We start from the raw sequence: 57671 nt of genomic DNA, 5'->3' as shown, positions 1-57671 counted from the left end.
GATTCCGCTTGGCCGACTCGGCCAGGCGAGCGACATTGCGCATGCGGTGACCTTCCTGGCGTCGGCCCAGGCCAGCTACATCACCGGCACGGAGTTGCATGTCAATGGCGGCATGTTCATGAATTGACGCCAACGACGCCGAACTGCGTCGAACGCGTTTCCCCACACACCGGAAGGGCCCGACCGGAACCTGGATTTCAGCGTGTTGGCCTGACTTAGAGCCGACACCCTGCAAGCCTTAGAATCTCGGGCTGTTTCAGCAAACCCTCCTGGAGGAGTCATGAGCGATATCGAAGCACGTGTGAAGAAAATCATCGCCGAACAACTGGGCGTTCCGGAAGCCGATGTGTCCAACGAGAAGGCTTTCGTGGCAGACCTGGGCGCTGATTCGCTCGACACCGTGGAACTGGTGATGGCCCTCGAAGACGAGTTCGGCATCGAGATCCCCGACGAAGAAGCCGAGAAGATCACCACCGTGCAGCTGGCGATCGACTACGCCGTCAAGCACCAGAAGGCCTGAGCCTTCATTCCCAACTGAGCAGCATCGCATGAGCCGTCGCCGCGTCGTCGTCACCGGGCTCGGCCTCATCAGTCCCGTGGGTAACACGGTGGCCGAGGGGTGGGCCAACATCGTGGCCGGGCGTTCCGGCATCGCGACCATCACCAAGTTCGATGCGTCGCCGTTCGCCTGCCATTTCGCAGGCGAAGTGAAGGGCTTCAAGGTGGAGGATTACTTCCCCGCCAAGGAGGCCCGGCACATGGACACCTTCATCCATTACGGCCTGGCTGCATCGATGCAGGCGGTGAAGGATTCGGGCCTGCCCACCGGCGATGCGCTGAGCGAAGATGAAGCCGAGCGCATCGGCTGCCTGGTCGGCTCGGGCATCGGCGGCTTGCCGATGATCGAGGAAACCCATGCCGAGCTGGTCGAACGCGGTCCGCGCCGCGTGTCGCCGTTCTTCGTGCCGGCGTCGATCATCAACATGATCTCGGGCCACGTGTCGATCAAGTTCGGCTTCCAGGGGCCGAACCTCGCGATCGTCACCGCCTGCACCACCGGTCTGCACTGCATCGGCGAAGCCGGTCGCATGATCGAGTACGGTGATGCCGACGTGATGGTCGCCGGCGGCGCCGAATCGACGGTGTCGCCGCTGGGCATCGGCGGGTTCGCTGCGGCGCGCGCGCTGTCGACGCGCAACGACGATCCGGCCACGGCCTCGCGTCCCTGGGACAAGGACCGCGACGGCTTCGTGCTCGGCGAAGGCGCGGGCGTCGTGGTGCTCGAGGAATACGAGCATGCGAAGAAGCGCGGCGCGAAGATCTATGCCGAGCTGGTCGGCTTCGGGATGGGCGCGGATGCGTTCCACATGACGGCGCCGAACGTCGATGGGCCCAAGCGCTCGATGAAGGCGGCGCTGCGCAATGCCGGCCTCAACCCCGACCAGATCCAGTACCTGAACGCGCACGGCACGTCCACGCCGCTCGGCGACGTGAACGAGAGCAACGCGATCAAGCTGGCCTACGGCGACCATGCGAAGAAGATGGTCGTCAGCTCGACGAAGTCGATGACCGGCCACCTGCTGGGCGGCGCCGGCGGCATCGAGTCGGTGTTCACGACGCTCGCGTTGCACCACCAGGTGGTGCCGCCGACGATCAACATCTTCAACCAGGATCCCGAGTGCGACCTGGACTACTGCGCCAACACGGCGCGCGACCTGAAGATGGAGTACGCGGTGAAGAACAACTTCGGATTCGGCGGCACGAACGGCACCTTGGTCTTCAAGCGCGTCTGACCGGCCCGATCCGCGCCCGGCATGCACGCGCCAGCCGAGTTCCAGCTCACCGTCTCCCGCTTCGGCGCCTGGCGCGGCGGCCTCGCCGTGTCGGGGATGGTCGTCTGGGGCAGTGCGCTCGCGTGGTGGATGACCACCGAGCGGCCGTTGCTGACGGTGGCGGCCGGCTTTCTGCTGCTGACCTGCATGGCCGCCACGGCGTCGCTGCTTTCCCTTGCACGGCTGCCGGGCTTCGTGCTGCGCTGGGATGGCGGCCAGTGGCACCTGACCCATGCCGGCGGGGAACCCTCGCCCGGGTCTTTGCAGGTCGCCATCGACGGTGGCCGCTGGCTGCTGCTGCATTTCGTGCCGGATCATGTGGCGCACCATCCGTCGGCTGCATGCTGGTTGCCGGTGCAACGGTCGGGACTCGAGCACGACTGGCACCACCTGCGCAGCACCTTGTTCACGGCGCGGTCCGCGGCGATGCCTGAGACCTTCGGCCAGGACGGCCGGCCATGAGCATGACCACCCCGGACGCAGACGCGCCGCTGATCGAACGCATCAAGCGCGGCGACGTGAAGGCGTTCGAGATGCTGGTCGTCAAGTACCAGCGCCGCATCGAACGGCTGATCGGCCGCATGGTGCGGGACACCGACCTGGTGCAGGACATCGCCCAGGAGACCTTCATCCGGGCCTACCGGGCGATTCCGCAGTTCCGCGGCGAGAGCGCGTTCTACACCTGGCTGTACCGGATTGCGGTCAATGCCGCCAAGAAGGCGCTGGTCGAGATGAAGCGCGACCCGATCGTGACGGAATCCGCACGCGCCTCGCGGGACGACGACGACGAAACTTCCCGCGTCGAAAATGAACTAACAGACGGCGAAACGCCCGAAGCCTTGCTGGCATCGAAAGAAATCGCGGCCACAGTGAACGCTTCGATCGATGCGCTGTCTGAAGATCTTCGCCAGGCGATCACGCTGCGCGAAATCGAGGGCTTGAGCTACGAAGAGATCGCCGAAGTGATGAATTGCCCGATCGGCACCGTCAGATCGCGCATTTTCCGTGCGCGCGAGGCGATTGCGCTGAAACTGCGTCCCTTGCTGGACACCCGGGAAGGCGATCGCTGGTGATGCGGTCGAGCCACTTGCTGAACATGAATGCTGGAGCTGGAAATGTCACAGTCGTCTGAAGGCAGTGCGTCGATGGAGGGTTTGTCGGCCCTGGTCGACGGGGAACTCGGATCCGAAGCCGGCGCACGCGTGTGCGCGCAATGGCGAGAGGATCCGCAGGCCCGCGCCAACTGGCACGCCTATGCGTTGATCGGCGACGTGATGCGTTCCGATGACTTGGCGTCGCCGGTCGATCGTGATTGCGCCTTCCTCGCCCGCCTGCGCGCGCGCCTGGCCGATGAGCCGGTGGTGCTGGCCCCGGCCGAGTTGCCGGCACCTGTCGAACTGCCGCTGGCCCCGGCCGCCGTCGCGGCCATGGGCGGTGCGCGCCGCGCCTGGCGCACGCCGGTGGCAGTCGCCGCCGGGTTCGTGGTCGTTGCCGGCGCGTTGGTGGCCACGTCGGTGCCCGGGTCGTTGCCGTTCGGCGGCAGCCCGGCGACCGTTGCGCAGACCGGCAGTGCCACCGCCGTGGCAACGGCCCCCTCGCCGCTGCGTGCCGTCAGCGTCGCGCAAGACACCGAACCGGTGCGGCTGAACGGCCAGCTGATCCGCGATGCGCGCCTCGACGAGTACCTGTCGGTGCACAAGAAGTTCGGCGGCAGTTCCGCCCCGGGTGTGCCGTCGGGCTTCCTGCGCAATGCCGCAGCCGAAGCCCCCGCCCGCTGACCCGGACCCACCCACCCATGCTGCTGCGCCTTTCCGCGTTGATGGTGAGTTGTGCGTTCGTCGCCTTTGCCCCGGCCAGCCGGGCGCAAGGCGCGCTGGTCAGCGGCGATCCGTTGATCGAGGCGCGCGAGACCCAGGCCTGGCTCACCCGCATCACCGACGCAGCGAACAAGCGCAACTTCCAGGGCACGGTGGTCGTCAGCGCGGGCGGTACGTTGGCGAGTTCGCGCATCGCGCATTTCTGCGACGGTCGCAACCAGTACGAGCGCATCGACTCGCTCGAAGGCCAGATGCGCAACGTGCTGCGGCAGAACGACATCGTCCACACGGTGTGGCCGCAAAGCCGCGTCGCGATGGTCGAGCAGCGCGATTCGATGAGTTCGTTCCCCGCGCTGCTGCAGGCCGGTGCCCAGCACGTGACCGACTTCTACGAGCTCAAGCCGATGGGTGTCGAGCGGGTGGCCGGCCACGAGGCCAACGTGCTGCAGCTGCGTGCCAAGGATGCCCACCGCTTCGGCTACCGCCTGTGGGCCGAGAAGAGCACCGGCCTGCTGCTGCGCACCGAAGTGATGGGCGAGCATGCCGAGGTGCTGGAGTCGTCGGCGTTTTCCGACGTCAGCATCAACGTCAAGCCGCAGGCGGAACTGATCACGCAGCCGCTGCGCAAGCTCGACGGCTACCGCATCGTGCGGCCGCCCGTCACGCCGGCCACGCTCGAATCCGAGGGGTGGTCGCTGAAGCACGACATCCCCGGCTTCACGCAGGTCAGTTGCGTCAAGCGGCCGTTCGACGGTGCGCTGCGGATCCGCGGCTCCACCGAACCGGTGCTGCAGGCGGTCTATTCCGACGGCCTGACCTTCGTGTCGGTCTTCATCGAGCCCTACAACGCCGAGCGCCACCAGCGTCCGATGTCGACCGTGATCGGTGCGACGCAGACGATGATGCGGCGCCAGGGCGACTGGTGGGTGACCGTGATGGGCGACGTGCCGACGGCGACGCTGCGTGCGTTCGCGGCGGGACTGGAGCGCAAGAAGTAGCCTGCCGGCGTGCGGCTGCACGCGGCGGCCCGTGTAGGTGTCTCGAGGGAGTGCTCGGCATGCAAGCTGTGATCGATCCAGGCCGGTGTGCACCGGAGAATACGCTGCGCGCTCGCCGCGCGATACGGGGCTGCATGGCCGCGTTCGGGCTGGGCGTGGTCTTCTGGCTGGCACCGTCCGCCGATGCGCAGACCCTGGCACCGAACCCTGCATCAAGCCCGGCGCAAGCATCCGCGCAGGCACAACCCCCGGCGCCGACGCAGCTGCTGCCCGACTTTGCCGACCTGGTCGAGCGCGCCAGCCCGGCCGTCGTCAACATCCGCACCACCGAGCGCGCGACCGACTCGCCGCGCGGGCCGTTCCGCCGCCGTGCGCCGACCGCGCCGCAGCAACCCGGCGAAGAGGTGCCGCGCGGCGAGGGCTCCGGCTTCATCCTCAGCGCCGACGGCTATGTGATGACCAACGCCCACGTGGTCGAGGGCGCGACCGAGGTTTATGTCACGCTGACCGACAAGCGCGAGTTCAAGGCGAAGATCATCGGGGCCGACGAGCGCACCGATGTCGCGCTGGTGAAGATCGATGCCACCGGGCTGCCGTCGCTGAAGATCGGCGATGCGGGGCGGCTGCGCGTCGGCGAATGGGTGCTCGCGATCGGCTCGCCGTTCGGGCTCGAGAGCACGGTGACGGCCGGCATCGTCAGTGCCAAGCAGCGCGAGACCGGCTCCGACGTGCCGTTCATCCAGACCGATGTCGCGGTGAACCCGGGCAACTCCGGCGGGCCGCTGCTGAACATCCGTGGCGAGGCGGTCGGCATCAACTCGCAGATCCTCAGCCCGGTCGGCAGCTTCGTCGGCATCTCGTTCGCGATCCCGATCGACGAGGCGATGCGAGTGGCCGACCAGTTGAAGGCCACCGGTCGCGTCGTGCGCGGCTACCTCGGCATCCAGCCGATCGACGTGCCGCGCGAACTGGCCGAGGAATACGGGCTCGCGAAGGGCAAGGCCAAGGGTGCGTTCGTGCGCCAGGTCGTCAGCGGCACGCCGGCCGACAAGGCGGGCATCCAGCCGGGCGACGTCGTGATCAGCGTGAACGGCAAGCCGGTCGATGGTGCCGTCGACCTGCGGCGCACGCTGGGCGCGCTGAAGCCGGGCACCGCGATCACGCTGCAATGCAACCGGCGCGGCAAGCTGCTCGATTTCAAGGCGAGCCTCGCCGAGTTGAACCCGCAGGTCGCTGCTGCGGCGGCGGAGCGGCCGGAGGCGCCGGTCGAGCCGCGCGCAGCGGGTGCTGCGAAGGTGTGGGGCTTGAGCGTCGCGAACCTCACCGATGCGGAGCGTCAGTCGCTGCGCGGTGCGAACGGTGTGCGCGTGAGCGCGGTGACTGGCGGCGCCGAAGCGGCCGGTCTGCGCGCCGGCGATGTGATCGTGGCGGTCGGCACGTCCGACGTCACCGACGTGAAGCAGTTCGAGGCGGTGGTGGCCAAGCTCGACAAGAACAAGTCGCTGCCGGTCACGGTGCTGCGGGGCGACTGGGCGCAGTTCCTGCGGATCCCGGTGATCAAGTAAGAGGTCCGATATCCGAGTGCCGGTCCGGGGATTGCCACGCTTCTTCCGCCATGTGGAATCTGCAGCAGAAACTTCCGGCTCGACAATTTTGATCGAATTGGTGAAAAGTGAGTGTGCGCACGCATTCGCCTGTTGCAGAGCTCGAATTCAGCGTGCTTTTGACTACAATTCGGGGGTCGCGCATCGGCTTTATTGCCAATCCGGTCAACGAGTAGGGGCGTCTGAAACTATCCCCAAGCTACCCACAAGGCTTTGTGGATAAGTTGTGGAAAGATTTTGCTGTTGGTGACCCGCAACGACAAGAAATCAAGCAATGGCGCGGTTTCCGGCGGGGTGCTTTTGGCTACAATGAAGGCCCAACAAGCAGTTGCCATACGTTTTGTTGGAAGGCGCGTCAGTTCTTCGACGTGCCTTTTTTTTGTTCACGGCCCGGGTCTTCGACCCATCATGTCGAGTGCGCGTTGTCACGCGACAGCGCACACGGCATGAGCCATCAACGCAGCGGCGCAGCCGCTGCAGCGTCGAACAGCGACGCAGCGGAATCGTTCAATGGATCACATCCGAAATTTTTCCATCATTGCCCACATCGACCACGGCAAGTCGACGCTGGCCGACCGGCTCATCCAGCGTTGCGGCGGCCTGAGCGATCGCGAGATGGAAGCGCAGGTGCTCGACTCGATGGACATCGAGCGCGAGCGCGGCATCACGATCAAGGCGCAGACCGCCGCGCTCACCTACCAGGCGCGCAACGGCCAGACCTACCAGCTGAACCTGATCGACACGCCGGGGCACGTCGACTTCTCGTATGAAGTGAGCCGCTCGCTGTCGGCCTGCGAAGGTGCGCTGCTGGTGGTGGACGCGAGCCAGGGCGTCGAGGCGCAGACGGTCGCCAACTGCTACACCGCGATCGAACTCGGCGTGCACGTGATCCCGGTGCTGAACAAGATGGACCTGCCGCAGGCCGATCCGCAGCGCGCGAAGGACGAGATCGAGGACGTGATCGGCATCGATGCGACCGACGCGATCCCGTGCAGCGCGAAGACCGGCGAAGGCATCGACGACATCCTCGAGGCGGTGATCACCCGCATGCCGCCGCCCCAGGGCAACCCCGACGCGCCGCTGCGCGCGATGATCATCGACTCGTGGTTCGACAACTACGTCGGCGTGGTGATGCTGGTGCGCGTGGTTGACGGCGAGCTGAAGAAGGGCGAGCGCTTCAAGATGATGGCCACCGAGGCCGCCTACGCCGCCGAGCAGATGGGGGTGTTCACGCCCAAGGCGCTGTCGCGCGATGCGCTGCGCGCCGGCGAGGTTGGGTTCGTGATCGCCGGCATCAAGGAGCTGCAGGCCGCCAAGGTCGGCGACACCATCACGCTCGAGAAGAAGCTGCCGAACAACGCGGGCCCGGCCAGCCAGGCCTTGCCGGGCTTCAAGGAAATCCAGCCGCAGGTCTTCGCCGGCCTGTACCCGACCGAAGCCAGCGAATACGACCAGCTGCGCGATGCGCTCGAGAAGCTCAAGCTGAACGATTCGTCGCTGCGCTACGAGCCCGAGGTCAGCCAGGCGCTCGGTTTCGGTTTCCGCTGCGGCTTCCTCGGGCTGCTGCACATGGAAATCGTCCAGGAGCGGCTCGAGCGCGAGTTCGACCAGGACCTCATCACCACCGCGCCGAGCGTGGTCTACCAGGTCGAGCTCGGCGACCAGACCGTGATCCAGGTCGAGAACCCGTCGAAGATGCCCGACCTCGGCCGCATCAACGAGATCCGCGAGCCGATCGTGACCGTGCATCTCTACATGCCGCAGGACTACGTCGGCCCGGTGATGACGCTGGCCAACCTGAAGCGCGGCAACCAGATCAACATGGCCTACCACGGTCGCCAGGTCATGCTGACCTACGAGATGCCGTTGGCCGAGATCGTGCTGGATTTCTTCGACAAGCTGAAGTCGGTGTCGCGCGGCTATGCGTCGATGGACTACGAGTTCAAGGAGTACCGCGCGGCCGACGTCGTCAAGGTCGACATCCTGCTCAACGGCGACAAGGTCGATGCGCTGTCGATCATCGTGCACCGCACCCAGAGCGCGTACCGCAGCCGCGCGGTGGTGGCCAAGATGCGCGAGCTGATCTCGCGCCAGATGTACGACGTGGCGATCCAGGCCGCCATCGGGGCCAACATCATTGCGCGTGAGACAATCAAGGCGCTGCGCAAGAACGTTCTCGCCAAGTGTTACGGCGGCGACATCTCGCGCAAGCGCAAGCTTCTCGAAAAACAAAAGGCCGGCAAGAAACGCATGAAGCAGATCGGCTCCGTCGAGGTGCCCCAGGAAGCGTTTCTCGCCATCCTCCAAGTGGACGATTGATGGGCTCACTGATGGGTTCTCTGACCGGCGTGCTCTATGGCGCCCTGGTGGTGTATCTGGGCGGCTGGTACCTCGGCAAGTGGACAGGTAACTTCTCGCTGCTGCTGTTCATCCTCACGGTCGCGACGCTGGCCTACTGGCTGGCCGAGCGCTTCCACTTCGCGCCGCGCCGCGCGGCGGCCGCCGCCACGCTCGATCGCCAGGACGCCGAACGCCGCGAGCGCCTGGCCGCGCAGGGCATTGCGAAGGTCGACGACAACGTCGCCCAGGCCCGCGACACCTTGCTGATGCAGCCGTGGTGGCTCGACTGGACCGCGGGCCTGTTCCCGGTGATCCTCGTCGTGTTCCTGCTACGCTCTTTCCTGTTCGAGCCCTTCAAGATCCCGTCGGGCTCGATGGTGCCGACGTTGCTGATCGGCGACCTGATCCTGGTGAACAAGTACCACTACGGCATCCGCCTGCCGGTGATCAACAAGAAGATCATCCAGATCAACGATCCGCAGCGCGGCGACGTGATGGTGTTCCGCTACCCGGCCAACCCGAGCATCGACTACATCAAGCGTGTCGTCGGCGTGCCGGGCGACCAGATCGACTACCTGAACCAGCACCTGTACGTGAACGGCAAGCTCGCCGACACGCAACCGCTGGAGCCGTTCTACGACGAAGACGCCGTGCGCTTCGCGCCGCAGTACACCGAGAAGCTCGGCACGGCCACGCACCGGATCCTGGTCGAGACCAAGCTGCCGAGTTCGGCAGCGCCGCTGTTCGAGTTTCCCTTCAAGGAAAACTGCCGCTACAGTGCGGAAGGTGTGCGCTGCAAGGTGCCGCCGGGCCACTACTTCATGATGGGCGACAACCGCGACAACTCGCAGGACTCGCGCTTCTGGGGCTTCGTGCCCGACCAGAACATCGTCGGCAAGGCCTTCTTTGTCTGGATGAATTTCGGCAGTCTCAAGCGCATCGGTTCGTTCAATTGAGCGGGAGCAACAGGTACATGACGATGGAACTTCGGACGATCGAATCTCGCGGCCACGCGCGGCAGCTCACACACCGGCGCGGATCGCAACGTGGCGTCACGTTGTTCGGCCTGATGTTCTGGGCCATCCTGATCGGTGTCGTCGCACTCGTTGCCCTGAAGGTGCTGCCGACGCTGAACGAGTACTTCACGATCAAGCGCGCGGTCGAGAAGATCGCGACGAGTGGTGCCTCTACGGTGCCCGAAATCCGCACCGCCTTCGATCGGCAGACGGACGTCGAGTATTCGATCGTCTCGATCACCAGCAAGGACCTGATGATCACGAAGGTCAACGACAAGGTCGTGATCTCTTTCGCCTACAACAAGGAGATCGAGCTGGTGGCGCCGGTCTACCTGCTGCTCAAGTACGAAGGACGTTCGCGCTGAGGGTTCGCCCCGGCTCGTGCTTCCTCGTCATCAACCGGCCCTGCGCGTGGATGCCCGACTGACCGCCCTGCAGCACCGCCTGGGCTACCGCTTCACCCAGCCGGACCTGCTGACGCGCGCGGTCACGCACCGCAGCTTCGGGGTCGACCACAACGAGCGGCTCGAATTCCTCGGCGACGTGGTGCTGAGCTTGGCGATCAGCGACCTGCTGTTCGAGCGCTTCGCCGGCTCCGACGAGGGCGACCTGACCCGCGTGCGCGCGCACCTGGTGCGCGAGGACAGCCTGCACAAGGTCGCACTGCTGATCGGCCTGCCCGAGGTGCTGCGCCTGAGCGAAGGCGAAGCCCGCGGCGGCGGTGCGCAGCGGCCTTCGATCCTGGCCGACGCGCTCGAAGCCGTGATCGGCGCGGCCTACCGCGACGGCGGCTTCGAAGCCGCGCAGGCGCTGGTGCAACGGCTGTTCGGCGAGGTCATCGAGACGACCGATCTCGACAGCTGGGCAAAGGACGCCAAGACCGAGCTGCAGGAATGGCTGCAGGCGCGCCGCCTGCCGGTGCCGGCGTACCGCATCGTCACCACTCGCGGGCAGGCGCATGCACAGACCTTCGAGGTCGAATGCGCCGTCCCGGCGCTCGGCCTCACCGAAACCGGCGAGGGCCGTTCGCGCCGTTCCGCCGAGCAAGAAGCAGCGCGCGGCATGCTGGTCGCGCTGAAGGCGAATGACAAGCCCGGCAGTGCGCTGCGCTCCTGACGCCCCCGACGACCCTCCTGGTTCCCCCCGCATGACCGACATCCCCGAAACACCTGCCGACGACGACGGCGATACCGGCACTGGCGCCGCCGCCGCGCCCGCTGAAGCCGTGACCACCCGCTGCGGGCTGATCGCGATCGTCGGCCGCCCGAACGTCGGCAAATCGACGCTGCTGAATGCGCTGGTCGGCCAGAAGGTCAGCATCACGTCCAGCAAGGCCCAGACGACGCGCCACCGCATCACCGGCATCCGCACCGTCGACGACACGCAGTTCGTGTTCGTCGATACGCCCGGCTTCCAGACCCGCCACAGCGCGCCGCTGAACCGCACGCTGAACCGCACGGTGCACGGCGTGCTCGGCGACGTCGACCTGGTGCTGTTCGTCGTCGAGGCCGGCCGTTTCGGGCTCGACGACGCGAAGGTGCTGGCGCTGATGCCGGCCGGCAAGCCGGTGATGCTGATCGCCAACAAGCTCGATGCGGTGCACCGCCGTGCCGACCTCGTGCCCTGGCTCAAGGGCATGCAGGACCGCCACGCGTTCGCCGAATTCGTGCCGCTGACCGCCAAGAAAGACAGCGACGTGCAACGCCTGCTGGGCATCGTGAAGCCCTACTTGCCGCAGCAGCCGTGGTTCTACGAAGAAGATGCGCTGACCGATCGCAGCGACAGGTTCCTTGCCAGCGAGATCATCCGCGAGAAGCTGTTCCGCCTGACCGGCGACGAACTGCCCTACACCTCCACCGTCGTGATCGACAAGTTCGAGGAAGAAGGCGCGCTGCGCCGCATCGCCGCGACGATCATCGTCGAGCGCGATGCGCACAAGGGCATGGTGATCGGCGCCGACGGCGAGCGCCTGAAGCGCATCGGCTCCGAGGCCCGCCAGGAGCTCGAGCGCCTGATGGACTGCCGCGTGTTCCTCGAAATGTGGGTGAAGGTGCGATCCGGCTGGGCCGACGACGAAGAGCATCTGCGCACCTACGGCTACGAGTAGCCGCCGCGCATGGCCACCCGCCCCGCGCGTCCACCGGCCACGCAGGCGGCCTATGTGCTGCACCGCTACGACTGGAGCGAATCCAGCCTGATCCTCGACCTGTTCACCCGCGAGCAGGGCCGCATCGCCGTGGTCGCCAAGGGTGTGAAGCGGCCCTACTCGCAACTGCGCCCGGTGCTGCTGCCGTTCCAGCGCATCCAGGTGACGCTGGGCAAGCCACCGCGTGCCACCGAGACCTCCGGCGAGTCTGGCAGCGACGTGCAGACGCTGCGCGGCGCCGAATGGGCCGGCGGCCATTCGATGCTGACCGGCGCCGCGCTGTTCAGCGGCTTCTACCTGAACGAGCTGCTGATGAAGCTGCTCGCCCGCGGCGACGCCCACCCGGTGCTGTTCGATGCTTACGCGGCGACGCTCGCGCTGCTGGCATCCACCGACGATGGCGCCGTGCAGACCGCGCTGCGGGCGTTCGAACTGGCGCTGCTGCAGCAGGTCGGCGTGCTGCCCGACCTCAGCCGCGTGACGATGACGCAGGACGAGGTCGATCCCACCGGCCGCTACCTGCTGCTGCCCGAGCAGGGCGTCGTGACTGCGCGCGGCCGCGAGAACGAACTGGCGGGCCAGACGCTGATCGGCCTGCAGGCCGCGCTGCAGCACGGCAGCCTCGCGGCATTGCAGCAGGCCTGTGCGCCTGCGCTGCAGGAACTGAAGCTGCTGCTTCGTGCGCTGCTTCACTATCATCTGGGCTCACCGGTGCTGCGCACGCGGCAGGTGATGCTCGACGTGCAAGCCCTGGAGCGCTGACACCACCATGAACCCATTCCAGACCCCCGGCCAGACAGCGGAGCGCGGCCTGACCGCGCTGTCGGTCAACCTGAACAAGGTCGCGCTGCTGCGCAACACGCGCCACCTCGGCATCCCGAGCGTGACCCGCGCCGCCGAACTCGCGCTGCAGGGCGGCGCGCAGGGCATCACGGTGCACCCGCGGCCGGACGAGCGGCACATCCGGGCCGGCGATGTCTACGAACTCGCCGAGCTGCTGCAGGCGACGCCGCACATCGAATACAACATCGAAGGCAACCCGTTCCACAACCTGATGGACTTCGCGCGCGAACTGAAGCGCCGCGGCCTGCCCCTGCACCAGTGCACCTTCGTGCCCGACAGCGTCGAGCAATCAACCTCGGATCACGGCTGGCGCTTCCCCGAGGATGCCGCGCGCCTCGCGCCGCTGATCGCCGAGGTGCATGCGCTGGGCGCGCGCGTCAGCCTCTTCATGGACCCGCAACCGCAGGCGATGGCGGCGGCGCGCGAACTGGGCGCCGACCGCGTCGAGCTCTACACCGAGACCTTCGCCAGCGCGCACGGCACGCCGGGCGGCGCCGCGGTGCTGGCCGGTTTCACCGCGACCGCTGAGGCCGCGCTGCGCGTGGGCCTGGGCGTGAACGCCGGGCACGACCTGAACCGCGCCAACCTGGGTGATTTCCTGCGCGCCGTGCCCGGCGTGCAGGAGGTCTCGATCGGCCATGCGCTCGTTGCCGATGCGCTCGAGCTCGGCCTGGTCGAGACGGTGCGCGACTACCAGCGCGTCATCCACACGGCGGCGCGACGGTGATCTACGGCATCGGCACCGACATCTGCGACGTGCGGCGCATCGCCGCGACCCTCGAGCGGCGCGGCGAACGCTTCGCGGCCAAGGTGCTCGGCCCGCAGGAGCTGGTGGTGTTCCATGCGCGGCGCGCGCGCGTCGAGGCGCGCGGCATCAGCTACCTGGCCACCCGCTTCTCGGCCAAGGAGGCGTTCTCGAAGGCCATCGGCCGCGGCATGCGCATGCCGATGACCTGGCGCGCCTGCGAGATCCTCAATGCGCCGAGCGGCAAGCCCGAGATCGTGCTGCACGGCGAGCTGGCGGCCTGGTTCGCGGCGCGCAACCTGGTCGCGCACGTCAGCGTCACCGACGAGACCGACTACGCGTCAAGCTTCGTGGTCGTCGAAACCCAGCAACCCTGAATGCGAAGAGAGACAGCATGAGCGAACACGCCCCGGTGATCCTCGACATCGCCGGCACGGCCCTGACCGACGACGATCGGCGGCGGCTGCGCCACCCGCTGACGGGCGGGATGATCCTGTTCACGCGCAACTGGATCGACCGCCGCCACCTGACCGAGCTGACCGCCGAGGTCAAGTCGATCCGGCCCGACGTGCTGATCACCGTCGACCACGAAGGCGGCCGCGTGCAGCGCTTCCGCACCGACGGCTTCACGCACCTGCCCGCGATGCGCGACTTCGGCGCGCTGTGGATGCGCGATGCGATGCGCGCCGTCGATGCGGCCACGTCGGCCGGCTACGTGCTGGGTGCCGAGTTGCGCGCCTGCGGCGTGGAGCTCAGCTACACGCCGGTGGTCGACCTGGACCATGGCCGCAGCCAGGTCGTCGGCGACCGCGCGTTCCACCGCGACCCGCGCGTGGTGGCGATCCTCGCGCAGGCGTTGTCGATGGGCCTGCTGCGCGCCGGCATGGCCAACTGCGGCAAGCACTTCCCGGCGCACGGCTACGCGGTGGCCGATTCGCACGTCGCGCGCGCCGTCGACGACCGCACGCTGCAGCAGATCCTCGACGAGGACGCGAAACCCTATGACTGGCTGTCGACCACGCTGACCTGCGTGATGCCGGCGCACGTGACCTTCCCGCAGGTCGATGCGGTGCCGGCCGGCTTCTCGTCGCGCTGGCTGAAGGAGATCCTGCGCGGCCAGCTCGGCTACACCGGTGCGATCTGCTGCGACGACCTCAGCATGGAAGGCGCCCGCGTCGCCGGCACCGCGGTCGAAGCCGGCATCGCCGCGCTGAACGCCGGCTGCGACCTGGTGCTGCTGTGCAACCAGTCGAAGGTCGATGGGGGTCGGCCGGTCGACGTGCTGCTCGACGGCCTGGCGCAGGCGTTGGAGCAAGGCCGCTGGCAGGCCGATGCGAACAGCGAGACGCGCCGGGTGGAGCTGCTGCCGCAGACCTCGCCGCTGCCCTGGGACGAGCTGATGCACCAGCCCACCTACCAGAACGCGCTCGAACGCCTGCCCTGAACTCAGTAGTGCTCGTCGAGGGGCCGGCGCGGCTTGCGCGGCGGCACGGCGAGCTCGATGTCGACGCGCCATGCCGCGGTGTCGCGCCCCTGGGTGAACTCCACCGCCTGGGTCGGCGCGGCCGCCTTCTGGTACGGGTGCCAAGCGTGCAGCAGGTAGCGGCCGGGCGCCACGTTGCCGAGGCCGATGCGGCCCGACGCGTCGGACTTGCCGTACCAAGCCGAGTCGACCACCATCACGTAGGCCTCCATCCAGTCGTGGATGTTGCAGCCCAGCACGACCGGGCCGGGCTTGTCGAACACCACCGGCTCGGCGGGCATGCCGCTGTAGAGCTGGATCTCGAAGCTCTTCGCGCTCGAGAACGAGTAGACGTGGTGCTTGACCTTGTCGCGGTTCGGGAAATCCACCTGCGTGCCGACCGGCAGCACGCTGACGAAGGGCACGAACTCCAGCTTCACCTGGCGGATCTCGGCCCGTCCGGGGCGCCGCGCCTTGGTGGCCGAGGGTGCCGTGGGCTCCAGCCACACGACGGCATCGGCGATCGGTGCGCCTTGCGGCGTCCGCACATCGACGGTCGCTGACGCGGCCTGCACCGAGCCCGTGGCGAGCAGGCCGATCGCCGCGAGCGCGGCGGTGGCGGCAGCGAGCGCGCGGCGCCGCATCGGCATCAGGGCGCGGGCGTCAGCACCGCATTCGGATCGATCTGCCAGACCTCGCTGACGAGCCTGGTGTCGCGGTAGACCAGCACGTGGCGAACGCGCACGGTGGTCTTGCCGGCGTATTCGGCGACCGCCGTCAGCGTCACGCCCTTCGGGTTCGCGTTCTGCGTGATCACGGTGCGTTGCAGCGTGCGCGGCTGGTTGTCGTTCGCGGCCGCGAACTTGGTCCACAGCTGGCGCAGGGCATCGGCGCCGCGGTAGCGGCCGTCGAGCGGCCCGCCGACCCAGTCCATCCACGGGTCGTCGCCATAGGCCTGCATCAGCGCATCGACATTGCCGGCGGCGACGGCCTTCAGGTGCGCCTCGGCGGCACGTTCGTCGAGCGGGCCGGCCACGGCGAGACGGGGCACGAGGTTCGTGCATATGCCGCGCCGCATGAAAAACGGCGCCCGAAGGCGCCGTGTTCATTCTGTCAGATCGCGTTTCAAGCGGTCGGCTTGCCGGACTCCGACTCGAACGGCAGCTTGACCTGCGACAGGTCCTTGCGCGTCTCGACCAACACCAGTGGGCCTTCGTCGATCGCGACCGGCGGGCGGGGCTCGCGCGGCACATGAATCGGCTTCGGCTCGCGGGCCATCGCGTCCTGCACGGCCCGGATCTTGTCGGTATCCGAGTTGACCCATTCGAGCCCGGCGGTCTGCGCGACCGACTGCAGGTCGGCCAGCGGCAGCACAAAGTGCGCAGCCGGCGCAGCGACCGGGGCCGCCACGGGGGCGGCGACCGGAGCCGCCACGACCGGAGCAGCGGCCACCACCGGAGCGGCAACCGGCACGACGGCGGGGGCCATCACCGGCGCGGCAACCGGTGCAACCACCGGCGCTGCAACGGCGGGTGCCTGGACCGGCGGCGTGTAAGCAGGCGGCGTGTAGGCAGGGGCCTCGGCGATCTCGGAGCGGTACACCGGTTCGGCCACCGCGGCGGCCGGGGTGTCGCCGGTGGCGCCGGGTTCGGCGCCTTCAGCAGACGGTGCACCGCCTTCGGTCTCGTCACGCCGTTCACGGCGCTGGCGATCACGGCCACGACCACGGCGTCGGCCATCGCGCTCGCCTTCCGGCGTGGCGTTGCCACCGTCCGGCGCACCGGCGGACTCGGCGGTGTCGCCCTGCTGGTCGGCGGCATCCACCGGCCGCTGCTCGGCGCGGACTGCCGCATCGTCGCCCTGTGCGTCGGTAGCCAGTTCGGCACCGCCCTCGGTCACGACGGCTTCGCCGTTGCGGGCGTCGTCACGGTCGCGGCCACCCCGGCCACGACGGCGGCGACGGCTGCCTTCACGGGCCTCGCCGCCTTCAGCATCGGGACTCGGCACGGTGTCGCTGAAAGCTTGCACCGGGGCCACGGCGGCCTCGGCGCCATCGACCGGCGCATCGGCCGGACGGCGTTCGCGCTCGGGGCGCGGACCGCGACCACCACGGCCTTCGCCTCGGCCCTCACCGCGCGCTTCTCCGCGACCCTCGCCGCGTCCTTCCCCACGTCCTTCACCACGCGGCGGACGCTCGTCCGTGCGCGGCGCGACTGCTGCGACACCGGCCTCGGCGCTGGCCACTTCCTCGACACGCTCGCTGCGCTCGTTGCGGCGGCCACCGCGTTCACCACCACGATCGCCACGTTCCGGACGGTCGCCACGGCCTTCCGGACGTCCCTCGGTGCGGGCCTCATTGCGACCTTCACCACGACCTTCGCCACGGCCTTCACCGCGGCCGCCTTCCGGACGACCCTCGCCGCGGCCTTCGCCACGACCCCGATCGCCACCGCGCTCACCGCGGCGGCCATCGCGCTTGCCGTCGCGTTCGCCACGGCCGTTGCCGCGACCGCCGCGATCGCCACGTTCACCGCGGCCATCGCGCTTCGCGCCGGCCTCGCCGGTCGCTGCCGGGGCCTTCACCGCCGGTGCCGCCTCCGGCTCGCCGGCGCCGAACAGGCGCTTGACCCAGCCGAAGAAGCCGCCGCCGGCAGCCGCAGGGGCCGCGACCGGCGCCGGTGCGGGTGCCACGGCCACCGGTGCCGCGACCGGTGCGGGCACGGGCTTCGGCGGCACGATCGGTGCCGGCGTTTCGGGCAGGATGCCCTTGATCACCGGCTCCTGCTTCGGCTTGGCCTTCTCGCGGCGGGTGATGCCGACCTCGTCGTCCGGCTCCTCGATCATCGAGTAGCTGACCTGCAGGTTCTCCAGGCGCGGGTCGTCGTGGCGCAGGCGCTCGAGCTTGTAGTTCGGCGTGTCCAGGTGCTTGTTCGGCACCAGCAGCACGGTGATGCGCTGCTTCAGTTCGATCTTCGTGATCTCGGTGCGCTTCTCGTTCAGCAGGAACGAGGTCACCTCCACCGGCACCTGCACATGCACGGCGGCGGTGTTGTCCTTCATCGACTCCTCTTGCACCATGCGCAGGATCTGCAGCGCGCTGGACTCGGTGTCGCGGATGTGGCCGGTGCCGTTGCAACGCGGGCAGGTGATGTGGCTGCCTTCGCTCAGCGCCGGGCGCAGGCGCTGGCGGCTCAGTTCGAGCAGGCCGAACTTGCTGATCGAGCTGAACTGCACGCGGGCGCGGTCCTGGCGCAGCGCGTCGCGCAGCCGGGTCTCGACCTCGCGGCGGTTCTTCGACTCTTCCATGTCGATGAAGTCGACGACGATCAGGCCGCCCAGGTCGCGCAGCCGCATCTGGCGCGCGATTTCATCAGCGGCTTCCAGGTTGGTGCGGGTGGCGGTCTCTTCGATGTCGCTGCCGCGCGTGGAGCGGGCCGAGTTGACGTCGACCGAGACCAGCGCCTCGGTGTGGTCGATCACGATCGCGCCGCCCGACGGCAGGTTCACCGTGCGCGAGAACGCGGTCTCGATCTGGTGCTCGATCTGGAAGCGCGAGAACAGCGGGGCGTCATCGCGATAGCGCTTCACACGTGCGGCCGATTCCGGCATCACGTGGTTCATGAACTGCATCGCCTGGTCGTAGATGTCGTCGGTGTCGATCAGGATCTCGCCGACATCCGACGTGAAGTAGTCGCGGATCGCGCGGATCACCAGCGACGACTCCTGGTAGATCAGGAACGCACCCTTGCCGCCCTGCGACGCGCCGTCGATGGCGGTCCACAGCTTCAGCATGTAGTTCAGGTCCCACTGCAGCTCGACGGCGCTGCGGCCGATGCCGGCGGTGCGGGCGATCAGGCTCATGCCCTTCGGGTACTCGAGCTGGTCGAGGTTTTCCTTCAGCTCCTCGCGCTCTTCGCCCTCGATGCGCCGGCTGACGCCGCCGCCGCGCGGGTTGTTGGGCATCAGCACCAGGTAGCGGCCGGCCAGCGAGACGAAGGTGGTGAGCGCCGCACCCTTGTTGCCGCGCTCTTCCTTCTCGACCTGGACCAGCAGCTGGTCGCCTTCGCGGATCACGTCCTGGATGCGCGCGTTGCGCACGTCCGCGCCTTCGCGGAAGTAGTTCTTCGAGATTTCCTTGAACGGCAGGAAGCCGTGGCGGTCTTCGCCGTAGTCGACGAAGCAGGCTTCGAGCGAAGGCTCGACCCGCGTCACGACGGCCTTGTAGATGTTGCCCTTGCGTTGCTCGCGGCCTTCGATCTCGGTCTCGAAGTCCAGCAGCTTCTGGCCGTCGACGATCGCGAGGCGACGCTCTTCGGGCTGCGTCGCATTGATCAGCATGCGTTTCATGTGCGCTCCTTCGCCACCACCGCGCTGTGTTGTGCGCGAGTGGCAGCCATTCAACATGCCGCCTCTGAAACCTCAGGGGCGACTCATCGATGCACGAGAAACGTGGATGAACCGGAAGGAATCGCCCTGGACTGCGTTGACGCGGGATCGATCAGTCGATCGGCCGGTCAGGCAGCGTTGGCGCATGCGAGACAGTGGGCGCTGCGGGGCGCGAGGCCGGTGTTCGAGGCACGACCCCGGCACGGCCGGCCAGCGCAAACCCGCAGGCACGAGGCCGGGTTACGGCGCGCAAGGCACACGGTGGGCAGTGGTGGGGGGTGGAGGCCGGGAACATGTTCCGCATTGACTACTGGGCGCGGGAAGGAGGCTGAAGATCACTGGCCGCCGCCGGTAAGCGACGACCCTGCTTCGATGTCTCCTGCCTGGAAACCTTTTTGACAGGGGTTCGTTCTTTGTTTCTCTGCCATGCCGGGCTGCGTGCCGCCTCGATCGCGTGGGGACGGGGCCTACCGCGGGCCGGGCATGTTGCATCACCTGTTGGCCGGGCCCTCAGGCTCGACCGCCACTGTCGTCGCAGGTGCCGGTTCAACGCCATCGACGTTAAACTCAGATAAATCAAACACTTACGACAACAACGTGGTGCAACGCATTATAGGGGCCAAAGCAGGTCGGCCGGCAAGCACCGCGGTGAGGGGGCCGGCCGAGGCGCTGGCGCCGGCCGTCCAGCAGGTCGAGATCGACGAAGGCTCCGAGGGCCAGCGCCTCGACAATTTCCTGATCAAGCTGCTGAAGGGCGTGCCCAAGACTCATGTGTACCGCGTGATCCGCTCGGGCGAAGTGCGCGTCAACAAGGGCCGGGCCGCCGCCGACACGCGGCTGGCGATCGGCGACCTGGTGCGCGTGCCGCCGGTGCGCATGGCCGATCCGTCGGCGGTGCCGCCTGCGCCGGCGCGCGAGTTCCCGGTGGTGTTCGAAGACGAGCACCTGATGGCGATCAACAAGCCGGCCGGCGTCGCGGTGCATGGCGGCAGCGGCGTCAGCTCGGGCGTCATCGAGCAGTTGCGCCAGGCGCGGCCGACCGCCCGGTTCCTCGAACTGGTGCACCGGCTCGACAAGGAAACCTCCGGCCTGCTGCTGATCGCGAAGAAGCGCTCGGCGCTGGTCGCGCTGCAGGAGCAGTTCCGCAGCCGCGAGACCGGCAAGACCTACGCGGCGCTGGTGGTCGGCGCCTGGCCGGCCTCGCGCAAGGTCATCGACGTGGCCTTGCACAAGTTCCTGACCGGCGAAGGCGAACGCCGGGTTCGCGCTGTTGATGAAGAGAACGAAGACGGCCGCCGCTCGATCACGCTGGTGCGCATCGCGCAGGCCTATGCCGGCTTCACGCTGCTCGACGTGACGATCAAGACCGGCCGAACGCACCAGATCCGCGTGCACCTGGCGCACGAGGGCCACCCGATCGCCGGCGACGAGAAGTACGGCGACTTCGCCGTCAACAAGGCGCTGGCGCGCGGCGAGGCGGTGAAGGGCGTGCGCTTCGAGCGGATGTTCCTGCACGCGCGGCGCTTGCGCTTCGAGCACCCCGCCAGCGGCGAGGCCATCGAACTCGAGGCGCCGTTGCCGGCAGAATGCAGTTCGTTCCTCCAGACCTTGCCGTCATGACCCGTCCTCGCCAGTTCGACCTGATCGCCTTCGATTGGGACGGCACGCTGTTCGATTCGACCACGCTGATCGCGCGCTGCATCCAGGCCGCCTGTGCCGACGTCGGCACCGCGATACCGACCGACGAGGCCGCGAGCTACGTGATCGGCCTCGGACTGGTCGAAGCGCTGCAGCATGCCGCGCCCGGCTTGACCCGCGACCAGTACCCGGCGCTGGCCGACCGCTACCGCCACCACTACTTCGCGAAACAGCACGAGATCGTGCTGTTCCCCGGCACGCTGGAGATGCTGGCCGCGCTGAAGGCGCGCAACCACTGGCTCAGCGTGGCCACCGGCAAGTCGCGCCGCGGGCTCGACGAGGCCTTGCGCACGGCCGACCTGCTGCGCCATTTCGATGCCACCCGCACCGCCGACGAGACCGCGTCGAAGCCGAACCCGCAGATGCTGCACGAGCTGATGGCCGAGCTCGGCGTCGAGCCCGAGCGCACGCTGATGATCGGCGACACCACGCACGACCTGCAGATGGCGGTGAACGCCGGCGTCGCCTGCATCGGCGTCAGCTACGGGGCGCATGCGCCGGAGGCCTTCGACAGCTTCGCGCCGCGCTTCGTCGCGCACTCGGTGCCCGAGCTGGCCGAGTGGCTGAGCCACCATGGCTGAGCCTTTGCAGCCACCGTCGCTGATGCCGGTGCCGAGCGAGCGGCGCCGCCTGTGCGCTGCGGCGGAACTGATCGAGAAGGGCCAGGCTGTGGTGTTCGACGTGCTGCAGTACCGCGAGCCGACACGCGCCTTCGCGCTGCGCTTCGAGGGCCGCGTCGTCGCCTACCTGAACCGCTGCGTGCACGTGCCGGCCGAGATGGACTGGCAACCCGGCGAGTTCCTCGACAGCGGCCGTGAGTTCATCCTCTGCTCGATCCACGGCGCGGCCTACGACCCGCTGAACGGCCGCTGTGTCGCCGGCCCGTGCGGCCGTGGCAAGCTGACGGAATTGCGCGTCGAGGAAGAGGCCGGCGAGGTCTATTGGTATCCTTCGCGCGACGTCCAACCCGCCTTCGAAGACTGAACGAAGGCTGCCGAAAGCCCCGCATGAATCCGCACGACGAGTTGCCCTCGCCCGACGCTGCCGCGCCCGTTCCTCCGCCCGCACCGGCGCCTGTGGCGGTGACCGCAGCCGCCCGGCCCTCGATGGAAGAGACCGTCGACGAACTGGCCCGCGCCTTCTTCAAGGACCGCCGCACCGACCGCCGCTGGAAGCTGTTCTTCCGCTGGAGCTGGCTGCTGGTGTTCGCGGTGATCGCGTGGGCGCTGATCACCGCGCGCAACCATTCGGCGACGCCGAGCGGGCCGCACACCGCGCTGATCGAGGTGCGCGGCGAGATCGCCTCCGACACCGAGGCCAGCGCCGAGCTGCTGGTCGGCGCGCTGAAGAACGCGTTCGAAGACGACGGCGCGCAGGCCATCGTGCTGCGCATCAACTCGCCGGGCGGCAGCCCGGTGCAGGCCGGCATCATCAATGACGAGATCCGCCGGCTGAAGGCCAAGCACCAGAAGAAGGTGTATGCGGTGGTCGAGGAAACCTGTGCTTCAGGGGCGTACTACATCGCCGTCGCGGCCGACGAGATCTATGCCGACAAGGCCTCGATCGTCGGCTCGATCGGTGTGCTGATGGACGGTTTCGGCTTCACCGGGACGATGGAGAAGCTGGGCGTCGAGCGCCGCCTGATGACGGCCGGCGAGAACAAGGGCATCGGCGATCCGTTCTCGCCGGTCAGCGAGAAGCAGCGCGCCTACACGCAGGCGATGCTCGACCAGATCCACCAGCAGTTCATCGGCGTCGTCAAGGAAGGCCGCGGCAAGCGGCTGAAGATCGGCCCCGACACGTTCAGCGGCCTGTTCTGGAACGGCCAGCAGGCGCTCGAGATGGGCCTGATCGACCACCTCGGCAACCTCGACATGGTGGCGCGCGAGGTCGTGAAGGCCGAAGAGGTGATCGACTACACGCCGCGCGACAACGTCGCCGAGCGGCTGGCCAAGCGCTTCGGCGCGTCGATCGGGGCCGGCGCGGTGCGGGCGTTGCAGAGCACGCTCAACCTGCGCTGAGCATGCCGCGCTTCTCGATGAACGAGACCACGTCGGCGAGACCGACCTTGGTCTTCAGATTGCTCATCACATAAGGCCGGTTCGGCCGCATGCGCTTCGTGTCGGCTTCCATCACCGACAGATCGGCGCCCACATGCGGCGCCAGGTCGGTCTTGTTGATCACGAACAGGTCGCTCTTCGTGATGCCGGGCCCGCCCTTGCGCGGGATCTTCTCGCCGGCCGCGACGTCGATCACGTAGATCGTCAGGTCGCTCAGCTCGGGGCTGAAGGTGGCCGCGAGGTTGTCGCCGCCGGACTCGATGAAGACGATGTCGGCGTTCGGGAACTTGCCGAGCATGCGGTCGACCGCTTCGAGGTTGATCGACGCATCTTCGCGGATGGCGGTGTGCGGGCAGCCGCCGGTCTCGACGCCCATGATGCGTTCGGCCTCGAGCGCGCCGGCCACCGTCAGCAGGCGCTGGTCTTCCTTGGTGTAGATGTCGTTCGTGACGACCACCAGGTCGTAGCGCTCGCGCATCGCCTTGCACAACATCTCGACCAGCGTGGTCTTGCCGGAGCCGACCGGGCCGCCCACGCCCACGCGCAGCGGCGGCAGTTTCTTCGTGCGGTGAGGAATGCTGTGCAGGGCGGCGCTCATGGGGTGCTCGGTTCGTCCAGGGTGGCAGGGCGAACCGAGTGTAGTGCCGCCTGCGCGCTCAGTTCTTCTTGGCAGGGGGCTTGCCGCCCTGTCCACCCCCCGGCGGGCCGCCGGCCGGGCGCAGCGCCAGCACGTCGCCGATCTTCTGGCAGGTGCCGGTGATGGTCTCGCCGCCGCGGCCGGCGAAGCTCGCGGTGGCGCCTTCGGCCTTGCCGTTGCAGGCCGCGATCGCTTCCGGCGGCGGTGCGGGCGGCTTGCCGCCCTGCGGCGGCGCCTGGTCGGCGGCAAAGCTGGCCAGCGGGAGCGCCAGCAGCAGGGTTGCCGCGGCAGCGGACAGGGTTCGGTTCAAGGCCATGGGTCGTCTCCTTCGTGAAAAATCAGGGGTGCGTCAGGCCGCGATGCCTACCGTGAGCGCGGCGGTGTAGCCGGCCGCGACGCTGCCGCTCAGCGAGGCCGTCTGCAGCGTGACGCCGTCGCTGAACACGTTGTCGGTCGCGAAGCTGATCTGGTTCAGGTTGCTCACGCTCGCGCTGTAGCCGCTCGCGGTGCTGTAGATCGTGCTGCACTCCGCCACCGGGAAGGCCATCTGCGAGGTCTTGATCTTGCTGGTCGACGAGGTCGCAGTGGCAAGGCTGCGATACACCTCGAAGTGGATGTGCGGCATGCGGCCGGCGTAGCAGCCGGGGAAGACGGTGGTGAACGTGACCTGCCCGTTGGCGTCGGTCTCCTGCACGCCGCGCAGGTAGTTCTGGTTGGTGACACCCGAGGAGTACATCGAATAGCGGCCCTCCCGGTCGCAGTGCCACAGGTAGATCGCATAGCCCGACAGGTCGGCGCAGCTGGTGTTGGTGTCGACCAGCGTCAGCGTGACGGTCAGCGTGACGCCTTCTGCCGTGCCCAGGCTGCTGGGCAGGCTCGGGCGGATGTTGCTGCGCACGATGCCGCTCACACCCAGCACGTTGGCGACGCTGCCGTTCGCGGTGTTCGAGCCGTCGCCGGGGTAGGGGCCGGCGGTTTCTTCGGGGATGACCGCGCAGGAGCCGCTGCTGCCCGAACTGCCGGAGCCGGAAGATCCACCGGAGCCACCCGATCCGCTGGAACCGGAGGAGCTGCTGGAGTCGGTGCTTGCGGCACTGCCACCACCACCGCAGCCGAGCAATGACACCGCGCCGACGCCGGCCAGCCAGGTCAGCGCGCGGCGGCGCTGCATCACCTGCAGGTCGTGGACGAGGCCGAGGTCGTGCTCGTGAGGCTGCCCGTGGGACTGGCATGAGGATTGGGCGAGATCGAGTTGATGATCGCGAAGGGTGTTCGACATGGCGATGGCACGGGGCAGTGGCTGTGAAGCTGCCCATGCTCGTCGCCGAGGGTGTCGCGAATATCGACGCTTTGTATCAACTCGGACACGGTCCATTTGAACTGTGTCTGGTGTGTGCCTGAGCGAGTGGGTCAGGCGCGTGGCAACAGCAGCCGCGCCCGCAGGCCACCTTCCGGCCGGTTCGACAGCGTCAGCCGGCCGCCGATCTGTTCGGCCAGGTCGCGGGCGATGTACAGGCCGAGCCCGCTGCCGCCGCTGGTGCTGTTGCCCCCGCCGATGACCCGATAGAACGGCCGGAACACGGTCTCCAACTGCTCCTGCGGGATGCCGGGGCCGTGGTCATCGATGCGCAGCTCGAGCTCGCCGGGCTGCCCGAGCAGGCTCAGTTCGGCCGAGCCGGCATGGCGCAGCGCGTTGCCGACCAGGTTGCCGAGGATCCGGCCCAGGGCCTCCGGCTGCGCCAGCACCACCGCATCGCCGGCGCTGTCGTCCGCGATGCGCACTGCCAGTCCCTGCTCGACCCGGTCGTCGACCTGCGCCTGCAACAGCGCGCGCAGGTCGACGCGCTGATGTGCTTGCGGCGCATGGCGGTCGCGGACCATCGACAGCACGCTGCCGATCAGCGTGTCCATCTCCTGCAGGTCGGCGATGCAGCGCTCGGTCTGCGCACCGGGCTCCATGCTCTCGAGCCGCAGGCGCAAGCGGGCCAGCGGCGTGCGCAGGTCGTGCGAGATCGCGGCCATCAGCAGGCCTTGCGCGTCGAACTGCTCGTGCAGGCGTTGCGCCATCGTGTTGAAGACCTGCGCGGCCTGCCGCACCTCGCGCGTGCCTGCGTGCTCGTCGAGCTTCGGCGCCGGCCGGCGTTGCGCGATGGCGGCGCCGAGCGAACGCGAGGCGTCGGCAAGCCGTCGCATCGGCTGCGACAGCCACTGCGCGCCCCACCAGGCGCCGCCGCCGATCACCAGGAAGCGCACCAGGTAGTCGAGCCACAGCGAGCGCATCGGCGGCGAGCCGCCAGGCTGCCTGTCGCGAGGGGGTGGCCCACCCGGGCCCGCCATGCCGGGCGGAGGCTCGCGCCGGCCGGCACCGTCGGGCAGCAAGCCGGGCGGCAGCGACGCCAGCGGCGGTACGCCGATGCCGTCCGGTCCCGGCGCAGGCCCGTGCCTCGGCGGTGCATCGCCCAGCCCGCCGGCGAGGCCGCGCACCGCCGCAAAGCTGAGGAAGTGGCTGGCCACCAGCGCAACCCACATCAGCAGCATCAACCGCTTGAACAGCGTGTCGCTGAACGGCTGGCGCAGCCGCTGCCTCAGGTTCAAGCGCGGGCCCCGGCGTCGTTCGCGTCGAACAGGTAGCCCTCGCCGCGCACGGTGCGGATCAGGTTCGGCTCGTCGAGCTTCTGGCGCAGCCGCGACACCGTCAGGTCGATGCTGCGGTCGGTCACGTCGGCACCCGGCGCACGCGTGAGGTCGAGCAGCTGGTCGCGGCTCAGCACGCGGTTCGGGTGGTCGACGAAGGCCGACAGCAGCCTGAACTCGGCCGACGACAGCGCGACCACCACCTGCTGCGGCGAGGTCAGCTGGCGGCGCAGCCGGTCGAAGGTCCAGCCGGCGAACTGCAGCACGGTCGCCGTCGGCGCGGCCACCGGCGCCGCCCCCACGCGGCGCAGCACCGCGTGGATGCGCGCCACCAGCTCGCGCGGCTCGAAAGGCTTCGGCAGGTAGTCGTCGGCGCCGAGCTCCAGCCCGACGACGCGGCTCGCCGGGTCGCCCTGCGCGGTCAGCATGACCACCGGCAGCGGCGCGACCTCGCGCACCCAGCGGAACAGGTCGAGGCCGTTGCCATCGGGCAGCATCAGGTCGAGCAGCAGCACCTTGAACGGGTCGGGGCCGGTCAGCCCCACGCGCAGCACGCGGCGCAGGCTCGCGGCATCGGCCACCGCGGTGACCCGCATGCCGTAGCGCTGCAGGTAGTCGCTGACGAGCTGGCGCAGGTCGAGGTCGTCGTCGACCAGCAGGACGTGGATCATCGGGCGGGCGCTTCGCTGTGGTTCAGGACCGGAACAGCCGCGAGTACTGCGCCTCGTGGCGTGCCGACAGGATCGCCAGCATTGGCGTGAAGGCCTGGCGCTCGCCGTGCGTGGCCGCGATCGCGCGATCGACCGCGGGTGGGATCGCATCGGCCAGCGCCGCCAGCACGCGCTGGCCGGCGTTCTGCCCGAGCGGCACCGCCTTCAGCGCGGCCTGCACCATGTTCTCGGCCCAGCCGAAGCACAGGCTCAGCAGCGCATCGCGCAGCGGCGCGCCGGTCTGCACGGCGGCCAGCGCGAACGACACCGGCCAGGTCGGTGCCGGCTTCAGCGTGGCCAGCATCGCGATGCGCGTGTCGGCCAGGCCGCGGTTCTTCAGCCACTCGAGCAGCGAGCGGCCCATCTGCTCGGTCTGCAGCCGCATCTCGCTGCTCTCGCGGGTCTGCACGACCCAGTCGTTCAGCTCGCGGATCGTGTCGCGGTCGTCACGCTGCCAGGCGCCGAAGGCCTTGGCCGCCAGCGCCAGGTCGCTGCGCGCCAGCCCGAGCCGCAACTGGTCGAGCAGCCAGGCGGCGGTCTGCGCCTCGGTGGTGACGAGGCCGGCATCGACCGCCGATTCGAGCCCTTCGGAGTAGCTGAAGCCGCCGACCGGCAGCGCCGGCGAGGCCAGCCACATCAGCTGCAGCAGCGAGGCGGCGCTGGTCGGGGCGGGGGCGCGGCGGACGCGGGGCATCGGTGTCAGTGGTCGTGGCCGTGGTGATCGTGGCCCTCGTGCCCGTGGTCATGGTCGTGGCCCTCATGGTCATCGTGGTCGTGCCCGTGATGCCCGTGCCCACCGCCCGCCGCATACGCACCGCCCTCGGGCTCGAACGCAAGCGTCGCCGCGTTCACGATCAGGTGCATCTGCCGCAGCATGTCGGCCAGCACGTGGTCGGGTTCGAGCTTCAGGTGATCGGGCTTCAATTCGAGCGCCACATGCCGGTTGCCCAGGTGGTAGGCGGCGCGCAGCAAATCGAACGGCGTGCCGTGCTGCGCGCAGTGCGTCACGACCAGCACCGGCTGCGGCGCCGCGATGACGCGGATCAGCGAGCCGTCTTCGGCCACCAGCACGTCGCCGCCGCGCGCCGCGGTGCCGCGCGGCAGGAACACGCCCAACGTGCGGCCCTGCGAGTCGGTGGCGTCGAAGCGGCTCTTCTGGCGCACGTCCCAGTCGAGTTCGACGGACGCGGCGCGTTTGACGAGGGCAGGGGCCAATCCATGGCCCTGCGCAAGGAGTTTGTTCACGGTCAGCATGGTGTGAGTGTGGCAGTAAACCCTAGGGGATTTTCGTTCAGGATCATGGGCGGAAGGCCGATATTCCCAAGGATTAGAACAAGGATGGGACCCATGAAACTGCTCCAGGACGTACGCATCGGCGTGCGCCTCGCGCTCGGCTTCGCCAGCGTGCTGCTGCTCTCGTGCGCGACGATCGGCCAGAGCTTCTTCGAGATGTCGCAACTGCAAGGCCGCTTCGACGACCTGGCCGGCATGACGATGCCGGCGATGAACGGCGTGTCCGAACTGGGCACCGCGGCGCGCGGCATGCGCGGCGCGCAGGAGCTGCTGGCCACGCGCTGGAGCGAGTCCGAGCGGGCGACGCAGGCCGATGCCTTCAAGAAGCACCATGCGCGCTTCGTCGAGCAGATCACGCTGCTGCGCAGCCTGCCGCGGGCCGATGCGATCGAGCCGCAGCTGGCGCCGGTCGATGGTGCGCTGAAATCCTACGAGACCAGCTCGGCCGAGATCGAACGGCTGCTCGCCAGCGCCGACGATGCCGAGCGCTTCCAGAAGGTCAAGAAGCTGCTCGAAGGCGAGACGCTGGCCAACTTCACGACGCTGAGCAAGGCGGCCGCCGAGCTCACGAAGGTGATCCGCGACGATGCCGATGCGCGCATCGTCGCGGCCAGCGCCGGCAACCAGCGCTCGCGCACCGCGATGGCCGTCGGCGGCGCGATCGCGCTGGCGCTCGGCAGCCTGCTGGCCTGGGGCCTGACGACCAGCGTCGAGCGCCCGATGCGCAGCGGCATGGTGGCCTTGCTGCGCATCGCCGGGGGCGACCTGTCGGGCCGCATCGACAGCGAGCGCCGCGACGAGATGGGCCAGCTGATGGCGGCGCTCGCGCAGATGCAGGACAACCTGCGCACCGCCGTCGGCGACATCCGCAATTCGAGCGATTCGGTGTACAGCGCCGCGTCGGAGATCGCGCAGGGCAACCTGTCGCTGTCGGACCGCACCGAGCGGCAGGCCGCCAGCCTGGAGGAGACGGCCTCGTCGATGGAGACGATGTCGGCCACCGTGAAGGAAAGCGCCGGCACCGTGAACCGCGTCGAGGAGATCTCGCGCAGCGCCCGCCAGGCGGCCGGCCGCGGTCAGCAGGTGGTGGGCGACGTGGTCAAGACGATGCAGGAGATCCAGCAGTCGAGCGACCGCATCGCATCGATCATCTCGGTGATCGACGGCATCGCGTTCCAGACCAACATCCTTGCGCTGAACGCGGCGGTGGAAGCCGCCCGTGCCGGCGAGCAGGGCCGCGGCTTCGCGGTGGTGGCCGGCGAGGTGCGCAGTCTCGCGCAGCGCAGCGCCGGTGCGGCGCGCGAGATCAAGCAACTGATCACCGACAGCGCCGAGAAGGTCGGCAGCGGTTCGCGCCACGTGGCCGATGCCGGCCGCGTGATGCAGGACATCCACCAGCAGGTGTCCAGCGTCAACGACCTGGTCGGCGAGATCCGCCGCTCGGCCGCGCAGCAGCACAGCGGCATCGAGCAGGTGACGCAGGCGGTGTCGCTGCTCGACCATTCGACGCAGGAGAACGCGGCGCTGGTGGAAGAGGCGTCGGCGTCGGCCGAGAGCCTGAAGACGCAGGCGCAGAAGCTGCTCGAATCGGTCGCGGCCTTCAAGACCGAGGCCGATGCCGGCGTGCTGGCGCCGTCATCGGTAAAACCCGCGGTTCACGGCCATCCGGCAACGCTCGGCGTCGGTCTTGTATCCGCTTGAAACGGGGCTCTCAGACTCTCCGAATAGCTCGCATCGGTCAAAAGTGAACCGATGTAACGAAGAGCAAGAAGTTTGCGAGCACTTCATTTGGAACCGATTCCAAGCGGTCGGGAATGACCGATGAACGGTTGCTTCACGACATCGCCTGCCGACTTGCCACAGCGCATGAAATCGTCGGGCAGCGAGATTTTGCAGTCATATTAGAGAGAGTGTGTGCTCTCTTCCGTTGGGGTGTGCCAATTCGCACGAACGTGCTTTGACAGCCATCCGACGGTTCCCCTCGGCTTACAGGCTTTCTCCGCGGAGCGTGCAGCATCCGGGCCTTGTTTCTGCCACGTCTTGGAGGGGAAGCCAATGAAACACCATGTGCTGCGCAGCTTGCGCAACGGTTCGATGCTGGGGCTGCACTGCGCCCTGGCGGTCCTGCTGGTCGGATGCGGTTCCGGCGACGGAGGAAGCTCCTCTGCCGCCGACCCGAACAGCGCCAGTTCCAGCGATGCCGGTGGCGACCGGTCGCGCGCGATGGCGGTCGGTGACCCGATCGGCATCGCTCTGACGCCCGTCGCGGCCACGGCCAGCGCCTCCGAGCGCGGCGACCTGTCGGCTGCGGCCGCGATCGACCACGACGACAACACCCGCTGGAGCAGCGGCTTCACGGACGACCAGAACCTGACGCTGGACTTCGGCCAGTCGGTCAGCGTCTCCCGCGTGCGCATCAACTGGGAGCGCGCCCACGCCACCAGGTACCTGCTGCAGGTCTCGAGCGACAAGTCGAACTGGGTCACGGTCAAGACCGTCGACAACAGCCAGGGCGGCATCGAAGACTGGACCGGCCTGAGCGGCCAGGGCCGCTACCTGCGCGTGCAGGGCGTCACCCGTTCCAGCCAGTACGGCTATTCGATCTTCGAGATCCAGGCCTACACCGGCACGACCTCGGCGCCGGCCCCGGCTCCCGCGCCTGCACCTGCACCGGCGCCCGCCCCGGCACCTGCGCCGAGCCCGGCCCCTGCGCCGGCTCCCGCGCCGAGCCCGGCTCCGGCACCTGCGCCCGCCCCGAGCCCCGCGCCGGCCCCGTCTCCTGCACCCGCACCGGCACCCGCCCCCGCGCCTGCACCCGATGTCAGCAACCCTGGCGTCGCGATCAAGCCGGTGGCGGCCACGTCGTCGGCGCTGGAGAACGGCGGCATGCCCGCCGCCAACACGATCGACGGCAACATCGGCACGCGCTGGTCGAGCAAGCAGGAAGACGGCGCCTGGATCCAGTGGGACTTCGGCACCAAGAAGCAGATCGGCGCGCTGAAGCTGAGCTGGGAGAACTCCTACGGCAAGGAGTACGCGCTGCAGGTCTCCGACGACGGCCAGACCTGGTCGCAGGTGCGCTACGTCAGCAACGGCAAGGGCGGCACCGAGGGCTTCTACAACCTCGGCATCAACTCGCGCTTCGTGCGCCTGCAGGGCGTGGCACGTGGCACGCAGTACGGCTACTCGCTGTGGGAAGCCGAGTTCAAGACGCCGGGTTCGGACAACACGATGCCGACGGTGGCCACCGCGCCGCTGAAGGCACCGAGCAGCGGCACCGGCATGGCTCCGTTGCCGACCCAGGTCGATCCGGTCGAGACGCTGCAGTTCACGCTGGCCGACGGCACCCTGGTCACGCGCTTCGGCATCCGCGGCCTGGCCCGCCACGCCCGCGAGCGCGGTGAAGACTGGAACGAGATCGGCGAAGGCCCGAACGAGACGGTCGACGCGAACGGCAAACCCGTCGACAAGGGCCCGGGCAACTTCCTGACCTTCGTGCCGAACTACTTCAAGAACCGCACCTGGGGCTTCGAGATCATCGACAACAGCCGGGTCGCCGGCGTGACCGCCCCGACGCTGCGCGTCAACCACTACTTCACGCAGGACCAGTTGCCTGGCGGCGTGGCGTGGTTCCGCGCGTTCGATCGCGTCGGCGTCACCGGCTACGGCTGGATGAACCCGGGCCAGCTGGTCAACGACAAGGTCACGATCTGCCCGCCGGTGGCCTACCCGCCCAATGGCAGGCTGGTCAGCAGCAACATCCTGAACAACGACTGCAGCCTGACCGTCAAGGACTACCCGGGCCACGGCGACATCGGCGCGGACGGCATGCCCAACGGCCGGAACGTGCCCGCACGTCCGCTGGTGGCGGGCGACGTGATCGAGGTCTCGCCGTCGTTCTTCTCGACCAAGGAGGCGATGGCCGCCAAGGGCGACAACGGCGGCATCCGCTACTACGCGGGTGAGTGGACCTACGTGGTCGGCACGGGCCTGCGCCCCTGGTACGGCGTGCAGCCGCGCCTGATGAACGCGCCGCTGCCGGCCGAGACGCTGCAGGGCGGCACCGGTTCGCTCTCGTACGACTACGCCGACAACGGAACCTTCATCTTCCAGCAGCCGCACATCAACGTCGGCATGCAGAACATGCAGCGCTTCGTCGAAGGTCGCCGTGCGATCCACACCAACATGTTCACCGGCGAGCACAACGAGCCGGGCAACGACCGCTTCGATGCGCTGGTGGGCCTGCAGGGGCCGCGCTACAACCAGTCGTCCTGCTTCGCGTGCCACGTGAACAACGGTCGCAGCCCGGCGCCGGCGGCAGTCAACCAGCGCCTGGACACGATGTCGGTGCACACCGCGTCGATCAATGCCCAGGGCCAGCAGGTGCCCGACTCGCGCTACGGCGTGGGCGTGCAGATGAATGCCCGCGGTGCCGACGGCACGCCGCAGGACTGGGGCAACGGCGTGCGCGTCGCGGGCTTCGACACACAGACCGTGAAGCTGGCCGACGGCACGTCGGTGGAGCTGCGCAAGCCCAAGCTGGCCTTCGACGGCCCGACGCCGCAAGTCGTCTCGCTGCGCTCCGCGCAGCCGATGCTGGGGACCGGCCTGCTGGAAGCCATTCCGGAAGCTGACATCCTGGCGCGTGCCCGCACCACGGCAGACGCCGACGGCATCAAGGGCCAGGCGAACTTCGTGTTCGACCCGGAAACCGGTGACGTGCGCCTGGGCCGCTTCGGCTGGAAGGCCGGCAAGTTCAGCCTGCGCCATCAAGCCGCCTCGGCCCTGCTGCAGGACATGTCGGTGACCACGCCGGTGTACCCGAGCCGCGATTGCCTGTCGGGCCTGCCGACCTGCCGCACGAAGAGCGAGCGCGGCCTGGCCGAGACCGACCTGCAGTCGATCTCGCGCTACCTGCAGCTGCTGGCCGTTCCGGCACAGCGCAGCCTGGTGAGCGGGTTCCCGAAGGGCGTGGCACCGCTGTCGGACCTGGACGTCGATCCGGTCAAGGTGGCCAACGGTGCGAAGGTGTTCAAGGCGGCGAACTGCCAGGGTTGCCACACGGTGGACCAGAAGACCGGCTCCGGTCATCCGCTCGCCGAGCTGCGCAACCAGAGCATCAAGCCGTACACCGACCTGCTGCTGCACGACATGGGGCCTGACATGGCCGACAACTATGTCGAAGGCACGGCCGCCGGCAACCTGTGGCGCACCTCGGCCCTGTGGGGCATCGGCTACACCGACCGCGTGATGGGCACGGCGGGCAAGGTCGGCTACCTGCACGACGGCCGCGCCCGCACGCTGACCGAAGCGGTGATGTGGCACGGTGGTGAAGCCACCAACGCCCGCAATCGCTTCGCAGCGCTGTCGACGGCGGATCGCCAGGCACTGCTGGCCTTCCTCGGGTCGCTCTGACGAGACCGTACCGGCCCCCGACCGGGGCCGGCTGACATCGGAAAGCCCCGCGCTCGCGGGGCTTTCTTCTTGGCGGGTCGATAGGCGAATTCCTACCGACAGGCGGGCAACCGGCCGCTGGGTGCGCGAAGCGGCGGCGTTCACCATGAGGGCGTTTCAGCGCGAGCCAGGAGGCCGTCCATGTCCGCAGCTTCGTCCGGTGCCGGCGAATACGTCCGGGCATCGTCGCCGGCTACAACACGCAGGCGGAATCGTCCGAGTTCAAGCAACGCATGGCCGCGCTGAAGCCCGACAACAAGAACACGCTGCCGGTTCGCGATGCGTATCGCCATGTCGCGCCCGATCCGCAAGGCTGGCCGCGCTTGATCGAGAAGGAGAAGGCGATGTACGCAGCCTTCGGTGGATGGACGGCAGCAGAAATGAAATCGCTGCGCGCACCCCTGATGGTGATGTTGGGCGACGCGGACATCGTTCGGCTGGAGCACGCCATCGAGTAGTTCAGGATGGTGCCGACCGGCCGGCTGGCGGTGCTGCCCGGCAGCGACCATTCCGCGCCGGTGGCGCATCGCGAGTGGGTCTGCGCCATGCTCACCGACTTTCTGCGGGCGCCCGACCGCTAGAACGAAGTCGCTCAGGCGCTGACGTCGAGAACCATCATCAAGCCGCCGCCGCCGTCCTGCTCGACGTTGTTGTTCGTCGTGTGATGCGGGATGTGGCAATGGACCAGCCACTTCCCGGGCTTCGCCGCCTTCCAGATGACGTCGTAGCGCTGCCCCGGGCCCACGTTGACGGTGTCCGCCTGGAAGCGCGCGCTTCCGGGCAGCACGTTCCCGTCGCGCGCGACCACGGTGAACGGACCGCCGTGCACATGCATCGGGTGCACGAAATTGTTGTTGCTCCCGACGAAGCGCAGCTTGATGGTCTCGCCGACCTTCATCTTCACGCTGTCCGTCGCCGGGAAGGCCTTGCCGTTGATGGTGAAGTAGTTCGGCATGCCGCCTTCCATCTGCATGGCCGGGTAGGTGAGGCCTTCGCGCTTGAGCCATTCCTGCAGCTGGATGACGTACTCGTGGTCGGCCGTCGGCTCCAGCACGGGCGGCTTCGGGTCGATGATGAGCGCGCCGTACAGGCCGAGGGCCTGCTGCCGGTCGACCTTGTCGTGCGAGTGATAGAAGTAGGTGCCCGACTGTTCGGTCGTGAACTCGTAGGTGTGGCTCTCCCCGGTCTTGACGGGGCGCTGGACGATCCTGGCCGGCCCGTCCATGTCGTTCGGCACGATGAGGCCGTGCCAGTGCACGGTGGTCGTTTCCGGCAGGTGGTTCGTGACCCGGATGCGAACGCGGTCGCCTTCGGTCACCCGCAGCCGGGGGCCGGGAATCTGGTGGTTGAAGGCGTAGCCCTCCACCTGCACGTCGGGCAGGATGTTCCAGCGCACGACGCTTGCGTCCAGCTCGAAGACCTTGACGCCGCCCTCGAGCCTCGGTGCGAGCACCTGGTCGCCCTGGGCCGCCGGTGGTGCCGTGAAGCTCACCTGCCGCGGGTGGACGGCGGACATGTCGCGCATCGCCTCCGCGGGGGTGTCCCAGCCCATCACCATGCCCGGCGGCATGATGGCCCCGCCGACGTCGCGGGCGGAAAGCCGCATGTTCACGAACAGCGAAGGGAAGGTCATCCCCGCCAGCAGCATCAGGCCGGTGGCCAGGGTCACGGCGGCCAGCTGCGGGCGCGTCACCTGTGGAATCGCCTGCGGCGACATCGGATGGTGGCCGGCATGCGGCGCGGGGGCCGGGCGCTCTGCTTCTCCGGCGCGCGGCTGCCCGTGCGAGCGCCGCTCGGTCATCAGCCCGTGCTTCATCCGGCGTGAAACCATCCAGACGTTGACCGGGTACGCGACCGCGAACCCCGCTGCGACGCCGAAGGACATCACGCCCCAGAACAGCAGTTCGGTGGGCTCCATCGCACGCATGTCGCGACCCATCATCAGCAGCGTCATGACGGGGGCCATGCCGGCCATCATCGCGTTCATGCTGATGAACTCGGGCATGAACGACTTCCTGACGTTCTGCCAGTACGCGCCGCCCATCATGTTCTTCATGAAGAGCGACTGGAAGATGAAGAGCCCGAAGGCAAAGCCGGCCAGGTATTCGACGATGAGGTCCAACCACATCGGCAACCCCAGCGCCGCCGTGACGACCGCCGCGGCGATGATGCCGGTCGCGTCGCCGGCGACGCAGTGGATGGTCGAGCCGACGCCTTGCTTCCACAGCGGCTTGACGAACTCTTCGTGTTCGCCCGGGCGCGGCTCCTTGTCTGCCATGACGTAGAGCAGCAGGCCGATCGGTCCCAGGTAGAGCGTCACCAGGACGAAGCCCCACTTCATCACGACCGGCTCGGGATTGTTCCGGAACTGGTCCCAGGCGACATAGCCCGTCGAGAGCCCCGCCAGGGTGAACCAGGCGACCAGGAAATAGTCGATGGGTTGAGCGAGCATTCTTCTTCTCCCGCGAGACGCCCACTGTCTGCTTTACCCCGGGGGGAAGGTCAAGCGCAGGCCCCGAAAGCCCCGAGCGCTGTGTGCGTAACGCGGCACGGGCCGTGCGGTGGGGCTTTTTCGTACACTCCGCCCTGCCCATGGCCCGCCTGCTCGTCCTCCTCATCGCGTTGTTCCTGCCGCTCCAGTTCGCCTGGTCGGCGGCATCGGTGTACTGCGAGCACGAGACCGCCGAGCAGCAGGGGATGCACGTCGGCCACCATGTCCATGCCTGCAAGGACGCGAGCGGCAAGAGCGCCGACGGCAAGCAGAAGGCGCATGCGGATTGCGGTGTGTGCCAGGCTGCCGGCGCCTCGGGCCTCGCGACGCAGGCCGATGCGCTCGCCTTCCTGGCCGCATCGACGCTGCCCGTTCCGGTGACCTCATCGCCGTTCTCCTCCGCGCTCGCACGCGCCCCCGACCGCCCGCAGTGGCCTCGTCTCGTCTGACCGGCGAGACGCTCACGCACTTCCTCCAACTGTCCTGACGTTTCGCCGAATCCCTGGTTTCAACCTTGTGAGATTCGATGCGAAAACTCGTGCTGCCGCTCGGGCTGGCGGCGATATGGCTCAGCCCTTTCTTCTTCCATCCGGTGCAGGCCCAGCCTGCGCCGGCCCTGACCCTCGAACAGGCCCAGTCGCTGGCGGCCTCGCGGAACTTCGCGCTCAGTGCCGCGCAGCGTGAGGTCGATGCGCAGGATGGTGCGATGCGCCAGGCGGGCGCGTGGCGCAACCCGGCGTTGAACGCCTCGGTCGAGGACACACGCCGTGCCACGCGCACGACCACCACCACGCTGGACTTCCCGATCGAACTCGGCGGCCAGCGTGCCGCGCGCCGGCAGGCCGCGGAGCGCGGGCGCGAGTTGGCGCAGGCCGAGCTCGGCCATGCCCGCGCGCAACTGCGTGCCGATGTGGTCCGGGCGTTCTTCGCCGTGCTGGTGGCGCAGGAGCGAGGCGCACTCGCCGTGGATTCCGCCGACCTCGCGACGCGCGCGGCCGACGCCATCGCGAAGCGGGTGGCTGCCGGCAAGGTCTCGCCGGTCGACGAAACGCGTGCACGCGTCGACCAGGCGAATGCGCAGCTGGAAGCGGTGGAAGCCACCGCCGAGCTGCGGGCGGCACGCCGGACGCTGGCGGCGCTGTGGGGCGAACCGGAGCTGGCGTACGCCACGGTCCAGGGCGATGTCGAGCTCGTCCCGGTTCGAGCGCCACCGGACGAACTGGCCCGCGCACTCGATGACGCGCCGGGGCTGCTCATCAGCCGGCTCGAGACGGAACGGCGCCGTGCACTCGTCGACGTCGAGCGCAGCAAGGGCGTGCCGGAGCTCACCGTCAGCGTCGGCGCCAAGCGCGACAACGAACTGGGCCGCACGCAGGCGATCGTCGGCATCTCGCTGCCGCTGCCGCTCTTCGACCGCAACCAGGGCGCGACGCACGAAGCGGCCCGGCGCGCCGAGAAGGCGGGTGACGAGTACCAGGCCGCGCGCATCCGGGCCCTCACCGAGCTGCAGCAGGCCTCGAACCAGCTGGCCGTCGCGCGCACGTCGGCCGAAACGCTGAAGTCGACCGTGCTGCCCGCGGCGCGCCGGGCCTATGACGCTGCGGCCCAGGGCTTCGAGGCCGGCAAGTTCGGCTTCCTCGACGTCATCGACGCGCAGCGTTCGCTGCTGCAGGCACGTGCCCGCTACCTGGGCGCGCTGTCGACCTCCCACCAGGCCGCCTCGGCCATCGACCGCCTGCTCGGTCGCTGAACCCCACACCCCATCGAACACCATGGCAATCAGCAAGCAACAACGCATCGCGATGGCGCTCATCGTGCTCGCCGGCCTCGGGGGCGGCGGGGCCGTCCTGATGACGGAACGCGCGAAGACCGGCGGCGAGGAAGCCGGGCACGCCGACGATCACGAAGAGGCGGGCCACGAAGAGACGGGCCACCAAGAGAAGGGCCACGCCGAGAAGGACGCGCACGAGCGCGAGGTCAAGCTGACGGACGAGCAACTGAAGGCCGCCGGCATCACGCTGCAGGCGGCCGGTCCGGCCACGCTCCAGGTGAGCGCCCCGTTCCCGGGCGAGATCCGCTTCGACGAGGACCGCACGACCCACGTCGTGCCGCGCGTGGCCGGGGTCGCCGAGGCGGTGAACGTCCAGCTCGGCCAGGTTGTGCAGAAGGGCCAGGTGCTGGCCGTCGTCGCGAGCACCGCGCTTGCCGAGCAACGCAGCGAGCTGCTCGTCGCACAGCAGCGCCGCGACGCCGCGCGCGCCACCCACGAGCGCGAGAAGAAACTCCGGGACGACAGGATCTCTGCCGAGCAGGACTACCAGCAGGCCCGCAGTGCGCTGGACGAAGCCGACATCGCCGTGCGGAATGCAGCGCAGAAGCTGGCCGCGGTCGGCGCGAGCGCGTCGTCGTCAGGCCTGAACCGCTTCGAGATTCGCGCGCCGTTCGCCGGCACCGTCGTCGAGAAGCACCTGAGCCTCGGCGAGGCGGTCAAGGAAGACGCCAGCATCTTCACGGTGTCGGACCTCGGCAGCGTCTGGGCCGAGTTCGCCGTCGCGCCGAAGGACCTGGAGACGGTCCGCGTCGGGCAGCGCGTCGTCGTCTCGTCGACCGCGTTCGACAGCCGCGTCGAAGGCCGCATCGCCTACGTCGGCGCGTTGCTCGGCGAGCAGACCCGCACGGCCCGCGCGCGCGTGACCGTGGCCAACCCGAAGGGCGCCTGGCGGCCCGGCCTCTTCGTGACGGTGTCGGTGCGGGGCGAGGACCAGGCCGTGCCGCTCGCCGTCAGCGCCGAGGCGCTGCAGACCCTCGGCGACGAGACGGTGGTGTTCACGGTCGTGCCCGGCGGCTTCATCGCGACGCCGGTGAAGACCGGCCGCTCCGATGGCCGCACGGTCGAGGTGCTCGGCGGCCTGCAGGCGGGCGACAAGGTCGCGTCGTCGAAGACCTTCATCCTGAAATCGGAGCTCGGCAAGGCCGGCGCCGAGCACGGCCACTGAGCGAGGACGAAACATGTTCGAACGCATCATCCGCTTCTGCATCGAGCAGCGCTGGCTCGTCATGCTGGCCGTGCTCGCGATGGCCGGCCTCGGGCTCTACAACGGCATGCGCCTGCCGATCGACGCCGTCGTCGACATCTCCAACGTCCAGGTGGTCGTCAACACCGAGGCGCCGGGCTACTCGCCGCTCGAGACCGAGCAGCGCATCACCTACCCGATCGAGACGGTGATGGCCGGCCTGCCCGGCCTGGCGCAGACGCGCTCGCTGTCGCGCTATGGCCTCTCGCAGGTCACCGTGATCTTCGAGGACGGCACCGACATCCACTTCGCCCGCCAGCTCGTCAACCAGCGGGTCCAGGAGGCGCGCGACCGCCTGCCCGCGGGCATCACGCCGCAGATGGGGCCGATCTCGACCGGCCTCGGCGAGATCTACCTGTGGACCGTCGAGGCGACCGAAGGCGCCAGAAAGCCCGACGGCACGCCCTACACGCCGGCCGACCTGCGCGAGATCCAGGACTGGGTCATCAAGCCGCAGCTGCGCAACGTCAGGGGCGTCACCGAGATCAACTCGATCGGCGGCTTCGAGAAGCAAGTCGTCGTCGCGCCGGACCTCGAACGGCTGGGCGCGCACGGCCTGAGCCTGGCGAACGTGGTCGAGGCGCTCGAGAGGAACAACGCGAACCAGGGCGCCGGCTACATCGAGCGCCGCGGCGAGCAGTACCTGGTGCGCGCGCCCGGGCAGGTGACCTCGATCGGGGAGATCGGCGACATCATCGTCGGCACCGCGCAAGGCCAGCCGATCCGCGTGCGCGACGTCGCGCAGGTCGAACCCGGCCGCGCGCTGCGCACCGGCGCCGCCACCGAGAACGGCCGGGAGGTCGTGCTCGGCACGGTGTTCATGCTGATGGGCGAGAACAGCCGCACCGTCTCGCGCGCGGTCGACCGGCAGATGGCGGCCATCAACAAGACGCTGCCGCCGGGCGTGCAGGCGGTGACGGTCTACGACCGCACGGTGCTGGTGGACAAGGCGATCCGCACCGTCGAGAAGAACCTGCTCGAGGGCGCGCTGCTCGTCATCGCGGTGCTGTTCGCGTTCCTCGGTAACCTGCGGGCGGCGCTGATCACCGCGATGGTGATCCCGCTGGCGATGCTGTTCACCTTCTCCGGCATGGTGGCCTTCGGCATCAGCGCCAACCTGATGAGCCTGGGCGCGCTCGACTTCGGGATCATCGTCGACGGCGCGGTCGTGATCCTCGAAGGCGCGGTGCGGCGGCTCGCGCATGCCCAGGCGCAGCGCGGCCGGCCGCTGACCCGCAGCGAGCGCTTCCACGAGGTCTTCGCGGCGGCCGGGGAGTCGCGGCGGCCGCTGCTGTTCGGACAGCTCATCATCATGGTGGTCTACGTGCCGGTGCTCGCGCTGAGCGGCGTCGAGGGGAAGATGTTCCACCCGATGGCCTTCACGGTGCTGCTGGCGCTGTTCGGCGCGATGGTGTTGTCGGTGACTTTCGTGCCGGCCGCGATTGCGCTGTTCATCGGCGACAAGGTGGCCGAGAAGGAGAACGCGCTGATGGCCTGGGCCCGGCGGCGCTACGAGCCGGCGCTGGCCGCGACCTTCCGCCATGCGCCGGTCGTGCTGACGGCGGCTGCGGTGTCGGTCGCCTTCTCGGTCGCGGTGGCCAGCCGCCTCGGCAGCGAGTTCGTGCCCAACCTCGACGAAGGCGACTTCGCGGTCCAGGCGCTGCGCATCCCCGGCACGAGCCTGACGCAGTCGGTCGAGATGCAGCAGCAGCTCGAGACCCGGCTGAAGGCGCGCTTCCCGGAGATCGAGCGCATCTTCGCGCGCACCGGCACCGCCGAGATCGCGGCCGACCCGATGCCGCCCAACATCTCGGACGGCTACATCATGCTGAAGCCGGTCGACCAGTGGCCGCAGCCGCGCAAGACGCGGGAGGCGTTGCTGGCGGCGATCCGCGACGAAGCGGCCCAGGTGCCGGGCAGCAACCACGAGTTATCGCAACCCATCCAGCTGCGCTTCAACGAGCTGATCTCGGGTGTGCGCTCCGACGTGGCGGTGAAGGTGTTCGGCGACGACAGCGAGGTGCTCGACAAGACCGCCGCCGAGATCGCCGAAGCGCTGCAGCGGGTGCCCGGCGCGACCGAGGTGAAGGTCGAGCAGACAGGCGGCCTGCCGGTGCTGACGGTCAACGTCGACCGCGGCAAGGCCGCGCGCCACGGCCTCAACATGAACGAGGTGCAGGAGACGGTGGCCACGGCCATCGGCGGGCGCGGGGCCGGCACCTTCTTCCAGGGCGACCGCCGCTTCGACATCGTCGTGCGGCTGCCGGAGGCGGTGCGGCAGGACGTCGACGCGCTGCGCCGCCTGCCGATCGCGCTGCCCCGGGGCGCCGGGCCGGCCGCGTACGTGCCACTGGGCGAGCTGGCGAGCCTGGAGCTCGCGCCCGGGCCGAACCAGGTGTCGCGCGAGAACGGCAAGCGCCGCGTCGTGGTCAGCGCGAACGTCACCGGGCGCGACCTGGGGTCGTTCGTGGCCGACGCGCAGGCGGCCATCGCCAAGGTGGCCGTGCCCAGCGGCTACTGGACGGCGTGGGGCGGAACCTTCGAGCAGCTGCAGTCGGCGGCGCAGCGGCTGCAGTGGGTGGTGCCGCTCGCGCTGGCGATGGTGTTCGTGCTGCTGTTCACCATGTTCGGCAACGCCCGCGACGGCCTGCTGGTGTTCACCGGCATTCCGTTCGCGCTGACGGGCGGCGTGCTGTCGCTGTGGGCGCGCGGGATCCCGCTGTCCATCTCGGCGGCGGTCGGGTTCATCGCGCTGTCGGGCGTCGCGGTGCTGAACGGGCTGGTGATGCTGTCGTGCATCCGCGGGCTGCGCGAGCAGGGCGCGAGCCTCGATGCGGCCATCCAGGACGGCGCGCTGACGCGCTTGCGGCCGGTGCTGATGACCGCGCTGGTGGCGTCGCTGGGCTTCATCCCGATGGCGCTCGCGACCGGCACCGGCGCCGAGGTGCAGCGGCCGCTCGCCACGGTCGTGATCGGCGGGATCCTGTCGTCGACGCTGTTGACCTTGCTGGTGTTGCCGGTGCTGTACCGCTGGGCGCATCGTCGCGACGACGACGAGGCGTGATTTGACCGACGAGTCACGGTCAGTGGTAGCCCGGATGCCAATCCGGGACTCGTCGTCAGAACAGGAAATACCGCTGCGCCATCGGCAGCACGGTGGCCGGCTCGCAGGTCAGCAGCACGCCATCCGCACGCACCTCGTAGGTCTGCGGATCGACCTCGATCTTCGGCGTGAAGCCGTTGTGCACCATGTCGGCCTTGCTGATCTTGCGGGTGTTGCTGACCGCCACCGCGCGCTTCTTCAGGCCGAGCTTCTCCGGCACGCCGGCATCCAGCCCGGCCTTCGAGACGAAGGTGACGCTGGTGTCGTGCATCGCGCCGGCATACGAGCCGAACATAGGCCGGTAGTGCACCGGCTGCGGCGTCGGGATCGACGCGTTCGGGTCGCCCATCGCGGCGGCCGCGATGAAGCCGCCTTTCAAAATCAACGACGGCTTCACGCCGAAGAAGGCCGGCTTCCACAGCACCAGGTCGGCCAGCTTGCCGATCTCGACCGAGCCGACTTCGTGCGAGATGCCCTGCGTGATCGCCGGGTTGATCGTGTACTTCGCGATGTAGCGCTTGACGCGGAAGTTGTCGTGCCGCGCGCTGTCTTCGGCCAGCGTGCCGCGCTGCGCCTTCATCTTGTGGGCCGTCTGCCAGGTGCGGATGATCACCTCGCCGACGCGGCCCATCGCCTGGCTGTCCGACGACATCATCGAGAACACGCCGACGTCGTGCAGGATGTCCTCGGCCGCGATGGTCTCGCGGCGGATGCGGCTCTCGGCGAAGGCCAGGTCTTCGGCGATCGACGCGTCGAGGTGGTGGCACACCATCAGCATGTCGAGGTGCTCGTCGATGGTGTTCACCGTGTACGGCATCGTCGGGTTGGTCGACGATGGCAGCACGTTCGGCAGCCCGGCCGCCTTGATGATGTCGGGCGCATGCCCGCCGCCCGCGCCTTCGGTGTGGAAGGTCGCGATGGTGCGGCCCTTGAACGCGTCGATCGTGCTCTCGACGAAGCCCGATTCGTTCAGCGTGTCGGTGTGGATCGTGACCTGCACGTCGTGCCGGTCGGCCACGCTCAGGCAGTTGTCGATCGCCGCCGGCGTGGTGCCCCAGTCTTCGTGCAGCTTCAGTCCATAGGCTCCTGCCTCGATCTGCTCGTCGAGCGGGCCGGGCAGGCTGGCGTTGCCCTTGCCTTGGAAGCCCAGGTTCATCGGAAACGCCTCGGCCGCCTTCAGCATCTGGTGGATGTACCACGGCCCGGGCGTGCAGGTGGTCGCGAAGGTGCCGGTGGCCGGGCCGGTGCCGCCGCCGAGCATCGTCGTGACGCCGCTCATCAGCGCCTCCTCGATCTGCTGCGGGCAGATGAAGTGGATGTGCGAGTCGATGCCGCCGGCGGTGACGATGCTGCCTTCGCCGGCAATGATCTCGGTGCCGGGGCCGATCACGATGTCGATGCCGGGCTGCACGTCGGGGTTGCCGGCCTTGCCGATGCCGCTGATGCGGCCGGCCTTCAGGCCGATGTCGGCCTTCACGATGCCCCAGTGGTCGATGATCAGCGCGTTGGTGATCACCGTGTCGGCCACGTCCTTCGACAGGCGCTGGCCCTGGCCCATGCCGTCGCGGATGGTCTTGCCACCGCCGAACTTCACCTCTTCGCCGTAGCCGCCGGCGAGCAGCGTGTAGTCCTTCTCGACCTCGACGATGAGCCCGGTGTCGGCCAGGCGGACGCGGTCACCGGCGGTCGGGCCGAACATCTCGGCATAGGCGCGGCGGTTGATGGTGGCCATCAGAGCGCTCCCTGCACTTCGCCGCGGAAGCCGTAGACCTTTCGGTCGCCGGCGTAGTCGACCAGCTCGACCGTGCGCTGCTGCCCCGGCTCGAAGCGCACCGCGGTGCCCGACGCGATGTTCAGCCGCATGCCGCGCGCGGCCGCGCGGTCGAAGCGCAGCGCTGGGTTGGTCTCGGCGAAGTGGTAGTGCGAGCCGACCTGCACCGGCCGGTCGCCGCTGTTCTCGATCACCAGCGTGATCGTGCGGCGGCCGACGTTGATCTCGATGTCGGGGCCGTCGGTGAGCAGTTCGCCTGGAATCATCGCCGGCCCCTTCAGTTGACCAGCAATGCGATGCCGAACAGCGCGACCGCGGTGCCGGCCACGCGCGGCAGCCAGGCAGCGCGCGTGCGCAGCAACAGCCCGATGCCGATGCCGGCGCCATGCAGCAGCGCGGTCGCGGCCACCATGCCGATCAGCGCGAAGGCCGCCGTCGGCCCGGCCAGTTCGGCGCCGTGAGCCAGGCCGTGGAACAGCGCGAAGCCCGCCGCGAGCAACACCCCGGCCGCGGCCGGCAGGCGCGCGTTGGTCGCGAGCAGCAGGCCCAGCACCAGCAGCGACGCGGCAATCATCGGCTCCACCGCCGGCAGCGTGGCGCCCGCGAGGCCCAGCAGCGCGCCGACCGGCAGCGTGCCGGCGAAGGCCAGCGRCGCGATCCACGCGCGCCGCGCCGTCATCGCGCTCCAGATGCCCAGCGCGACCATCGCGGCCAGGTGGTCGAGCCCGGTGAACGGGTGGGCGAAGCCGGCGGCGAGTGCGCCGGCGGCATCGTAAGCATCATGATGGAGACCGGCATCGCTGCCGGTGTGCGCCATCGCGAAGGCCGGCAGCGCCAACAGCAGGCCGGTGGCGAGCCGGCGGGAACGCATCGTCTGAGTCATGGGGATCCCGTTCATGCAATGGGTTGGTGCACGGTCACCAACTTGGTGCCGTCCGGGAAGGTCGCCTCGACCTGGATCTCGGGGATCAGCTCGGCCACGCCGTCCATCACGTCGGCGCGGGTCAGCACCGTCTTGCCTTCGCTCATCAGCGCCGCGACCGTCTTGCCGTCGCGCGCGCCCTCCATGATGGCCGCGCTGATCAGCGCGACCGACTCGGGGTAGTTGAGCTTCAGTCCCCGCGCCTTGCGGCGCTCGGCCAGCAGCGAGGCCGTGAAGATCAGCAGCTTGTCTTTCTCACGCGGCGTCAGTTCCATGGTGGTGCGGGAAGCAGAAGGTGTGCCACATCTTAGGGCGCCTGGTCGCCGCAATGGCACGGGGCTTGCGCTCCACCCCGCATGAAGCCTGCCAACTCCCTCGACGGCACCGTGACGGTCGGCCCGGCCATCGTGCCGGTCGAGGGCGCCGGCGACGAGCGCGCGGTGCAGCGCGTCGTGAAGGTCCGGCGCGACTACAACAGCTGGGTCGCGCGCGAGACGATGGAAGACTACGCGCTGCGCTTCACGCCGCACAGTTTTCGCAAGTGGTCCGAGCTGCGCGTGGCCAACACCGCGTTCGGCGCCGCCTCGTTCCTGGTGCTCGAGGCGGTGGGCGCGACGCTGCTGGTGCAGTACGGCTTCCTGAACGCGTTCTGGGCGATCCTGGCGACCGGGCTGATCATCTTCCTGGCCGGCCTGCCGATCAGCATCTACGCGGCGCGGCACGGGCTCGACATGGACCTGCTGACGCGCGGTGCCGGCTTCGGCTACATCGGCTCGACCATCACCTCGCTGATCTACGCGAGCTTCACCTTCATCTTCTTCGCGCTCGAGGCGGCCATCATGGCCTACGCGCTCGAGCTCGCGTTCGACGTGCCGCCGGCCTGGGGCTACCTGATCTGCGCGCTGGTGGTGATCCCGCTGGTCACGCACGGCGTCACCGCGATCAGCCGGCTGCAGGTCTGGACGCAGCCGCTGTGGCTGGTGCTGCTGGTCGTGCCCTACGTCTACGTGCTGCGCCAGAACCCGGGCGTGCTCGACGGCCTGGTGCACTACGCCGGCGCCGAGGGTCGCGGCGCGGAGTTCAACCTCGGCCTGTTCGGCGCCGCGATGACGGTCGGCATCGCGCTGATCACGCAGATGGGCGAGCAGGTCGACTACCTGCGCTTCATGCCCGAGCGCACCGCGGCCAACCGCAAGCGCTGGTGGCTCGGCGTGCTGATCGGCGGGCCGGGCTGGGTGGTGCCGGGCGTGCTCAAGATGCTGGGCGGCGCGCTGCTCGCGTACCTCGCGATCAGCCATTCGGTGCCGGTGGACCGCGCGGTCGATCCCAATCAGATGTACCTCGCGGCCTACGAGTACGTGTTCCCGCACCCGGCGTGGGCGGTGGCGGCGACGGCGCTGCTGGTGGTGGTCTCGCAGCTGAAGATCAACGTGACCAACGCGTACGCCGGCTCGCTCGCGTGGTCGAACTTCTTCGCGCGGCTCACGCACAGCCACCCGGGGCGCGTCGTGTGGGTGGTGTTCAACACGATGATCGCGCTGATGCTGATGGAGCTCGACGTGTTCCGCGCGCTCGGCGAGGTGCTGGGGCTGTTCTCCAACATCGCGATCTCGTGGATCATGGCCGTGGTGGCCGACCTGGTGGTCAACAAGCCGCTCGGGCTCTCGCCGCCGGGCATCGAGTTCAAGCGCGCGCACCTGTACGACGTGAACCCGGTGGGCGTCGGCGCGATGGGCGCGGCCTCGGTGCTGTCGATCGCGGCCTACCTGGGCGTGTTCGGGCCGATGGCGCAGGCGTTCTCGGCGCTGATCGCGCTGGCCACCGCGTTCATCGCCTCGCCCGCCATCGCGTCGGCCACCAAGGGCCGCTTCTACATCGCACGGCGCAGTCCGCCGGGCCTGTTCACCCGCCTGCAGCAGTGCGTGATCTGCGAGCGCGAGTACGAGGCCGACGACCTGGCCCATTGCCCCGCCTACCTCGGCGCGATCTGCTCGCTGTGCTGCTCGCTCGACGCGCGCTGCGACGACCTGTGCAAGCCCGAGGCCAAGCTGTCGGCGCAGTGGTCGGCGGCGCTGCGCGCGCTGTTGCCGCGCCGGGCCTGGCCGTACATCGACACCGGCCTCGGCCACTACGTGCTGTTGATGGCGGTGGTGGTGCCGCTGCTGGCGGGGCTGTTCGGGCTGCTGTACCACCAGGAGCTGCGGCTGCTCGGCGATCCCGGCGCGGCGCTTGCGCCGGCGCTGCGGCTGGGCTTCATCAAGGCCTTCGCGGCGCTGCTGCTGGTGAGCGGCATCGTGGCCTGGTGGCTGGTGCTGACGCACAAGAGCCGCCAGGTGGCGCAGGAGGAATCGAACCGCCAGACGCAGGCGGTGCACGAGCAGACGCAGGCGCTGCGGCGCGAAATCGATTCGCACCGGCGCACCGACCTGCAGCTGCAGCAGGCCAAGCGCAGCGCCGAGCTCGCGAACCAGGCCAAGAGCCGCTACATCACGACGGTGAGCCACGAGCTGCGCACGCCGCTGAACAGCATCCTCGGCTACGCGCAATTGCTCGATGAAGACGCGTCGATCCCGCCGCACCGCCAGCAGGCGATCAGCGTGATCCGGCGCGGCGGCGAGCACCTGCTGTCGCTGATCGAGGGCACGCTCGACATCGCCCGCATCGAAGGCGGCAAGCTGCGGCTCGAATCGCAGCCGATGCACCTGCGCGACGGCGTGGAGCAGATCGTGCGCATGTTCGAGCTGCAGGCGGCCGGCAAGGGCATCGCGTTCAGCCACGAGCTGTCGCAGGCCTTGCCCGAGGTGGTGCGCAGCGACGAGAAGCGACTGCGCCAGATCCTGATCAACGTGCTGGGCAATGCCGTCAAGTTCACGCAGATCGGGCAGGTGGTGTTCCGCGCAACTTACGCGCGCGAGATGGCCACCTTCGAGATCGAGGACACCGGCCCCGGCATCGCGCCCGAAGAGATCGAGCATGTGTTCGAGCCGTTCGCGCGCGGCAGCGACGCCGGTGCGATGGCCAGCGGCGGCACCGGCCTGGGCCTGACGATCAGCAAGATGCTGGTCGACCTGATGGGCGGCGAGATGACGGTGCACAGCACGCCGCAGGTGGGCACGCTGTTCCGCATCCGGTTGTTCCTGCCGGCCGCGCGCGACGCGGTGGCGGTGCCGGCGCCGCGCATCGCGCGCACCGGCTACCAGGGCCCGCGGCGCCGCGTGCTGGTGGTCGACAACGAGGAGGTCGACCGCGCACTGCTGGTCAGCGTGCTGGAGCCGCTGGGCTTCGAGATCCACCAGGCCGCCTCCGGCGACGAGTGCCTGCGCCTGCTGCGCAGCGTCACGCCCGACGCCATCCTGATGGACCTCGCGATGCATGGCATCGACGGCTGGGCCACCATCCGCGCGATCCGCGCCCAGGGCCTGAGCCCTGCGCCGGTGGCCATCGTCTCGGGCAATGCCTTCGACAAGGACCTGGACAACGACGTCGGCATCACGCCGGCCGATTTCGTGCTGAAGCCGGTGCGCGTGCATGAGCTGCTCGACTGGCTGGGCGCGCGCCTCGGCCTGCAGTGGGTGGAGGCCCCGCCGATGTCGGCAAGCGTCGCGGCAGCGCCCGCATCGACCGCACCGGCAGACTGGGTGCTGCCCGATGCCGATGCGCTGCGCGCGCTCGATGAGCTGGTCCGCCTGGGCTACTTCCGCGGCATCGTCCAGAAGCTCGACCGGATCGAGGCCGAGCAGCCTGCCTGTGCCGGATTCGCGGGCCATGTGCGCGAGCTGGTGCGCAAGTTCCAGTTGGAGGCGGTGAGCCGCATCCTCGAGAAGGCCTTGCACGGGTCGGTCGCTGCAGGCACGCGGCCCTGATCGCGCATCAGATCGCACGGCGATGTCGATCACAGGCTGCCGCGATGACAGTGTTTGACAATTCGGGCGTAATTCCTCCATAGATGTTGCGCAGAGTTGCCTCTTGTTTCGCCGAGTAGCGAATTGAGGCAGGTCATGCGCAGAACCCCGGGTCGTCAGAACACAGGCTTCACGCTCATCGAGGTGATGATCGTCGCCGCGATCATCGCGATACTCGCCGGCGTGGCGCTGCCGTCGTATGTCGACTACCTCCGGCGCGGTCGCATTCCCGATGCCACCGCGACCTTGTCCACGCTGCAGGTCAAGATGGAACAGTGGTTCCAGGACAACCGCAGCTACTACACCAGCGCGAGCGTCAAGACCTGCGGCGTCACCGCGAGCGCGTCGAGCCATTTCAGCTTCAGCTGCACCGCGTCGTCCGACACCGCCTACATCTGGACGGCCATCGGCACCGGGGCCATGGCGGGCTTCAGCTACACCGTCAACCAGGACGGCAAGCAGACCTCGGCGGTCAGCGGCGTGTCCGGCTGGTCGTCGCCGACGGGCAGTTGCTGGGTCACGAAGAAGGGCGGGGTGTGCTGATGGCCGCCCGGCAGTGCGCCACCGCCCGGGGCATGACCCTGGTCGAGCTGATGGTGAGCCTGGCGGTGTTCGCGCTGCTGATGCTGCTGTGCGTGCCGTCCTTCGGCGACTGGCTGCGCAATGAACGCGTACGCAGCACCGCCGAGTCGCTCCAGAACGGGCTGCAGTCGGCTCGCGCCGAGGCCGTGCGGCGCAACGCGGTGGTGCGCTTCCAGCTGGTCGACACGCTGGCCGACAGCTGCCAGATCACGGCGAGCGGCCCGCACTGGGCGATCAACCTCGGCGCCGCGCAGACCCCGGCCGGCGCCTGTGCGTCGGCGCTCGGCACCGGCGCCGCACCCAACCTGCTGCGCGTGAGCCCGGTGGTGGCCGGCGACGCGGCGGCCACGCTCTCGGCCACGCGCTCGGTGGTCGCCTTCGACGGGCTCGGCCGGCAGACCTCGACAAGCTCCCCCGCGTCCGGCGCGGCCCTGCTCAGCATCGCGGTCGGCGCGAGCGGCCAGAGCTGCGCACCGGCCGGCCCGACGCGCTGCCTGAAGGTGGTCGTCAGCCCGGCCGGCGAGGTGCGCATGTGCGATCCGGCGCGCAGCGCCGGCAACACCGCGGCCGACGCGATGAGCTGCCCGAGCAACGCATGAACCACTGCATGAATCTCCGTCGTCCACCGTCGCGCCGCGGCGCCCGCGGCTTCTCGCTGATCGAGGTGCTGTGCGCCTTGCTGATCTTCGCCATCGGCGTGCTGGGCCTGGTGAAGCTGCAGGCGGTGTCGGTGCAGCAGGCGTCCGGCGCCCGCTACCGCGCCATTGCGGCGGCGCAGGCCGCGTCGCTGATCGGCCGGCTGTGGACCACCGACCGCGCCGCCGCCACGCTGCAGGCGCAGTTCGGCAGTGCGGCCGGCGGTGCCGGCTACACCAGCTGGCGTGCGTCGGTCGAGGCCTCGGGCCTGCCGAACGTCGCGGGCAAGGCGCCCACCGTGAGCTTCACGACCGTGCCCGGCGGCAGCGCGGCGACCGCCAGCAGCCTGGCCACCGTCACCGTCTTCTGGAAAGCCCCCGGCGACAGCGGCTACCACAGCCATGTCGTGCTGGCGCAGGTGAAATAGATGAGCCGATACACGCCTCCCAATGCCCGGCGCCATGCAGGCGCACGCGGCTTCAGCCTCGTCGAGCTGATGGTCGCGCTGTTGATCGGCATGGTGGGCGTGGTGCTGGTGATGCGCCTGTTCGCGTCGGCCGAAAGCGACAAGCGCACCACGACCGGCGGCAACGATGCTCAGGTGGCGGGTGGCCTCGCGCTGTACGAGCTGCAGCGCGAGATCGCCCAGTCCGGCCACGGCATCGCCAACTTCTCGATCCTCGGCTGCGGCCTGTCGTACACCACCAGCAGGGACACCGCGGCAGTCACGCTCGATGCGCTCGCGCCGGTGGTGGTCAACCCGCGAACCGCGCTGGTGCCCGCCGGCGACATCGGCACCGACACGCTGCTGCTCGTCACCGGCGCCTCGGCGGGGCCGTCCGAAGGCGATGCCACCATCGCGGCGTCGATCGCCGGGCGCTACGACGTCAGCACCGCCGGCATGTTCGGCGTCGGCAACCGCGTGGTGGCGGCCGCGGCGACCCGGCCGAGCCCGTGTGCGCTGACGCTGGATGCCGTCAGCGCGATCAGCGGATCGGCGCTGACGGTCTCGCCCGGCAGTGCCGGCCTGCCGATCGGCAGCAGCGTGTTCGACCTGGGGGCGTCGCCCCGCGTGCGGGCCTATGCGGTGCGCCAGGGCAGCCTGACCCTGTGCGATTACCTGGCCTGGGACTGCGGCAAGGCCAGCTACACCGGCAACCCGGATGTGTGGGTGCCGCTGGCCGGCAACATCGTCGGCCTGCGCGCGCAGTACGGCCGCGACACCTCGGGCGTGGCGGCCTCGGCGATGAGTGGGGTCGTCGACACCTGGGACCAGACCACACCGGGCGGCACCTCGGACACCAGCAGCCTGCCGCTGGTGTGCCGCTGGGCCCGCGTGGTCGCGCTGCGGCTGGCGGTGGTGGCGCGCAGCCCCGCTTACGACAAGAACACCGTCACGTCGGCGGCTCCGGCGTGGGACGGCTCGACGGCCAACACCAGCCTGTCGGCCGCGTTCACCACCGTCACGCCGGTCGCGCTGCCGATCGACCTGAGCGCCAACACCGACTGGACGCACTACCGCCACCGGGTGCTGCAGGCCACTGTGCCGCTGCGCAACCTGATCTGGCAGGGCTCGCAGCTGACGTACCAAGGAGGGTCCGGCGGATGCTGAGCCTGCGATGCAATCCGAAAGACCGGCAGCAGGGCGTGATCCTGGTGCTGGTGCTGATCGTGCTGGTGGCGCTGACGCTGGCCGCGGTGGCGCTGAGCCGATCCACTGCAACGGCCAACGGCATCGCCGGCAACCTCGGCTTCAAGCAATCGGCCACCAGCTCGGGCGATCAGGGCCTGGAGGCCGCGGTGGCCTGGCTCGAGAACAACACCGGCCAGGCAAGTTCTTCCAGCGCCAGCACCTGCGCGAGCGGCAGCACGGTGCTGGCCTGTGACCAGGCCGCGCGCGGCTACCTGGCGACGCGGCAGGACCCGGGCACCGTACAGGACTGGCCGGACCTGTGGGCCGCGCTGGTCAGTGCCGGCGCGCAGCCGGGCCAGCCCAACGGCGGTGCGGCGGACGCGGCGGGCAACACCGTGGCGTACCTGATCCAGCGCATGTGCAGCGCCGCCGGCGACCCGGCCAACGGCACCTGCTCGGCGCTGCCCGATGCCGCCGGCTGCGGCAGCGGCATGGGCCTGGGCAGCAATGGCGGCAGCGGCAATCTGAATTGCAAGAGCCAGGTCTATTACCGCATCACGGTGCAGGTGAGCGGGCCGCGCAACACGACGGCCTGGGTGCAGGCCATGGTGGCCTTGTGACGCGGGAGCACGGCATGAACCAAGGAATGACGATGGACGCACGCCCATGGATCGCGGTATTGGCCTGTTGCTGCGCGTGCTTGCCGATGCCGGCGATCGCGGATGCGACCGATCTGGCGACATCGCCGGTGGCGACGACTTCGCTGGTGAAGCCGAACCTGATGTTCATTCTGGACAATTCCAGCAGCATGGAAGACACGACCATGCCGGATTGGGCCGATTCAAGCCTGTCGCAACTTCGAAGAAACAGCCGCTTCAACAGCGTGTTCTACGATCCCGGCGTCCGCTATGTCGTGCCGCCGAAAGGCGATGGAAGCTACTACCTGTCGATGAACGCCGCGAACACGGCAACGTGGACCAACGTTCCATTGGACGCATATCAACAACTGACGACGGGGACCGCGAATCTGAAGACCAGTCCCCCGGTCTACTACACGTTCACGGTGGGCGAATACTGCAACTCGCCGGCATTGATTTCTTGCAAGAGTCAATCTGCGGCCACCACGGCTTATCCATATCCTGCTTACGTTCGGTGGTGTTCGGATTCGAATTTGACGAACTGTCAGGTTGTCTACGCTGCCGGCAGTCTCGGCGATGGCAAGACGTATACAAGTTCTCGAACCCCAGGCGCCACGTCATCGGTGCCCGGCAGCAACAATGCCACGACGGTGCAGAGCAGTACGACAAGCTACACCAAGGCGGGCGCACGGCTCGATTGCGCCGGTGCGACATGCACCTACGAGGAGGAGATGACCAACTATGCGAATTGGCATGCCTATTACCGGACCCGCATCCAGATGGCCAAGACGGCCATCTTGCTGACGTTCGCCGACCTGGATGACAGCGTGCGTGTGGGCTACATGACGATCAACGATGTCACCGGCCGCACAGACTTCCTGAATGTGGCTGACTTCGATTCGGCCACGAAACAGACCTTGTATGCGGCGATTGCTGACGCCAAAACGGCAACATCGACGCCGCTGAGAACGGCGCTGTCCACAACCGGACAGTATTTCGCCGGCAAGCTCACCACCGTGTGGAATGAGACGGCGAAAGATCCAATGCAGTACGCCTGTCAACGCAATTACGCGATCCTGCAAACAGACGGATATTGGAATGATTCGACAACACCGAAGCGGGTCGATGGCAGCACGGCTGTGGGCGATCAGGACGGCAGCCTGCCGAGCCCGTACGGGGACGCGAACAAGGTGATCAATACATTGGCTGACGTGGCGCAGTACTACTACGCCACCGACCTGCGTTCGGATGCCTTGGGCAATGCGAAGAACCCCCAGGGCATTGACGTCGCCAGCAACGCCTACGCCAATCAGCGTCAGAACCTGGTGACTTACACCATCGGCCTGGGCGCGTCAGGCTACATGCAATTCCAGTCGAATTACGCGTCGGCCGGCAGCGGCGACTATTACGACATCGTCAACGGGACGCCGGCCAGTGCAGCCTTGCAGGCCACCGGCATCTGCCGCTGGCAGTCGAGCGGCCTCTGCACCTGGCCCAAACCCGTCAAGGACACCGCAACCGCGATCGACGACCTCTGGCATGCCGCGATCAACGGCCGCGGCGGCTACTACAGCGCCACCAACGTCGGTGAACTGAAGGACGGCCTGAGCACCGCATTGCAAAGCATCGTGTCATCAGGCTCCAGCGCGGCGGCGCCGACCTCGGGCAATGTCAACCTGTCCGCGGCGAGTTCCAACTACGTCTTCAGCACCGGCTTCTGCTCGTCGAAGTGGTTCGGCGAGCTGGCGCGCTACACCGTCAACGCCACGACCGGCGCGCGCGCCGCGACGCCCGACTGGTCGCAGTCCGGGGCCGGCAACGATTGCATCGAATCCTCCGGCACCGGCCTGAAGACCACACCGCTGCTCGACAAGCTCTCCGCCGGCGCCCGCACTCTCTACACCTGGAAAGCTGCCGGCGGCAGCGGCACGCGCATCCCGTTCGAGTGGTCGTCGCTCAGCAGCACGCAACAGGGCTACTTCAAGGTGGCGGCCATCGGCAGCCTGTCGCAGCTGTGCAGTGTGGGCAGTGCCTGCCTCGCGAGCACCGCGCAGGTGGACAGCGCCAGTGCCGGCGCCGTCGGCGCAGGCGGAGCCAACCTCGTGGCCTACCTGCGCGGCGAGCGCGGCAACGAAGGCATCGGCAACACCGCGTACTACTTCCCGCGCACCCACGTGCTGGGCGACACCGTCGATGCGCAGCCGGTGTACGTCGGTCCGCCGAGCCAGTCGTATGCCGACACCGGCTACGCGGCCTACAAGAGCAGCCAGGCGAGTCGGCAGGCGATGGTCTACCTCGGCGCCAACGACGGCATGCTGCATGCCTTCCGGGCCGACACCGGCGCCGAATCGTGGGCCTACATCCCGTCGCTGCTGTTGCCCAGGCTGTATCAGCTGGCCGACAAGAAATACGCGACCCGGCACCGCTTCTTCGTCAACGGCGCCACCACCGCGGCCGACATCCACGACGGCTCGGCCTGGCGCACCATCCTCGTCGGCGGGCTGGGCGCCGGCGGTCGCGGCTTCTACGCGCTGGACGTCAGCGATCCGGCCTCGCCGCAGGTGCTGTGGGAGTTCACGCACGACACCAGCCTGGACGCTGCCTACGTGCGCGATGCCGACCTCGGGTATTCGTACGGCACGCCGATCGTGACCAAGCTGTCCGACGGCACCTGGGTGGTGTTGCTGAGCTCCGGCTACAACAACATCTCGCCCGGCAGCGGCCGCGGGGTGATGTGGGTGCTGAACGCGAAGACCGGCGCCGTCATCCAGAAGCTGGACACCGGCATCGGCTCGACGACCGGCGGCAGCGTGCCGGCCGGCTGCACGGCCGCACCATGCCCGAGCGGCCTGGCGCGGCTGAGCGCCTGGAGCGACAGCGCCGGCAACAATGTCGCGACCTATGTGTACGGCGGCGACCTGTTCGGCAACCTGTGGCGCTTCGACCTGCGCACGCTCACCAAGTCGGGCGGCAGCGCCGGCGTGCAGCTGATGGCGACGCTGGCCGATGCCGCCGGCGTGCGCCAGCCCGTCACGACCCGGCCCGAACTGGGGCTGGTCGGCGGCACGCGCGTGATCTATGTGGGCACCGGCTCGTACCTGGGCCTGACCGATGTGTCGTCGACGCAGACGCAGACGCTCTATGCGTTGAAGGACACGCTGACCACCGCCGCCGGCAGCAGTGGCCTGTACGGCAGCCCGCGCGCGAGCGCCTGCACGACCAGCAAGGTCACGCAATGCTTCATGCCGCGCACGCTGACCGACAGCGGCGGCGCGCGCAGTGTCAGCAGCCCGCTCGGCTATGCGCTCAGCTTCGACAGCATGGATGGCTGGTACGAGGACCTGCCGAATGCCGGCGAGCGCATCGACACCAACCCGACGCTGCAGCTGGGCACGCTGGTCTATGTGTCAGACCTGCCGACCAAGGACGCGGGCTGCAAGACCGGCGGCAGCAGCTACCTGAACTACATCGACTACGCCACCGGGCTCAAGGTCAGCACCGGCACTGAGGCCGGCGTGCTGCTCAACAGCGAGGCGGTGTCCAGCACGGCCAGTCTGGCGATCACGACCACCGGCCAGGTGGTGGCGTCGATCAACAGCTCGGACGGCAGTTCGTCGGTGAAGAACGTGCCCACGGCGGGGCCGGACAAGGGGACGCGCCGGCTGACCTGGCGGGAGCTGTCGATCGGGCAGTGAAATTCCGGCCGGCCCGTGGGGCCGGCGTCGGCTACGCTTGGCGCTCCTGCACCGCGCGGTGCGCATCCTTCCCGCCATGCCGGCCATGACCGAGAGACTTCCAGACCGCAGCCTGAGCGATGTCGTGCTCATCGTCGACGATGTGCCCGACAACCTCTCGCTGCTGCATGACGCGCTCGACGAGGCGGGCTACACCGTGCTGGTGGCGGTCAACGGCGAGAGCGCGCTGCAGCGTGCGATCCAGGCCGATCCCGACATCGTGCTGCTCGATGCGGTGATGCCCGGCATGGACGGCTTCGAGGTGGCGCGCCGGCTGAAGGCGCAGCCCGGCACTTCGCACATTCCGATCATCTTCATGACCGGCCTGACCGAGACCGAGCACGTGGTGGCCGCCTTCCAGGCCGGCGGCATCGACTACGTCACCAAGCCGATCCGCCCGCAGGAGGTGCTGGCGCGCATGGTGGTGCACATGCAGAGTGCGCGGCAGGCGAGGCAGGCCCGCAATGCGCTCGATGCCTTCGGCCACGCGACGATGGCGATCCACGTGACCGAACGGATCGAGAACAGCCGCGCGGTGTGGCAGACGGCGCTTGCACGCGAGCTGATGCAGCGCTACTTCGAGGCGCCGCCGGCGCACGTGCCGGCCGAGCTGGCGGTGTGGCTGCAGGCGCAGTCGCAACTGGCGGCCGAGGGCCGCGAGCCGACGTCGCTGTCGGTGGTGCGCGGCGAGCGGCAGCTGGTGTTCTCGCTGCAGCAGCGCACCAGTGATGACGACTGGCTGATCGTGATGCGCGAGGTGTCGGACGCGGCGGCGGTGGATGCGGTGCTGCAGGCCTTCAAGCTGACGCTGCGCGAGGCCGAGGTGCTGTACTGGGTTGCGAAGGGCAAGACCAACCGCGACATCGGCGACATCCTCGGCAGCAGCCCGGCGACGGTGAAGAAGCACCTGGAGCACGTGTTCGAGAAGCTCGGCGTCGAGACGCGGAATGCGGCTGCTTCTCTGGCAATTCAGAAAGTGAGGGCGCTTGCGCCCTGGCATGGCGGGTGATTTTTCTGCGTTGCTTCTGCGGCGGCGCGGCGGGTGAGGGTATGGGCTGGCGGCTCATGCCGGGGCGGTCGGCCCGGGGGCCGACTCCACTGCGAAGATCGGCTTTGGGGATGCATCGGCAAACTCCCTCCACTCACTTCGTTCGTTGTGGTCAAACAGTGCCGATGAGTCAGTCCACGAAGCGCGCTGGCGCGCGCCATCCCCAAAGCCGATCTTCTCCGTCGCCCCAGAAATCGCCCCCAGCCCATCCCCTCACCCGCCGCGCAGAACCAGCCGCTCTTGTTGAGGGGAAAAGACTGAAGTGACCGACGAGCGTGCGGGCGTTGGCGTGCTCGTCGGTCACTTCAGTCTTTTCCCCCCCAAACACAGCGCGGCGGTTCCGCAAAGGCGCGGGTGGGCAGGGTGTGGAGCGCCAATCAGGGCGGGGCGCCGGAGCTGGCTGGATTCATGGCCCGCGTGCGCAGCACGCTTCGTGAACTGACTGTCGCCGACTGTTTGACC

51 protein-coding genes (1 of these 51 running past the window's edge) are annotated in these 57671 nt (G+C 68.7%); 36 read left to right on the top strand and 15 right to left on the bottom strand.

Annotation, left to right across the window (positions count from 1 at the left end; translation table 11 throughout):
- The 17 genes from fabG to nagZ all read left to right on the top strand — a co-directional run.
- Positions 1–127, top strand: the 3' end of a protein-coding gene (gene fabG, locus ACXJLU_RS11355) for a 3-oxoacyl-ACP reductase FabG (RefSeq protein ID WP_457330878.1). Its footprint begins 635 nt before the window's first position; only the last 127 of its 762 coding nucleotides appear in the window; its start codon lies off the left edge, out of view; it ends in the stop codon at positions 125–127.
- A 153-nt stretch (positions 128–280) separates the two neighbouring features.
- Positions 281–520: an acyl carrier protein gene (gene acpP / locus ACXJLU_RS11350; RefSeq protein WP_009552529.1), complete on the top strand. Its 240-nt coding sequence runs from the start codon at positions 281–283 to the stop codon at positions 518–520.
- A gap of 28 nt (positions 521–548) precedes the next feature.
- On the top strand, positions 549–1793 hold the full coding sequence (gene fabF / locus ACXJLU_RS11345; RefSeq protein ID WP_457330876.1) for a beta-ketoacyl-ACP synthase II: 1245 nt from the start codon (positions 549–551) through the stop codon (positions 1791–1793).
- 21 nt (positions 1794–1814) lie between these two features.
- Positions 1815–2294 (top strand): hypothetical protein, encoded by a 480-nt coding sequence (locus ACXJLU_RS11340; protein WP_457330874.1) that lies wholly within the window; start codon positions 1815–1817, stop codon positions 2292–2294.
- Positions 2295–2296: 2 nt separating this feature from the next.
- Positions 2297–2905 carry an RNA polymerase sigma factor RpoE gene (gene rpoE, locus ACXJLU_RS11335; RefSeq protein ID WP_083613781.1) on the top strand — a complete coding sequence of 203 codons (609 nt, stop codon included), beginning with the start codon at positions 2297–2299 and terminating at the stop codon, positions 2903–2905.
- 42 nt (positions 2906–2947) lie between these two features.
- The gene (locus ACXJLU_RS11330; protein WP_457330872.1) at positions 2948–3610 is read left to right on the top strand and encodes a sigma-E factor negative regulatory protein; all 663 of its coding nucleotides are present in this window, start codon (positions 2948–2950) and stop codon (positions 3608–3610) included.
- A 17-nt stretch (positions 3611–3627) separates the two neighbouring features.
- Entirely contained in the window at positions 3628–4647 is a 1020-nt protein-coding gene (locus ACXJLU_RS11325; RefSeq protein ID WP_457330870.1) for a MucB/RseB C-terminal domain-containing protein, read from the top strand.
- 134 nt (positions 4648–4781) lie between these two features.
- Entirely contained in the window at positions 4782–6212 is a 1431-nt protein-coding gene (locus ACXJLU_RS11320; RefSeq protein ID WP_457330946.1) for a Do family serine endopeptidase, read from the top strand.
- Between the two features lie 549 nt (positions 6213–6761).
- Positions 6762–8570, top strand: coding sequence for a translation elongation factor 4 (lepA, locus tag ACXJLU_RS11315; protein WP_073462195.1), 1809 nt, complete (start codon positions 6762–6764; stop codon positions 8568–8570).
- Positions 8571–8581: 11 nt separating this feature from the next.
- Positions 8582–9547: a signal peptidase I gene (gene lepB, locus ACXJLU_RS11310; RefSeq protein ID WP_457330867.1), complete on the top strand. Its 966-nt coding sequence runs from the start codon at positions 8582–8584 to the stop codon at positions 9545–9547.
- A 23-nt stretch (positions 9548–9570) separates the two neighbouring features.
- Positions 9571–9972: a DUF4845 domain-containing protein gene (locus tag ACXJLU_RS11305; protein ID WP_457330866.1), complete on the top strand. Its 402-nt coding sequence runs from the start codon at positions 9571–9573 to the stop codon at positions 9970–9972.
- Between the two features lie 46 nt (positions 9973–10018).
- Complete coding sequence (gene rnc / locus ACXJLU_RS11300) at positions 10019–10723, top strand: ribonuclease III (protein ID WP_073462196.1); 705 nt, start codon at positions 10019–10021, stop codon at positions 10721–10723.
- A 31-nt stretch (positions 10724–10754) separates the two neighbouring features.
- On the top strand, positions 10755–11714 hold the full coding sequence (era, locus tag ACXJLU_RS11295; protein WP_457330863.1) for a GTPase Era: 960 nt from the start codon (positions 10755–10757) through the stop codon (positions 11712–11714).
- A 9-nt stretch (positions 11715–11723) separates the two neighbouring features.
- Entirely contained in the window at positions 11724–12515 is a 792-nt protein-coding gene (gene recO, locus ACXJLU_RS11290; protein WP_457330861.1) for a DNA repair protein RecO, read from the top strand.
- A gap of 7 nt (positions 12516–12522) precedes the next feature.
- Positions 12523–13323, top strand: a complete 801-nt coding sequence (locus tag ACXJLU_RS11285) for a pyridoxine 5'-phosphate synthase (RefSeq protein ID WP_457330859.1) — start codon at positions 12523–12525, stop codon at positions 13321–13323.
- The gene (gene acpS / locus ACXJLU_RS11280; RefSeq protein ID WP_457330857.1) at positions 13320–13718 is read left to right on the top strand and encodes a holo-ACP synthase; all 399 of its coding nucleotides are present in this window, start codon (positions 13320–13322) and stop codon (positions 13716–13718) included. The genes ACXJLU_RS11285 and acpS overlap by 4 nt, the downstream gene beginning before the upstream one ends.
- A gap of 17 nt (positions 13719–13735) precedes the next feature.
- Positions 13736–14785, top strand: a complete 1050-nt coding sequence (gene nagZ, locus ACXJLU_RS11275) for a beta-N-acetylhexosaminidase (RefSeq protein WP_457330855.1) — start codon at positions 13736–13738, stop codon at positions 14783–14785.
- Between the two features lie 2 nt (positions 14786–14787).
- On the opposite strand, the gene ACXJLU_RS11270 is transcribed toward nagZ, so the two are convergent.
- From ACXJLU_RS11270 to ACXJLU_RS11260, 3 genes are all read right to left on the bottom strand, one after another.
- Positions 14788–15453: a methylamine utilization protein gene (locus ACXJLU_RS11270; protein ID WP_457330853.1), complete on the bottom strand. Its 666-nt coding sequence runs from the start codon at positions 15451–15453 to the stop codon at positions 14788–14790.
- Positions 15453–15854 (bottom strand): nuclear transport factor 2 family protein, encoded by a 402-nt coding sequence (locus ACXJLU_RS11265; RefSeq protein WP_457330851.1) that lies wholly within the window; start codon positions 15852–15854, stop codon positions 15453–15455. Before ACXJLU_RS11265 ends, ACXJLU_RS11270 begins: the two co-directional genes overlap by 1 nt.
- 74 nt (positions 15855–15928) lie before the next feature.
- On the bottom strand, positions 15929–19150 hold the full coding sequence (locus ACXJLU_RS11260) for an Rne/Rng family ribonuclease (RefSeq protein ID WP_457330849.1): 3222 nt from the start codon (positions 19148–19150) through the stop codon (positions 15929–15931).
- A gap of 687 nt (positions 19151–19837) precedes the next feature.
- Here ACXJLU_RS11260 and ACXJLU_RS11255 point away from each other — a divergent pair.
- The 4 genes from ACXJLU_RS11255 to ACXJLU_RS11240 are packed head-to-tail and all read left to right on the top strand — an operon-like array spanning position 19838 to position 22908.
- The gene (locus ACXJLU_RS11255) at positions 19838–20809 is read left to right on the top strand and encodes an RluA family pseudouridine synthase (protein WP_457330847.1); all 972 of its coding nucleotides are present in this window, start codon (positions 19838–19840) and stop codon (positions 20807–20809) included.
- Entirely contained in the window at positions 20806–21468 is a 663-nt protein-coding gene (locus ACXJLU_RS11250; RefSeq protein WP_457330845.1) for an HAD-IA family hydrolase, read from the top strand. The genes ACXJLU_RS11255 and ACXJLU_RS11250 overlap by 4 nt, the downstream gene beginning before the upstream one ends.
- Positions 21461–21871 (top strand): Rieske (2Fe-2S) protein, encoded by a 411-nt coding sequence (locus ACXJLU_RS11245; RefSeq protein WP_457330843.1) that lies wholly within the window; start codon positions 21461–21463, stop codon positions 21869–21871. The genes ACXJLU_RS11250 and ACXJLU_RS11245 overlap by 8 nt, the downstream gene beginning before the upstream one ends.
- 23 nt (positions 21872–21894) lie before the next feature.
- Entirely contained in the window at positions 21895–22908 is a 1014-nt protein-coding gene (locus tag ACXJLU_RS11240) for a S49 family peptidase (RefSeq protein WP_457330841.1), read from the top strand.
- Here the strand turns inward: ACXJLU_RS11240 and ureG are convergent.
- The 7 genes from ureG to ureE all read right to left on the bottom strand — a co-directional run bounded on the left by ureG (position 22895) and on the right by ureE (position 28182).
- Positions 22895–23545 carry an urease accessory protein UreG gene (gene ureG, locus ACXJLU_RS11235; RefSeq protein WP_457330839.1) on the bottom strand — a complete coding sequence of 217 codons (651 nt, stop codon included), beginning with the start codon at positions 23543–23545 and terminating at the stop codon, positions 22895–22897. The two genes, ACXJLU_RS11240 and ureG, sit on opposite strands and share 14 nt — an antisense overlap.
- Positions 23546–23603: 58 nt before the next feature.
- A complete protein-coding gene (locus tag ACXJLU_RS11230) occupies positions 23604–23900 on the bottom strand; it encodes a hypothetical protein (protein WP_457330837.1) in 297 nt (98 codons plus the stop codon).
- A gap of 33 nt (positions 23901–23933) precedes the next feature.
- On the bottom strand, positions 23934–24863 hold the full coding sequence (locus ACXJLU_RS11225) for a dioxygenase family protein (RefSeq protein WP_457330835.1): 930 nt from the start codon (positions 24861–24863) through the stop codon (positions 23934–23936).
- A 131-nt stretch (positions 24864–24994) separates the two neighbouring features.
- Positions 24995–26179: an ATP-binding protein gene (locus tag ACXJLU_RS11220; protein ID WP_457330833.1), complete on the bottom strand. Its 1185-nt coding sequence runs from the start codon at positions 26177–26179 to the stop codon at positions 24995–24997.
- Positions 26176–26889 carry a response regulator gene (locus ACXJLU_RS11215; RefSeq protein ID WP_457330831.1) on the bottom strand — a complete coding sequence of 238 codons (714 nt, stop codon included), beginning with the start codon at positions 26887–26889 and terminating at the stop codon, positions 26176–26178. Before ACXJLU_RS11215 ends, ACXJLU_RS11220 begins: the two co-directional genes overlap by 4 nt.
- A gap of 22 nt (positions 26890–26911) precedes the next feature.
- The gene (locus tag ACXJLU_RS11210; protein WP_457330829.1) at positions 26912–27622 is read right to left on the bottom strand and encodes an urease accessory protein UreF; all 711 of its coding nucleotides are present in this window, start codon (positions 27620–27622) and stop codon (positions 26912–26914) included.
- A gap of 5 nt (positions 27623–27627) precedes the next feature.
- Positions 27628–28182, bottom strand: coding sequence for an urease accessory protein UreE (gene ureE / locus ACXJLU_RS11205; protein WP_457330827.1), 555 nt, complete (start codon positions 28180–28182; stop codon positions 27628–27630).
- A gap of 93 nt (positions 28183–28275) precedes the next feature.
- Here ureE and ACXJLU_RS11200 point away from each other — a divergent pair, with 93 nt between their 5' ends.
- The 3 genes from ACXJLU_RS11200 (at position 28276) to ACXJLU_RS11190 (ending at position 34133) form a co-directional block, all read left to right on the top strand.
- Positions 28276–29922, top strand: a complete 1647-nt coding sequence (locus tag ACXJLU_RS11200; RefSeq protein WP_457330825.1) for a methyl-accepting chemotaxis protein — start codon at positions 28276–28278, stop codon at positions 29920–29922.
- 354 nt (positions 29923–30276) lie between these two features.
- Positions 30277–33636, top strand: a complete 3360-nt coding sequence (locus ACXJLU_RS11195; RefSeq protein WP_457330823.1) for a di-heme oxidoredictase family protein — start codon at positions 30277–30279, stop codon at positions 33634–33636.
- Positions 33637–33908: 272 nt separating this feature from the next.
- On the top strand, positions 33909–34133 hold the full coding sequence (locus ACXJLU_RS11190) for a hypothetical protein (RefSeq protein WP_457330821.1): 225 nt from the start codon (positions 33909–33911) through the stop codon (positions 34131–34133).
- A gap of 134 nt (positions 34134–34267) precedes the next feature.
- Here ACXJLU_RS11190 and ACXJLU_RS11185 read toward each other — a convergent pair whose 3' ends face one another.
- A complete protein-coding gene (locus ACXJLU_RS11185) occupies positions 34268–36127 on the bottom strand; it encodes a multicopper oxidase domain-containing protein (protein WP_457330819.1) in 1860 nt (619 codons plus the stop codon).
- A gap of 140 nt (positions 36128–36267) precedes the next feature.
- On the opposite strand from ACXJLU_RS11185, the gene czcI reads away from it, so the two are divergent.
- From czcI to ACXJLU_RS11165, 4 genes are all read left to right on the top strand, one after another.
- A complete protein-coding gene (gene czcI / locus ACXJLU_RS11180; RefSeq protein WP_457330817.1) occupies positions 36268–36615 on the top strand; it encodes a cation efflux protein, CzcI family in 348 nt (115 codons plus the stop codon).
- A gap of 77 nt (positions 36616–36692) precedes the next feature.
- Complete coding sequence (locus ACXJLU_RS11175) at positions 36693–37916, top strand: TolC family protein (protein WP_457330815.1); 1224 nt, start codon at positions 36693–36695, stop codon at positions 37914–37916.
- A gap of 22 nt (positions 37917–37938) precedes the next feature.
- Positions 37939–39162, top strand: a complete 1224-nt coding sequence (locus ACXJLU_RS11170; RefSeq protein WP_457330813.1) for an efflux RND transporter periplasmic adaptor subunit — start codon at positions 37939–37941, stop codon at positions 39160–39162.
- A gap of 13 nt (positions 39163–39175) precedes the next feature.
- Positions 39176–42304, top strand: a complete 3129-nt coding sequence (locus ACXJLU_RS11165; protein ID WP_457330811.1) for a CusA/CzcA family heavy metal efflux RND transporter — start codon at positions 39176–39178, stop codon at positions 42302–42304.
- Positions 42305–42359: 55 nt separating this feature from the next.
- Here ACXJLU_RS11165 and ureC read toward each other — a convergent pair whose 3' ends face one another.
- Genes ureC through ureA form a run of 4 tightly spaced genes read right to left on the bottom strand, consistent with a single transcriptional unit; the run spans position 42360 to position 45311 of the window.
- Positions 42360–44075 (bottom strand): urease subunit alpha, encoded by a 1716-nt coding sequence (ureC, locus tag ACXJLU_RS11160; protein WP_457330809.1) that lies wholly within the window; start codon positions 44073–44075, stop codon positions 42360–42362.
- On the bottom strand, positions 44075–44380 hold the full coding sequence (locus tag ACXJLU_RS11155; RefSeq protein WP_457330807.1) for an urease subunit beta: 306 nt from the start codon (positions 44378–44380) through the stop codon (positions 44075–44077). Before ACXJLU_RS11155 ends, ureC begins: the two co-directional genes overlap by 1 nt.
- 11 nt (positions 44381–44391) lie before the next feature.
- Positions 44392–44985, bottom strand: coding sequence for a HupE/UreJ family protein (locus ACXJLU_RS11150; RefSeq protein ID WP_457330805.1), 594 nt, complete (start codon positions 44983–44985; stop codon positions 44392–44394).
- Between the two features lie 23 nt (positions 44986–45008).
- Positions 45009–45311: an urease subunit gamma gene (gene ureA / locus ACXJLU_RS11145; protein WP_056815720.1), complete on the bottom strand. Its 303-nt coding sequence runs from the start codon at positions 45309–45311 to the stop codon at positions 45009–45011.
- An 81-nt stretch (positions 45312–45392) separates the two neighbouring features.
- Here ureA and ACXJLU_RS11140 point away from each other — a divergent pair, with 81 nt between their 5' ends.
- The 8 genes from ACXJLU_RS11140 to ACXJLU_RS11105 all read left to right on the top strand — a co-directional run bounded on the left by ACXJLU_RS11140 (position 45393) and on the right by ACXJLU_RS11105 (position 57170).
- On the top strand, positions 45393–48899 hold the full coding sequence (locus tag ACXJLU_RS11140; RefSeq protein WP_457330802.1) for a hybrid sensor histidine kinase/response regulator: 3507 nt from the start codon (positions 45393–45395) through the stop codon (positions 48897–48899).
- 135 nt (positions 48900–49034) lie between these two features.
- Positions 49035–49481, top strand: coding sequence for a type IV pilin protein (locus tag ACXJLU_RS11135; RefSeq protein ID WP_457330800.1), 447 nt, complete (start codon positions 49035–49037; stop codon positions 49479–49481).
- Complete coding sequence (locus ACXJLU_RS11130) at positions 49481–50119, top strand: GspH/FimT family pseudopilin (protein WP_457330798.1); 639 nt, start codon at positions 49481–49483, stop codon at positions 50117–50119. The genes ACXJLU_RS11135 and ACXJLU_RS11130 overlap by 1 nt, the downstream gene beginning before the upstream one ends.
- A gap of 8 nt (positions 50120–50127) precedes the next feature.
- Entirely contained in the window at positions 50128–50583 is a 456-nt protein-coding gene (locus ACXJLU_RS11125; RefSeq protein ID WP_457330796.1) for a type IV pilus modification PilV family protein, read from the top strand.
- Positions 50584–51768 carry a PilW family protein gene (locus tag ACXJLU_RS11120; protein ID WP_457330794.1) on the top strand — a complete coding sequence of 395 codons (1185 nt, stop codon included), beginning with the start codon at positions 50584–50586 and terminating at the stop codon, positions 51766–51768.
- A complete protein-coding gene (locus tag ACXJLU_RS11115; RefSeq protein WP_457330792.1) occupies positions 51762–52409 on the top strand; it encodes a pilus assembly PilX family protein in 648 nt (215 codons plus the stop codon). The genes ACXJLU_RS11120 and ACXJLU_RS11115 overlap by 7 nt, the downstream gene beginning before the upstream one ends.
- A complete protein-coding gene (locus tag ACXJLU_RS11110) occupies positions 52319–56122 on the top strand; it encodes a pilus assembly protein (RefSeq protein ID WP_457330790.1) in 3804 nt (1267 codons plus the stop codon). The genes ACXJLU_RS11115 and ACXJLU_RS11110 overlap by 91 nt, the downstream gene beginning before the upstream one ends.
- 76 nt (positions 56123–56198) lie before the next feature.
- Positions 56199–57170 (top strand): response regulator transcription factor, encoded by a 972-nt coding sequence (locus ACXJLU_RS11105; protein WP_457330787.1) that lies wholly within the window; start codon positions 56199–56201, stop codon positions 57168–57170.
- Positions 57171–57671 lie beyond the last annotated feature (501 nt).

The organism is Rhizobacter sp. P5_C2, assembly GCF_054049715.1.
The sequence above is the reverse complement of the archived record's forward strand: the minus strand, read 5'-3'. Positions and strand labels throughout refer to the sequence as shown.

Coding starts and splice junctions, on each gene's coding strand:
- acpP (WP_009552529.1), top strand. CDS start 281: ATGAGCGATATCGAAGCACGTGTGAAGAAAATCATCGCCGAACAACTG.
- fabF (WP_457330876.1), top strand. CDS start 549: ATGAGCCGTCGCCGCGTCGTCGTCACCGGGCTCGGCCTCATCAGTCCC.
- ACXJLU_RS11340 (WP_457330874.1), top strand. CDS start 1,815: ATGCACGCGCCAGCCGAGTTCCAGCTCACCGTCTCCCGCTTCGGCGCC.
- rpoE (WP_083613781.1), top strand. CDS start 2,297: ATGACCACCCCGGACGCAGACGCGCCGCTGATCGAACGCATCAAGCGC.
- ACXJLU_RS11330 (WP_457330872.1), top strand. CDS start 2,948: ATGTCACAGTCGTCTGAAGGCAGTGCGTCGATGGAGGGTTTGTCGGCC.
- ACXJLU_RS11325 (WP_457330870.1), top strand. CDS start 3,628: ATGCTGCTGCGCCTTTCCGCGTTGATGGTGAGTTGTGCGTTCGTCGCC.
- ACXJLU_RS11320 (WP_457330946.1), top strand. CDS start 4,782: ATGGCCGCGTTCGGGCTGGGCGTGGTCTTCTGGCTGGCACCGTCCGCC.
- lepA (WP_073462195.1), top strand. CDS start 6,762: ATGGATCACATCCGAAATTTTTCCATCATTGCCCACATCGACCACGGC.
- lepB (WP_457330867.1), top strand. CDS start 8,582: ATGGGTTCTCTGACCGGCGTGCTCTATGGCGCCCTGGTGGTGTATCTG.
- ACXJLU_RS11305 (WP_457330866.1), top strand. CDS start 9,571: ATGGAACTTCGGACGATCGAATCTCGCGGCCACGCGCGGCAGCTCACA.
- era (WP_457330863.1), top strand. CDS start 10,755: ATGACCGACATCCCCGAAACACCTGCCGACGACGACGGCGATACCGGC.
- recO (WP_457330861.1), top strand. CDS start 11,724: ATGGCCACCCGCCCCGCGCGTCCACCGGCCACGCAGGCGGCCTATGTG.
- ACXJLU_RS11285 (WP_457330859.1), top strand. CDS start 12,523: ATGAACCCATTCCAGACCCCCGGCCAGACAGCGGAGCGCGGCCTGACC.
- nagZ (WP_457330855.1), top strand. CDS start 13,736: ATGAGCGAACACGCCCCGGTGATCCTCGACATCGCCGGCACGGCCCTG.
- ACXJLU_RS11270 (WP_457330853.1), bottom strand. CDS start 15,453: ATGCCGATGCGGCGCCGCGCGCTCGCTGCCGCCACCGCCGCGCTCGCG.
- ACXJLU_RS11260 (WP_457330849.1), bottom strand. CDS start 19,150: ATGAAACGCATGCTGATCAATGCGACGCAGCCCGAAGAGCGTCGCCTC.
- ACXJLU_RS11250 (WP_457330845.1), top strand. CDS start 20,806: ATGACCCGTCCTCGCCAGTTCGACCTGATCGCCTTCGATTGGGACGGC.
- ACXJLU_RS11245 (WP_457330843.1), top strand. CDS start 21,461: ATGGCTGAGCCTTTGCAGCCACCGTCGCTGATGCCGGTGCCGAGCGAG.
- ACXJLU_RS11240 (WP_457330841.1), top strand. CDS start 21,895: ATGAATCCGCACGACGAGTTGCCCTCGCCCGACGCTGCCGCGCCCGTT.
- ureG (WP_457330839.1), bottom strand. CDS start 23,545: ATGAGCGCCGCCCTGCACAGCATTCCTCACCGCACGAAGAAACTGCCG.
- ACXJLU_RS11230 (WP_457330837.1), bottom strand. CDS start 23,900: ATGGCCTTGAACCGAACCCTGTCCGCTGCCGCGGCAACCCTGCTGCTG.
- ACXJLU_RS11225 (WP_457330835.1), bottom strand. CDS start 24,863: ATGTCGAACACCCTTCGCGATCATCAACTCGATCTCGCCCAATCCTCA.
- ACXJLU_RS11215 (WP_457330831.1), bottom strand. CDS start 26,889: ATGATCCACGTCCTGCTGGTCGACGACGACCTCGACCTGCGCCAGCTC.
- ACXJLU_RS11210 (WP_457330829.1), bottom strand. CDS start 27,622: ATGCCCCGCGTCCGCCGCGCCCCCGCCCCGACCAGCGCCGCCTCGCTG.
- ureE (WP_457330827.1), bottom strand. CDS start 28,182: ATGCTGACCGTGAACAAACTCCTTGCGCAGGGCCATGGATTGGCCCCT.
- ACXJLU_RS11200 (WP_457330825.1), top strand. CDS start 28,276: ATGAAACTGCTCCAGGACGTACGCATCGGCGTGCGCCTCGCGCTCGGC.
- ACXJLU_RS11195 (WP_457330823.1), top strand. CDS start 30,277: ATGAAACACCATGTGCTGCGCAGCTTGCGCAACGGTTCGATGCTGGGG.
- ACXJLU_RS11190 (WP_457330821.1), top strand. CDS start 33,909: ATGGCCGCGCTGAAGCCCGACAACAAGAACACGCTGCCGGTTCGCGAT.
- ACXJLU_RS11185 (WP_457330819.1), bottom strand. CDS start 36,127: ATGCTCGCTCAACCCATCGACTATTTCCTGGTCGCCTGGTTCACCCTG.
- czcI (WP_457330817.1), top strand. CDS start 36,268: ATGGCCCGCCTGCTCGTCCTCCTCATCGCGTTGTTCCTGCCGCTCCAG.
- ACXJLU_RS11175 (WP_457330815.1), top strand. CDS start 36,693: ATGCGAAAACTCGTGCTGCCGCTCGGGCTGGCGGCGATATGGCTCAGC.
- ACXJLU_RS11170 (WP_457330813.1), top strand. CDS start 37,939: ATGGCAATCAGCAAGCAACAACGCATCGCGATGGCGCTCATCGTGCTC.
- ACXJLU_RS11165 (WP_457330811.1), top strand. CDS start 39,176: ATGTTCGAACGCATCATCCGCTTCTGCATCGAGCAGCGCTGGCTCGTC.
- ureC (WP_457330809.1), bottom strand. CDS start 44,075: ATGGCCACCATCAACCGCCGCGCCTATGCCGAGATGTTCGGCCCGACC.
- ACXJLU_RS11155 (WP_457330807.1), bottom strand. CDS start 44,380: ATGATTCCAGGCGAACTGCTCACCGACGGCCCCGACATCGAGATCAAC.
- ureA (WP_056815720.1), bottom strand. CDS start 45,311: ATGGAACTGACGCCGCGTGAGAAAGACAAGCTGCTGATCTTCACGGCC.
- ACXJLU_RS11140 (WP_457330802.1), top strand. CDS start 45,393: ATGAAGCCTGCCAACTCCCTCGACGGCACCGTGACGGTCGGCCCGGCC.
- ACXJLU_RS11135 (WP_457330800.1), top strand. CDS start 49,035: ATGCGCAGAACCCCGGGTCGTCAGAACACAGGCTTCACGCTCATCGAG.
- ACXJLU_RS11130 (WP_457330798.1), top strand. CDS start 49,481: ATGGCCGCCCGGCAGTGCGCCACCGCCCGGGGCATGACCCTGGTCGAG.
- ACXJLU_RS11125 (WP_457330796.1), top strand. CDS start 50,128: ATGAATCTCCGTCGTCCACCGTCGCGCCGCGGCGCCCGCGGCTTCTCG.
- ACXJLU_RS11120 (WP_457330794.1), top strand. CDS start 50,584: ATGAGCCGATACACGCCTCCCAATGCCCGGCGCCATGCAGGCGCACGC.
- ACXJLU_RS11115 (WP_457330792.1), top strand. CDS start 51,762: ATGCTGAGCCTGCGATGCAATCCGAAAGACCGGCAGCAGGGCGTGATC.
- ACXJLU_RS11105 (WP_457330787.1), top strand. CDS start 56,199: ATGCCGGCCATGACCGAGAGACTTCCAGACCGCAGCCTGAGCGATGTC.